This window comes from Alterinioella sp. (genome assembly GCF_058343375.1).
The window spans coordinates 1-57671 of sequence record NZ_JBTUJH010000019.1 but is presented as its reverse complement, the minus strand read 5'-3'; the positions used below and the strand labels follow the sequence as shown (position 1 = coordinate 57671).

General features: G+C 63.0%; 52 protein-coding genes and 1 pseudogene (1 of these 53 running past the window's edge). 18 read left to right on the top strand and 35 right to left on the bottom strand.

Annotated elements, in window-relative coordinates:
* From ACW8PS_RS03525 to ACW8PS_RS03510, 4 genes are all read right to left on the bottom strand, one after another.
* On the bottom strand, positions 1–2000 hold the 5' portion of the coding sequence (locus ACW8PS_RS03525) for a hydantoinase/oxoprolinase family protein (protein WP_491525890.1). It extends 79 nt beyond the left edge of the window; only the first 2000 of its 2079 coding nucleotides appear in the window; the start codon lies at positions 1998–2000; its stop codon lies off the left edge, out of view.
* Between the two features lie 85 nt (positions 2001–2085).
* A complete protein-coding gene (locus tag ACW8PS_RS03520) occupies positions 2086–3000 on the bottom strand; it encodes a LysR family transcriptional regulator (protein WP_491525940.1) in 915 nt (304 codons plus the stop codon).
* A 141-nt stretch (positions 3001–3141) separates the two neighbouring features.
* Positions 3142–3966: a citryl-CoA lyase gene (locus ACW8PS_RS03515; RefSeq protein ID WP_491525889.1), complete on the bottom strand. Its 825-nt coding sequence runs from the start codon at positions 3964–3966 to the stop codon at positions 3142–3144.
* Positions 3963–5156: a CaiB/BaiF CoA transferase family protein gene (locus tag ACW8PS_RS03510; protein WP_491525888.1), complete on the bottom strand. Its 1194-nt coding sequence runs from the start codon at positions 5154–5156 to the stop codon at positions 3963–3965. The genes ACW8PS_RS03515 and ACW8PS_RS03510 overlap by 4 nt, the downstream gene beginning before the upstream one ends.
* Positions 5157–5331: 175 nt before the next feature.
* Here ACW8PS_RS03510 and ACW8PS_RS03505 point away from each other — a divergent pair, with 175 nt between their 5' ends.
* Positions 5332–7326 (top strand): hydantoinase/oxoprolinase N-terminal domain-containing protein, encoded by a 1995-nt coding sequence (locus ACW8PS_RS03505; RefSeq protein ID WP_491525939.1) that lies wholly within the window; start codon positions 5332–5334, stop codon positions 7324–7326.
* A gap of 139 nt (positions 7327–7465) precedes the next feature.
* On the opposite strand, the gene ACW8PS_RS03500 is transcribed toward ACW8PS_RS03505, so the two are convergent.
* The 7 genes from ACW8PS_RS03500 to ACW8PS_RS03470 form a co-directional block, all read right to left on the bottom strand.
* Positions 7466–9451 (bottom strand): DEAD/DEAH box helicase, encoded by a 1986-nt coding sequence (locus tag ACW8PS_RS03500; protein WP_491525887.1) that lies wholly within the window; start codon positions 9449–9451, stop codon positions 7466–7468.
* A gap of 166 nt (positions 9452–9617) precedes the next feature.
* Positions 9618–10631: an ABC transporter ATP-binding protein gene (locus ACW8PS_RS03495; RefSeq protein WP_491525886.1), complete on the bottom strand. Its 1014-nt coding sequence runs from the start codon at positions 10629–10631 to the stop codon at positions 9618–9620.
* Positions 10628–11662: a Gfo/Idh/MocA family protein gene (locus ACW8PS_RS03490; RefSeq protein ID WP_491525885.1), complete on the bottom strand. Its 1035-nt coding sequence runs from the start codon at positions 11660–11662 to the stop codon at positions 10628–10630. Before ACW8PS_RS03490 ends, ACW8PS_RS03495 begins: the two co-directional genes overlap by 4 nt.
* Positions 11663–11768: 106 nt before the next feature.
* Complete coding sequence (locus tag ACW8PS_RS03485; protein WP_491525884.1) at positions 11769–12608, bottom strand: carbohydrate ABC transporter permease; 840 nt, start codon at positions 12606–12608, stop codon at positions 11769–11771.
* Positions 12609–12620: 12 nt separating this feature from the next.
* Positions 12621–13535: a carbohydrate ABC transporter permease gene (locus ACW8PS_RS03480; RefSeq protein WP_491525883.1), complete on the bottom strand. Its 915-nt coding sequence runs from the start codon at positions 13533–13535 to the stop codon at positions 12621–12623.
* 71 nt (positions 13536–13606) lie between these two features.
* A complete protein-coding gene (locus tag ACW8PS_RS03475) occupies positions 13607–14860 on the bottom strand; it encodes an ABC transporter substrate-binding protein (RefSeq protein WP_491525882.1) in 1254 nt (417 codons plus the stop codon).
* A 39-nt stretch (positions 14861–14899) separates the two neighbouring features.
* Entirely contained in the window at positions 14900–15790 is an 891-nt protein-coding gene (locus ACW8PS_RS03470) for an N-acetylmuramic acid 6-phosphate etherase (protein ID WP_491525881.1), read from the bottom strand.
* Positions 15791–15926: 136 nt separating this feature from the next.
* Here ACW8PS_RS03470 and ACW8PS_RS03465 point away from each other — a divergent pair, with 136 nt between their 5' ends.
* From ACW8PS_RS03465 to nagA, 4 genes are read left to right on the top strand one after another with little or no spacing between them, the layout of a single operon-like run.
* Complete coding sequence (locus ACW8PS_RS03465; protein ID WP_491525879.1) at positions 15927–16790, top strand: glucosamine kinase nucleotide-binding domain-containing protein; 864 nt, start codon at positions 15927–15929, stop codon at positions 16788–16790.
* Complete coding sequence (locus tag ACW8PS_RS03460) at positions 16787–17536, top strand: GntR family transcriptional regulator (protein ID WP_491525878.1); 750 nt, start codon at positions 16787–16789, stop codon at positions 17534–17536. The genes ACW8PS_RS03465 and ACW8PS_RS03460 overlap by 4 nt, the downstream gene beginning before the upstream one ends.
* Before the next feature lie 18 nt (positions 17537–17554).
* Entirely contained in the window at positions 17555–18577 is a 1023-nt protein-coding gene (locus tag ACW8PS_RS03455) for an SIS domain-containing protein (protein WP_491525877.1), read from the top strand.
* Positions 18574–19734 (top strand): N-acetylglucosamine-6-phosphate deacetylase, encoded by a 1161-nt coding sequence (nagA, locus tag ACW8PS_RS03450; RefSeq protein WP_491525876.1) that lies wholly within the window; start codon positions 18574–18576, stop codon positions 19732–19734. The genes ACW8PS_RS03455 and nagA overlap by 4 nt, the downstream gene beginning before the upstream one ends.
* Before the next feature lie 28 nt (positions 19735–19762).
* On the opposite strand, the pseudogene ACW8PS_RS03445 reads toward nagA, so the two are convergent.
* The 7 genes and pseudogenes from ACW8PS_RS03445 to ACW8PS_RS03415 form a co-directional block, all read right to left on the bottom strand.
* Positions 19763–20341, bottom strand: a pseudogene (locus ACW8PS_RS03445) (TAXI family TRAP transporter solute-binding subunit); the annotation flags it as partial.
* Between the two features lie 14 nt (positions 20342–20355).
* The gene (locus ACW8PS_RS03440; protein WP_491525875.1) at positions 20356–20535 is read right to left on the bottom strand and encodes a hypothetical protein; all 180 of its coding nucleotides are present in this window, start codon (positions 20533–20535) and stop codon (positions 20356–20358) included.
* On the bottom strand, positions 20532–22184 hold the full coding sequence (locus tag ACW8PS_RS03435) for a sulfatase-like hydrolase/transferase (protein WP_491525873.1): 1653 nt from the start codon (positions 22182–22184) through the stop codon (positions 20532–20534). The genes ACW8PS_RS03440 and ACW8PS_RS03435 overlap by 4 nt, the downstream gene beginning before the upstream one ends.
* A 183-nt stretch (positions 22185–22367) precedes the next feature.
* Complete coding sequence (locus ACW8PS_RS03430; protein ID WP_491525872.1) at positions 22368–23372, bottom strand: succinylglutamate desuccinylase/aspartoacylase family protein; 1005 nt, start codon at positions 23370–23372, stop codon at positions 22368–22370.
* A 29-nt stretch (positions 23373–23401) separates the two neighbouring features.
* The gene (locus ACW8PS_RS03425) at positions 23402–24787 is read right to left on the bottom strand and encodes an MATE family efflux transporter (protein WP_491525870.1); all 1386 of its coding nucleotides are present in this window, start codon (positions 24785–24787) and stop codon (positions 23402–23404) included.
* Between the two features lie 9 nt (positions 24788–24796).
* Entirely contained in the window at positions 24797–25387 is a 591-nt protein-coding gene (locus ACW8PS_RS03420; protein ID WP_491525869.1) for a helix-turn-helix domain-containing protein, read from the bottom strand.
* Positions 25380–25970, bottom strand: coding sequence for a carboxymuconolactone decarboxylase family protein (locus tag ACW8PS_RS03415; protein WP_491525868.1), 591 nt, complete (start codon positions 25968–25970; stop codon positions 25380–25382). Before ACW8PS_RS03415 ends, ACW8PS_RS03420 begins: the two co-directional genes overlap by 8 nt.
* A gap of 286 nt (positions 25971–26256) precedes the next feature.
* Here ACW8PS_RS03415 and ACW8PS_RS03410 point away from each other — a divergent pair, with 286 nt between their 5' ends.
* From ACW8PS_RS03410 to ACW8PS_RS03395, 4 genes are all read left to right on the top strand, one after another.
* Complete coding sequence (locus ACW8PS_RS03410) at positions 26257–27003, top strand: amino acid ABC transporter ATP-binding protein (protein ID WP_491525867.1); 747 nt, start codon at positions 26257–26259, stop codon at positions 27001–27003.
* A gap of 1 nt (position 27004) precedes the next feature.
* Positions 27005–27856 (top strand): amino acid ABC transporter permease, encoded by an 852-nt coding sequence (locus ACW8PS_RS03405; RefSeq protein WP_491525866.1) that lies wholly within the window; start codon positions 27005–27007, stop codon positions 27854–27856.
* Between the two features lie 39 nt (positions 27857–27895).
* Positions 27896–28729, top strand: a complete 834-nt coding sequence (locus tag ACW8PS_RS03400) for a transporter substrate-binding domain-containing protein (protein WP_491525865.1) — start codon at positions 27896–27898, stop codon at positions 28727–28729.
* A gap of 84 nt (positions 28730–28813) precedes the next feature.
* Positions 28814–29707: an amino acid ABC transporter permease gene (locus tag ACW8PS_RS03395; RefSeq protein WP_491525864.1), complete on the top strand. Its 894-nt coding sequence runs from the start codon at positions 28814–28816 to the stop codon at positions 29705–29707.
* 188 nt (positions 29708–29895) lie between these two features.
* Here ACW8PS_RS03395 and ACW8PS_RS03390 read toward each other — a convergent pair whose 3' ends face one another.
* The 6 genes from ACW8PS_RS03390 to ACW8PS_RS03365 all read right to left on the bottom strand — a co-directional run bounded on the left by ACW8PS_RS03390 (position 29896) and on the right by ACW8PS_RS03365 (position 34728).
* Positions 29896–30570: a class I SAM-dependent methyltransferase gene (locus tag ACW8PS_RS03390; RefSeq protein ID WP_491525863.1), complete on the bottom strand. Its 675-nt coding sequence runs from the start codon at positions 30568–30570 to the stop codon at positions 29896–29898.
* Positions 30571–30580: 10 nt separating this feature from the next.
* Positions 30581–31327, bottom strand: a complete 747-nt coding sequence (gene pssA, locus ACW8PS_RS03385; RefSeq protein WP_491525938.1) for a CDP-diacylglycerol--serine O-phosphatidyltransferase — start codon at positions 31325–31327, stop codon at positions 30581–30583.
* Positions 31328–31339: 12 nt separating this feature from the next.
* Positions 31340–32014 carry a phosphatidylserine decarboxylase gene (locus tag ACW8PS_RS03380; protein ID WP_491525937.1) on the bottom strand — a complete coding sequence of 225 codons (675 nt, stop codon included), beginning with the start codon at positions 32012–32014 and terminating at the stop codon, positions 31340–31342.
* 182 nt (positions 32015–32196) lie between these two features.
* Complete coding sequence (locus ACW8PS_RS03375) at positions 32197–32520, bottom strand: non-heme iron oxygenase ferredoxin subunit (protein ID WP_491525862.1); 324 nt, start codon at positions 32518–32520, stop codon at positions 32197–32199.
* Complete coding sequence (locus tag ACW8PS_RS03370; RefSeq protein ID WP_491525861.1) at positions 32520–33470, bottom strand: fatty acid desaturase family protein; 951 nt, start codon at positions 33468–33470, stop codon at positions 32520–32522. Before ACW8PS_RS03370 ends, ACW8PS_RS03375 begins: the two co-directional genes overlap by 1 nt.
* A gap of 163 nt (positions 33471–33633) precedes the next feature.
* Positions 33634–34728 carry a hypothetical protein gene (locus ACW8PS_RS03365; protein ID WP_491525860.1) on the bottom strand — a complete coding sequence of 365 codons (1095 nt, stop codon included), beginning with the start codon at positions 34726–34728 and terminating at the stop codon, positions 33634–33636.
* An 82-nt stretch (positions 34729–34810) separates the two neighbouring features.
* On the opposite strand from ACW8PS_RS03365, the gene ACW8PS_RS03360 reads away from it, so the two are divergent.
* Both ACW8PS_RS03360 and ACW8PS_RS03355 read left to right on the top strand, forming a co-directional pair.
* Positions 34811–35755, top strand: a complete 945-nt coding sequence (locus tag ACW8PS_RS03360) for a LysR substrate-binding domain-containing protein (RefSeq protein WP_491525859.1) — start codon at positions 34811–34813, stop codon at positions 35753–35755.
* A gap of 101 nt (positions 35756–35856) precedes the next feature.
* Complete coding sequence (locus tag ACW8PS_RS03355; RefSeq protein ID WP_491525858.1) at positions 35857–36891, top strand: aromatic ring-hydroxylating dioxygenase subunit alpha; 1035 nt, start codon at positions 35857–35859, stop codon at positions 36889–36891.
* A gap of 82 nt (positions 36892–36973) precedes the next feature.
* Here ACW8PS_RS03355 and ACW8PS_RS03350 read toward each other — a convergent pair whose 3' ends face one another.
* From ACW8PS_RS03350 to ACW8PS_RS03325, 6 genes are all read right to left on the bottom strand, one after another.
* The gene (locus tag ACW8PS_RS03350; RefSeq protein ID WP_491525857.1) at positions 36974–37876 is read right to left on the bottom strand and encodes a carbohydrate kinase family protein; all 903 of its coding nucleotides are present in this window, start codon (positions 37874–37876) and stop codon (positions 36974–36976) included.
* Positions 37873–38937 (bottom strand): ABC transporter ATP-binding protein, encoded by a 1065-nt coding sequence (locus ACW8PS_RS03345; RefSeq protein WP_491525855.1) that lies wholly within the window; start codon positions 38935–38937, stop codon positions 37873–37875. Before ACW8PS_RS03345 ends, ACW8PS_RS03350 begins: the two co-directional genes overlap by 4 nt.
* Entirely contained in the window at positions 38937–40427 is a 1491-nt protein-coding gene (argH, locus tag ACW8PS_RS03340; RefSeq protein WP_491525854.1) for an argininosuccinate lyase, read from the bottom strand. Before argH ends, ACW8PS_RS03345 begins: the two co-directional genes overlap by 1 nt.
* Positions 40428–40581: 154 nt before the next feature.
* A complete protein-coding gene (locus tag ACW8PS_RS03335) occupies positions 40582–41463 on the bottom strand; it encodes a carbohydrate ABC transporter permease (RefSeq protein ID WP_491525853.1) in 882 nt (293 codons plus the stop codon).
* Between the two features lies 1 nt (position 41464).
* Entirely contained in the window at positions 41465–42358 is an 894-nt protein-coding gene (locus tag ACW8PS_RS03330) for a carbohydrate ABC transporter permease (protein ID WP_491525852.1), read from the bottom strand.
* Positions 42359–42446: 88 nt separating this feature from the next.
* The gene (locus ACW8PS_RS03325) at positions 42447–43709 is read right to left on the bottom strand and encodes a sugar ABC transporter substrate-binding protein (RefSeq protein WP_491525851.1); all 1263 of its coding nucleotides are present in this window, start codon (positions 43707–43709) and stop codon (positions 42447–42449) included.
* Positions 43710–43839: 130 nt separating this feature from the next.
* Here ACW8PS_RS03325 and ACW8PS_RS03320 point away from each other — a divergent pair, with 130 nt between their 5' ends.
* From ACW8PS_RS03320 to ACW8PS_RS03310, 3 genes are read left to right on the top strand one after another with little or no spacing between them, the layout of a single operon-like run.
* Positions 43840–45009, top strand: coding sequence for an ROK family transcriptional regulator (locus ACW8PS_RS03320; RefSeq protein ID WP_491525850.1), 1170 nt, complete (start codon positions 43840–43842; stop codon positions 45007–45009).
* 24 nt (positions 45010–45033) lie between these two features.
* On the top strand, positions 45034–47322 hold the full coding sequence (locus ACW8PS_RS03315) for a PIG-L family deacetylase (RefSeq protein ID WP_491525849.1): 2289 nt from the start codon (positions 45034–45036) through the stop codon (positions 47320–47322).
* A gap of 53 nt (positions 47323–47375) precedes the next feature.
* Complete coding sequence (locus tag ACW8PS_RS03310; RefSeq protein ID WP_491525848.1) at positions 47376–47540, top strand: hypothetical protein; 165 nt, start codon at positions 47376–47378, stop codon at positions 47538–47540.
* Here the strand turns inward: ACW8PS_RS03310 and ACW8PS_RS03305 are convergent.
* The 4 genes from ACW8PS_RS03305 to ACW8PS_RS03290 all read right to left on the bottom strand — a co-directional run bounded on the left by ACW8PS_RS03305 (position 47518) and on the right by ACW8PS_RS03290 (position 52994).
* Positions 47518–48843, bottom strand: coding sequence for an aspartate aminotransferase family protein (locus ACW8PS_RS03305; protein WP_491525847.1), 1326 nt, complete (start codon positions 48841–48843; stop codon positions 47518–47520). The genes ACW8PS_RS03310 and ACW8PS_RS03305 overlap by 23 nt on opposite strands.
* Before the next feature lie 4 nt (positions 48844–48847).
* Positions 48848–49279 carry a universal stress protein gene (locus tag ACW8PS_RS03300; protein ID WP_491525846.1) on the bottom strand — a complete coding sequence of 144 codons (432 nt, stop codon included), beginning with the start codon at positions 49277–49279 and terminating at the stop codon, positions 48848–48850.
* 12 nt (positions 49280–49291) lie between these two features.
* Positions 49292–51925 (bottom strand): TRAP transporter permease, encoded by a 2634-nt coding sequence (locus ACW8PS_RS03295; RefSeq protein ID WP_491525845.1) that lies wholly within the window; start codon positions 51923–51925, stop codon positions 49292–49294.
* A 97-nt stretch (positions 51926–52022) separates the two neighbouring features.
* The gene (locus tag ACW8PS_RS03290) at positions 52023–52994 is read right to left on the bottom strand and encodes a TAXI family TRAP transporter solute-binding subunit (protein ID WP_491525844.1); all 972 of its coding nucleotides are present in this window, start codon (positions 52992–52994) and stop codon (positions 52023–52025) included.
* 93 nt (positions 52995–53087) lie between these two features.
* Between ACW8PS_RS03290 and ACW8PS_RS03285 the strand changes: the two genes are divergently transcribed.
* The gene (locus tag ACW8PS_RS03285) at positions 53088–53963 is read left to right on the top strand and encodes a MurR/RpiR family transcriptional regulator (protein WP_491525843.1); all 876 of its coding nucleotides are present in this window, start codon (positions 53088–53090) and stop codon (positions 53961–53963) included.
* 85 nt (positions 53964–54048) lie between these two features.
* Here ACW8PS_RS03285 and ACW8PS_RS03280 read toward each other — a convergent pair whose 3' ends face one another.
* Positions 54049–55077 (bottom strand): LacI family DNA-binding transcriptional regulator, encoded by a 1029-nt coding sequence (locus ACW8PS_RS03280; RefSeq protein WP_491525842.1) that lies wholly within the window; start codon positions 55075–55077, stop codon positions 54049–54051.
* A gap of 101 nt (positions 55078–55178) precedes the next feature.
* On the opposite strand from ACW8PS_RS03280, the gene ACW8PS_RS03275 reads away from it, so the two are divergent.
* From ACW8PS_RS03275 to ACW8PS_RS03265, 3 genes are all read left to right on the top strand, one after another.
* On the top strand, positions 55179–56690 hold the full coding sequence (locus ACW8PS_RS03275) for a tripartite tricarboxylate transporter permease (RefSeq protein ID WP_491525841.1): 1512 nt from the start codon (positions 55179–55181) through the stop codon (positions 56688–56690).
* Positions 56687–57151, top strand: coding sequence for a tripartite tricarboxylate transporter TctB family protein (locus ACW8PS_RS03270; protein ID WP_491525840.1), 465 nt, complete (start codon positions 56687–56689; stop codon positions 57149–57151). The genes ACW8PS_RS03275 and ACW8PS_RS03270 overlap by 4 nt, the downstream gene beginning before the upstream one ends.
* A gap of 38 nt (positions 57152–57189) precedes the next feature.
* A partial coding sequence (locus ACW8PS_RS03265) for a Bug family tripartite tricarboxylate transporter substrate binding protein (protein ID WP_491525839.1) occupies positions 57190–57671 on the top strand: 482 nt, incomplete at its 3' end.

Below are 57671 nucleotides of genomic sequence, written 5' to 3'. Positions count from 1 at the left end.
TCAGCCTCGGTGATTGCCGCGGGGCCCATGACGGTGCTGCCCGGCCCCATCGCGTCGCGCGCCACGATATCGGCGCTGGCAAAGCGGCCAAGCGCGGGGTCGAAAATCGGCCTTGTGCCCATCACCGGTGCCGCGCCGCTGGCCGTGGCGGCCTGAATGCGCGCCACGGATTCGGGCGGCGTGGTCGCGTTCACTGACCAGACGGTAATCTCGATATCCATCCCGGCCACGGTGCGACCGAAAAGCCGGGTATAATCGGCCTCGAACAATTCCGTGAACGTGGCCGCATCAGGGGCCATGGCCTGCGCCTCGCTCAATATGATGGGAATTTCCCAGCCCTGCCCGGAATAACGCATATAGACCTTGTATTCGCACAGGATCGGCGCGGTGGCATCGCAGCCCCGCACGAAGCCCATGGCCTCTGATTTCAGCGCGCGCAGCAACTCGGTGATCTGGCCCGCGTCAAAATCCGACAGTCGCATATAGACCGACCTGTTGGCCTCGAAACTGAATGGCGCGCGCAGAAACCCGATGGCTGACCCGACGCCGGCACCGGGCGGCACCAACAGCCGGTCAAGCCCCAGTTTTTCGCAGAGCCGCCCGGCATGCAGCGGGGCCGCGCCGCCAAAGGCGATCATGGTGTATTGGCTGAGATCCTCGCCGTTTTCCACCGCATGAACGCGCGCCGCATTGGCCATGTTTTCATCGACCACCTCGGACAGGCCGAAGGCCGATGTCGCGGCGTCCATCTCCAGCACATCCCCCAGAACCGCGCTCAGGGCGGTGGCGGAGCGATCAGCATGCAGCCGGATCGTGCCACCGGCGAAATTATCGGGGTCGAGCCTGCCCAGCACCAGATCGGCATCGGTGACGGCCGGTTTTTCGCCGCCGCGCCCGTAACAGGCCGGCCCGGGTTCCGAGCCGGCACTTTCCGGCCCGACCCGGATCTGGCGCATCGCATCGACATGCGCCAGAGAGCCGCCGCCGGCACCAATTTCAACCATGTCGATCACCGGAATCGAGATCGGCATGCCCGAGCCTTTCTTGAACCGGTAGCTGCGCGCCACCTCGAACACGCGCGCCGTTTTCGGGGTCTGGTTCTGGATCAGACAGATTTTGGCCGTGGTGCCGCCCATATCAAAGCTCAACACCTTTTCCAGCCCGTAACGCGCCGCGATAGTGGCGGCAAAGACCGCGCCACCGGCAGGGCCGCTTTCGACCAGGCGGACCGGAAATTCGGCGGCATTTTCCAGTGAAATGATGCCGCCCCCCGAATGCATCAGAAAGATGGTGCAGGCCACGCCTTCGCCGCGCAGCCGCCCTTCCAGCCGGGACAGGTAGGATTTCATCAAGGGTTTGATATAGGCATTGGCCACGACCGTGTTGAAGCGCTCATATTCGCGCATTTGCGGGCTGACTTCGCTGGAAATCGAGACCATCACGCCGGGCAGACGCTCCGCCAGCACGTCGCGGATCAGCCGTTCATGGGCATCGTTGAGATAGGAATGGATCAGGCCCACGGCGACGCTGTCATAGCCTGCCTCGGCGATCACATCGGCCAGCGCCTCGACCTGCGAACGCTCCAGCGCGATCAGCACATCGCCGCGCGCATCGATCCGCTCGGTCACGGTATAGCGCATCTGGCGCGGCAGCAGCGGTTGCGGCAATTCCAGGTTCAGATCATATTGTTCGAACCGGGATTCTGTCCGCATTTCAATGACATCGCGGAAGCCTTGCGTGGTGATCAGCGCCGTTTTCGCGCCGCGCCGTTCAATCAGCGCATTGGTGGCCAGGGTGGTGCCATGGATGATCTGACCGATATCCGAGGCCGCGATTCCGGCCTTTTCGCAGACCTGCGCCATGCCCTCGATAATGGCATCTTCGGGGGCGGAATAGGTGGTCAGAACCTTGGTGGAATAGCTGTCAGGCCCGACCTCCAGCACGACATCGGTGAAGGTGCCGCCGATATCGACGCCGAGCCGGTTCGATGCTGATGCCATGAAGACCCCCTGATGCTGAGGGGGGCAGAATAGCGGCGGGTCCGACATAAGCGCAAATTATTAGAATCTATCACCATGAAAGATTTCAGTGATCCTCGGATTGGGCGACCGTGACCGCCAGCGCGGCGGCCTGATGCACGAACCCGGCGGCGCGATCGGCATGGAACCGGGCCGCGAAGCGCAAGGGCTGCGGATGCCAATCCATCGCCAGTTCCACCAGCGACCCCTCGGTCAGATGCGCCGCCACCATGGCGCGCGGCACCACCGCCAGCCCCATGCCATCGACCGCCATATGGATGGTTGAGGTCAGGCTGCTGGAGGGCACGAACCGCGCGCCCGCGCCTGCCTGGCCACGGGCCTGAGCGTCAAAATGGGCGCTCAGTTCCTGATAGGCCTGGGTGTGGCGGGCATGGGTCAGGATCGGCACCGTTACCGCCGCCACGCCTGCAACCGTGTTGATTTCCCTGGATATTTCAGGGGATGCGACCCAGGCATAGGGGTAGGAACCAAGCGCGATCTCGCCCGATGCCGCCGTTCCGAACGGCGCGTTTTGCAGCGCCAGATCCAGCCCGTTACCGGCCAGCTCTGCATCCAGATTGCGCGACAGATCGACATTCAGCTCGACCGCGATCCGCGGATAGACCGCTTTCAGCCGCCGCAGAAAACCGCGCAGCCAGGTGCAGGCGATCAGTTCGGTCACGCCCAGGCGCAGGCGATCCTCGATCAGATCGGGGCGCGCCGCGATCTCGACCAGGGCTTCCGCCGCGCGCAGGGTCTTGCGGGCCTCGGCCAGTATCTCGGCCCCCTTTTGCGTCATCCGAACCGACCCGGCATCGCGCCGCATCAGGGGCGTGCCAAGGGCGGCTTCAAGGCGCGCGATCCGGGTCGAGATATTGGGCTGCGTCGTGTTGAGATGCGCCGCCGCCTTGCGGAAACTGCCCAGATCGGCCACCCAGATGAGCGCTTCGAGCTGTTTGAGATTGAGGCTGCGGCTGATCATGGCCACCGTTTTGCACCCGCTTTGCCGCCCCGGGCAAGGGCAAATCGGCGGTGGCGGCGGCGAGAAAAGTGACGCTTGTGTCACAAATAAATGACGGATCTGTCATTTCTTGAGCGGCGGCGGGGCAAAGCCGCGCCTGTATCACTCGGGCAGTTTCCTGCCGCGCGGGCCGGTATAGTTCCACAGAAACTGCGGCGGGGTGGGCCCCTTGTTGCGCCCGCCCTGAGCGCGCTGTTCATTGGCATGGGCCAGAATCCCCACCGAGCGCGACAGGCAGAAAAGCCCGCGTTGCAGAGCCGGTTCAAAGCCAAGCTCGGTAAAGATCACGGCGGTCGCGCCGTCGATATTCATCGGCACGGGGCGCGATTTTTCGGCCCGCAACTGCGCCTCGATCGCCATTGCGATGGCGCGGAACCGGCCCGTGACGAGGCCCCCCGCAACCGCCTCGGCCACCAGCGCCATCAGCCGCGGCGCGCGCGGATCAACGGGGTGAAACCGGTGCCCGAAACCGGGAATATAGCGCCCCGATGCGGCGCGAAACCGATCCAGCCCGGCGGCCACGGCATCCGCCAGCGGGGCCTCGGAATCGGCGGCAATATCGTGATAGAGCGCCGCCGCCGCTTCGCCGGCACCGCCATGCACATCGCCCAGCGCATTGACGGCCGAGCCCATGGCATTGTTGATGCCGACGCCGCAGGTCATCGCCATGCGCGCAATCGCGATCGAAGGGGCTTGCGGGCCGTGATCGACCGCCGCCACAAGTGCGGCCTCGAACAGCGCCGCCTGGGCCCTGGACGGCAGATCGCCGCGCAGCATCAGCCAGATCATCTGCGCAAAGCTGAGCCGCCCGATCAGATCCTCGATCGCATAGCCGCGGATCGCGATGCGGCCCGGTTCCATGTCGATGATATCGGTGCTCCACCATTGATTGACCGCCTGCCAGTCATCGCCCCTATCGTTGCTCATATCACCTTGTCCCGTTTCAGCGCCGCGATGGCATCGGCATCATATCCCAGATCCGCCAATATCGCCGCGCTATCCTGGCCAAGGGTCGGCGGCGGGCGGTCCAGATCCGGGGCCGCGCCATCCAGATGGTAACCGACGCCCGCATTTCGGACCGGTTTTGCCACGCCCGCATCCGGGAAATCGCGCAGGAAAGCGCGGGCCTGCACCTGATCCTGCGCCAGCGCCTGCGGCAGGCTGAGGATCGGCCCGGCCGGGATGCCCGCGCCGTTGAGGCGGTCGACCAGCGTATCGGCATTGTGATCGGCAAACCCGGCCTCGATCTGCGCTGTCAAAGCATCCCGATTGGCCAGCCGCGCGCCCCGCGTGGCAAAGCGCGGATCGGTTTTCAGATCGGGGCGCTCCAGCAGATCGCACAGCGCCTCGAACTGTTCCTGCTTGTTGGCCGCCAGGTTGATCGGCGCGGTGGCCGTGGCAAAACTGCCCGAAGGGGCGGCGGTGAAATTGGCGTTGCCCATCGGCTGCGGCACCTGCCCGGCGATGAGAAAATTCGACACCACCCAGCCCATCGTGGCCAGCACCGATTCCAGCATCGAGACATCGATGAATGTGCCGCGCCTGCCGCGCCCGGCAAGGGCGGCATTGATCGCCATCGCAGCCGTAAGCCCGCCGATCGTGTCGGCCAGCGGATAGCCCACCCGTTGCGGCGCGGTTTCGGCATTGCCGGTGATGCTCATCACCCCCGAAAGGCCCTGAATGATCTGGTCATAGGCCGGCAGGTCGCGCATCGGCCCGGTCTGGCCAAAGCCCGATATGGCGCAATAGATCAGACGCGGGTTTTCAGCGCTCAACGCGTCATAGCCCAGATGCAGCCGGTCCATCACGCCGGGGCGGAAATTTTCCACCAGCACATCGGCCCCGCGCACCAGCGCGCGCAGGATATCGCCACCGCGCGGGTCCTTGAGGTTCAGCGTCAAGGATCGTTTGCCGGCGTTCTGCGCCAGAAACGAGGTCCCCATGAGGCCCTCGTTCAGATCGGCATCGGCCCCCAATTGCCGGGCCAGATCGCCGCGCCCCGGCATCTCGACCTTGATCACATCGGCCCCGAGCCAGGCCAGTTGCGCGCAGCAAAACGGCCCCGACAGCACATTGGTCAGATCGAGCACCCGGATACCGGAGAGAGGGGAACGCATGGTGGAGCCTTGCTTTTTGCGGAACCCTGAGGCGGGCAAACTATCTTGCGCAGACCTAAGCGGCAAACCTGTCGTCAACCTGTCGTCAACCTGTCGCAATTGGCCGCTTGACGAAGATGGCGCAAGGATAGGGTAAGATGCAGGCAATGGCATGGGCGGGGCAAACGAGGGCGCGATGGGCTATCTACTTGGGGTCGATACGGGCGGCACCTATACCGATGCGGTAATCATTGATGGGGCGACGAAAACCGTGCTGGGGTCGGCCAAGGCGTTGACGACGCACGCAGATCTGGCGGTGGGTATCGCGGGGGCGGTGGATGCGGCGCTGGCTTCGGCGGCGGTGGTGCCGGGCGATATCGGGCTGGTCTCGCTCTCGACCACGCTGGCCACCAATGCGCTGGTCGAAGGCCAGGGCGGGCGCGTGGCCCTGGTTGCGATCGGGTTCGGTGCCAGGGATCTGGCGCGCGGCGGCCTGCCCGAGGCGTTGGGAACCGACCCGCTGATCATCCTTGCCGGTGGCCATGAACATTGCGGCACCGAGGCCGCCCCGCTGGAGGGTGCCCGGCTGCGCGCCGAGCTGGCGCGGCTCGGCGGGGCCGTGGCAGGCTTTGCCATTGTCGCCCGCTTTGCCACAAGAAACCCGGCCCATGAGATCCGCGCCCGCGACATCATCCGCAGCGTGACCGGCCTGGGCGTCACCTGCAGCCACGAGCTGTCGGCCCGGCTGAACGGCCCGAAACGGGCGCTGACGGCGGTTCTGAACGCCCGCCTGATCGGTCAGATCACCCATCTGGTTGCCGCCTGCGAAGGCCATCTGGCATCGGCCGGGATCAATGTTCCCCTGATGGTGGTGCGCGGCGACGGGGCGCTGATTTCGGCTGAAATGGCGCGCCAACACCCGATCGAGACCATCCTCTCGGGCCCCGCCGCCTCGATTGTCGGGGCCCATTGGCTGACCGGCGAACGCGACGCGCTGGTCTCTGATATCGGCGGCACCACCACCGATATCGCGCTGCTGCGGGACGGCTGCCCGGCGATTGACGGGCAGGGCGCGCTGGTCGGCGGCCACCGGACCATGGTCGAGGCGGTGGCGATGCGCACCACCGGGCTTGGCGGCGACAGTGAACTGCATCTGGAGGATAGCGGCCTGCGCCTGGGCCCGCGCCGCCTGATGCCGCTGGCACTGCTGGCGGTTGACCACCCCGATATGGTCCATGATGCGCTGGACCGGGCGCTGGGTGCCGATCCGGGGATCGATCATGCCGGGCGTTTCGTGCTGCCGATGGGCGGCGATCGGGCTGGGCTGGCCCCGCGCGACGCGGCGCTTCTGGCGCGAATTACCGGGGCGATACCGGTCGCCGGGCTGCTGAAATCGCGGATCGAGGCCCCGGCGCTGGACCGGCTGGTGGCGCGCGGGCTGGTGATGCTGGCCGGCGTCACGCCCTCGGATGCGGCCCATGTTCTGGGCGATCTGGATGTCTGGGACGCCAGCGCGGCCCAAAAAGGGATCGAGATCCTGCGCCGCAAACGGGCCGCGAACGGCGCGCTGCGGGCTGAAAACGCGGCCGGTTTCGCACAGGCAATTATCGATCAGCTGACCACGCAGACCACGCTCTGCCTGCTGGAGGCGGCATTTGCCGAAGACCCTGAATTTGCGGGCGAACCCGCCGCCGCCCTGGCCCGTCACAAGCTGACGCAAACTGGCCTTGGCGGCCATCGCGGCATCGTCGAGACCCGCACCCGCATCGGTGTGCCGGTGATCGGTCTCGGGGCCTCGGCACCGAATTACTATCGCGCCGTCGGGGCCCGTCTGGGCTGCACCATGGTGCTGCCGGACCATGCCGGGGTCGCCAATGCCATCGGGGCCGTGGTGGGCCAGATCGCGGAACGCGCCAGCGGCACCGTCACCAGCCAGAGTGCCGGGCGTTTCACCGCCCATCTCAGCGATGGCCCGGCGCATTTCCCCGACCCCGACAGCGCCCTGGCCGCGCTCGAGGCCGCCCTGACCACAGCCGCCCGCAGCCGCGCCAGCCGCGCCGGGGCCGACCACCTTTCCATCAGCAAGATCTGCGATATCCGCCAGGCCGAGGTCGAAGGCAGCCCGGTTTTCATCGAGGCCAGCATGACCATCACCGCCGCAGGCCGCCCGGCCATAACACAGCGCAGGTGACCGGCAGATCTGATCCAGGTGCCACTTCCAGCTTCTTCTTTGCAAAAATACTCACGGCGCAACACCAGCCGCAACCGCAACACCAGCCATGGCACGGCGCCTGAAAAAAACCAGCAAACCCGCAGGGTTTTCAATTTGGTCAGGGCTTCTTGCGCCGCGGTGCCGACATCCGCGCGCCGGGGTTGGCGGCCCCCGCGCGGGCTTTGTTTTTCTTGGAATCGGGTTTGCCCCTGGGCGGCGGCGGGCCTTTCGGCTTTGCCCCCGGGGCGGCCGCGCGCGGCTTGTGCCGGGTCACCACGCCCTCGGGGCGGGCCTCGGCACGCGCCTTGTCCTTGTTGCGTGGTTTGCGCGGTTTGTCCGGGCCGGCCCCCGGTTTCGGCTTTTTCGCACGCGGTGCGGGGGCGTCGTTCCAATCCACCGGTTTTGTGGTGCCGTCGCTGCGCGGTTTGCGCTCGGGCCGCTCAGGGCGCTCGGCGCGCTCCGGTCGATCCGGGCGTGCTCCGCGCTCAGGGCGGTCCGGGCGAGGCCCGCGCTCAGGGCGGTCCGGGCGAGGCCCGCGTTCGGGCGCTTTGGCCTGACGGCTCAACCCGGCCCCCTCCACTTTCATCGCCGCCCCGATGGCGGCCTCGAACCCGGCCACCGCAGCCTGTCGAATCTCGATGAACGAGGTGTCGTGATGGACCCGGATCGCGCCGATATCATCCTTTGAAATGCCGCCCGCCTTGCACAGCATCGGCAGCAGGCGGCGCGGTTCGGCCCCTGCCGCCTGGCCGCCCTCAAGCGCATACCAGACCGAGGGCCCAAACGCCGCCCGCGGGGCCGGTTTGGCATCTGCCGGGCCCAGTTCCTCGGGGGCCGAATGGCGGGCATGATAGAGCCGCAGATAGGCGGCCGCGATCTGCTGCGGGTTGAAATTTTCGGTCAGTTTGGCCACCGGGGCCGCTTCGCTTTCGGTCAGGGGCTCGGACCAGACCGGATCGGCCAGCATCCGCACCTCGTCGCGCGCCGTCACCGCCTCGGCCCCCGGGGCCACATCCCATGTGGCGCGCAGCTTGGCGAATTTCAGGATCCGCTCGGCCTTTTTGCGCGCCGCCGGCGGCACGATCATCGCGCTGACGCCCTTGCGCCCGGCCCGGCCGGTGCGCCCCGAGCGGTGCAACAGGGTTTCGTGATTGGTGGGCAGCTCGGCATGGATCACCAGATCGAGATTGGGCAGGTCGAGACCGCGCGCCGCCACATCTGTCGCCACACAGACCCGGGCCCGCCCGTCGCGCATTGCCTGCAACGCATGGGTGCGCTCGGATTGGCTCAGCTCGCCCGACAGGGCCACGACCGGAAACCCCCGGTTCGACAGCCGCGTGGTCAGCCGGTTCACCATGGCCCGCGTATTGACGAAAACCAGCGCATTGGGAGCCTCGTAGAAGCGCAGCACATTGATGATGGCATTTTCGGCGTCGCGGGCCGACACGCTGAGGGCGCGATATTCGATATCGGCATGCTGCTGTTTTTCCGACGCGGTGGAAATGCGCTGTGCGTCGCGCTGATAGCTCTGCGCCAGTTTGGCGATGGCCTTGGGCACGGTGGCCGAAAACAGCAGCGTCTGACGCTCCGACGGGGCCGCGCCGAGGATATATTCAAGATCTTCGCGAAAGCCGAGATCGAGCATCTCATCGGCCTCGTCCAGCACCACCGCGCGCAGGGCTGAAAGGTCGATCGAGCCGCGCATGATATGGTCGCGCAGGCGCCCCGGCGTGGCCACCACGATATGGGCACCGCGCGCCAGCGCCCGGCGTTCATCGCGCATATCCATGCCGCCCACGCAAGACGCAAGCTGTGCCCCGGCCTGGGCATAAAGCCAGGCCAGTTCGCGTTTGACCTGAAGCGCCAATTCGCGCGTCGGCGCGATGACCAGCGCCAGCGGGGCCGCGGCGGGGCCGAAGCTCTCCGCCTCCCCCAGAAGCGTCGGCGCGATGGCCAGGCCAAAGCCGATCGTCTTGCCCGATCCGGTCTGGGCCGAGACCAGCATGTCGGCCCCGGTCAGGCCCGGCGCGGTCACCGCCTCCTGAACCGGGGTAAGGGTATCATAGCCACGTTGGGCGAGCGCATCGGCGAGAGCTTGTTTCACAGGAGTTTTCAGTCGGTTTGGGGCGGGCTGAGGCGGGGCTGCAGCACCGGGAAGGGCAAGCGGCCGCATTTACCCGGTCCGGCGGTGAATGTATAGGCCCGGAATGATCCCGGGGCCACCGGCAGGCGCGGCCTGTCGGTCCATGCCCCCGCGCGCCGGTCGGCGTTCAGGCGGCCTGTTGGTCCATGACGCGCCCGCCATCGGCGTCGAACAGATAGGCATCCTCATCTGAGAAATCGAAACTGATGGGGCTGTCGGGGGCGATGGAATGCTGGCCAAAAAGCCGCACCGTGATGGTCTGGTCCGGGCCGACCGAGGCCAGCACATTGGTATCACCGCCCAGGTTTTCGACATGGGTCACGGTAGCCTTGATGCGGCCTGGATCGGCGATTGTCAGCTGTTCGGGACGAATGCCAAGCGTCAAGCCCGCCGGGCCACCAACGGTTTCGGCGGGCAGGAAATTCATCGACGGCGAGCCCAGAAAGCCCGCGACGAACTGATTGGCGGGGTTGTTATAGAGCTCCATCGGGGAGCCGACCTGTTCGACCCGGCCATCGCGCAGCACCACGATCTTGTGGGCCAGGGTCATGGCCTCGGTCTGGTCATGGGTGACATAGATCATCGAGGCGGCAAGCGTGCGTTGCAGCCGGGCAATTTCCACCCTCGTGTTCATCCGCAGCGCGGCATCGAGATTCGACAATGGTTCATCAAACAGGAACAGTTTTGGCTGGCGCACCACGGCGCGGCCGATGGCGACGCGCTGGCGCTGGCCGCCGGACAGTTCCGAGGGGCGGCGGTCGAGCAGATCCTCTATCGACAGCATCCGCGCCGCCTCGGCCACGCGGGCCGCGATCACGTCTTTGGGTTGACGTTCCTGTTTCAGGCCAAGCGACATGTTGCCGCGCACGCTGAGATGGGGATAGAGCGCGTAGCTTTGGAACACCATGGCAATGCCGCGTTTGGCGGGGGGGACGGTGTTGACCTCCTGGCCGCCGATCTCGACGCTGCCCGAACTGGCATCCTCCAGCCCGGCGATGACCCGCAGAAGCGTGGATTTGCCGCAACCCGAGGGGCCGACAAAGACCACGAATTCGCCGTCATCGACCTCGAGGCTGATATCTTTCAGCACGTGGACATTGCCAAAACTCTTGTTGACGTTCTTCAGGGAAAGCGCGGTCATGTCGGGATATCCTCGATGTCGATGGGCCGGCCCGTGCGGATGCTTTCATCGGCGGCCAGGCAGATGGCCAGGCTTTGCACGGCGTCGCTCATGTGGCGGGTAAGGTCGATATCTTCTGCGATGGCACGCAGCAGATAGGCCTGTTCCGCAGCGCAGAGCGCGTCATGGCCGGGCTCATCGGCGGGCTCGATCAGGGTGTCGCCTTCGGGGCGGTGGACCAGGATGGCACCGGTTTTGGTATGGCTGTCGATATCGGCGGACGCGCCCCTGTCGGCATTGGTGATCGACACCGCGCCATTGGGGCTGACGATATCCTTTATGAAATGCGCGGTTTCCGACATCATCGGGCCCCATCCGGCCTCATACCAGCCGACCGACCCATCTTTGAACACGACCTGAAACTGGCCGTAATTATACATGCCTTCCGGGATCTCATCGCTCAGGCGCGCGCCCATGCCATTGACGCGCAGCGCGGCGGCATCGGTGATCTGGCACATCACATCGACATAATGGACGCCGCAATCGACGATCGGGCTGGTGGTCTGCATCAGCGCCTTATGGGTCTCCCACTCGGCCCCCGAGGATTGCTGATTGAGGTTGAGGCGAAAGACATAGGGCGGCCCAAGGGCGCGCGCCTCGGCAATCAGGCGCTGCCAGCTCGGGTGATGGCGCAGGATATAGCCGACCACGAGCTTGCGGTTTGTTTCCACGGCTTTGGCGGTAACGCGCCGGGCATCGGCCACGGTCAGGGCAAGCGGTTTTTCCACGAACACATGCGCGCCCGCATCCATCGCCGCGATGGCGTAATCGGCATGGGTATCGGTATAGGTTGCGATGACGGCCAGATCGGGGCTGGTTGCGGCAAGGGCGGCGTGGAAATCGGTGAAGACCGGATAGGCGGCCAGATCGGGGTGGCTGACAATGCCTGAGCGGTTGACCAGCCCGACGATATCAGCACCTGCGTGGTGATGATGGGCGCGGGCATGGGCCAGGCCCATATTGCCCAGGCCGGCGATGAGGACTTTTGTCATGGCGACACCTCTGTTTTCTGCGGTGGGAAGGGCCTTGCAAGGCCCTTTTGAAATCCGCTTGCAAGCGGATTGGAAGCGGGTTTGAACCCGCTTTTCCCCGCCCGCCTCATTTGACCGCCCCCGATGTGATGCCGCGGATCAGTTGCCGCGAGAAGATGACATAGAGCACCATCACCGGCAGGATCGCCATGGACAGCGCCGAGAGCACCGCGTTCCAGTCGGTCACGAACTGGCCGATGAACACCTGTGAGCCAAGCGTCAGGGTCTTGGTCTCCTCGGCCGGGGCCAGAATGAGCGGGAACCACAGATCGTTCCAGATCGGGATCATGTTGAACACCGCGACCGTGGCCATGGCGGGGCGCACCATCGGCAGAACCAGCCGGAAAAAGATGGTGTATTCCGACAGCCCGTCAATGCGCCCGGCATTCTTCAGGTCATCCGAGACCTGGCGCATGAATTCGGACAGGATGAACACCGCCAGCGGCAGGCCTTGCGCGGTATAGACCAGGATCAGCGCCCAGAGCGTATTGACGAGGCCGGTATCGACCATCAGTTCAAGAATGGCCACGGTGCCGATACGGATCGGGATCATGATGCCAAGCGCCAGGTAGAGCCCCATCAGCGTGTTGCCCTTGAAGCGGTATTCACTGAGCGCGAAGGCGGCCATCGCGCCAAACAGCAGGATGAAAAACAGCGAGGCCACCGTCACGATCAGCGAGTTCTGGAAATAGCCGAAGAAATCGCCCTGGGTGAACACGGTCTGGTAGCCGATGGTCGAAAAGCTTTCGGCATTGGGCAGCGCCAGCGGGTCGCCAAATATGGCGCGGCGGGATTTGAAACTGTTGATCAGGATCACGATCACCGGGAACAGCGCAATGATCGTGTAAAGGATCAGGATGCCATGCGCGGCGATCATGTTGACGGGGTTTCTGCGGGCCTTGTTCATGATCATTCCCCTTCAGAACTGATAGCGGCGCATCCGGGTCTGAATACCGAACAGGTAGAGACAGACCCCGATCAGGATGATGCCAAACATGGCGCTGGCGATGGCCGAACCCATATAGGGATCGCCCAGTTGCAACTGGAAGCCAAAGAAGGTGCGATACATGAAGGTGCCCAGGATATCGGTGCTGAAATTTGGCCCCGCAAGCGCGCCCTGGGCGGCATAGACCAGATCGAAGGCGTTGAAATTGCCGACGAAAGTCAGGATCGAGATGATCCCGATCGAGGGCAGGATCAGCGGCAGCTTGATCTTCCAGAAGGCCGACAACCCGGTCACGCCGTCGCATTCGCCGGCTTCGAGGATTTCATCGGGAATGGTCAGCAGCGCGGCATAGATCAGCATCATCGGGATGCCGACGAATTGCCAGACCGAAATCAGCGCCAGCGTGGTCAGCGAGGTTTCCTCCAGCCCCAACCATGGCCGGTAGAGGCTGCCCAGCCCGACCGCATCCAGCATGTCGGGGGCAATGCCCCAGATCGGCGACAGGATCAGTTTCCAGGCAAAGCCCACGATGACGAAGCTGAGGATGGTCGGGATGAAGATCGCGGTGCGATAGAAGGCGGAAAAGCGCAAGGACGGGTGGCTGAGGATCGCGGCCAGAAGGATGCCGATCGGGTTTTGCACCAGCATGTGAATGATGAAGAACCAGAAATTATTGCCCAGAGCGTTCCAGAAACTTGCCGACCAGCGTTCATCGCCAAACAGCGTGCGGAAGTTCTGCAGGCCGACATAGATCCGTTCCTGATCGATCTCGGTAAAGAGCGACAGGCGCAACGTGTTGAAAAGCGGGAAAATCATGATCGCGCTGTAGACCAGCACCGCAGGTGCCAGAAACACGATGACATGCCATTTGATGCGGGATTTGCCCATCGGATCCTCCGAAGCGTTGGGGTGGGTCCGGGCGCGTCTTGCGCCCGGACCTTCATGCAGCAAGGGAGGGTTTACTGCTGTGGTTCATACCAGCTGGCCAGGCCTGCCTGCAGGCGGGCACCGGCATCCTCGGGGGTTTCGGCCCCGCGGATCACCTGGGCCGACGCGTTCCAGGTGTCGTTTTCCAGATTCGGCGTGCCACGTGACAGGATCTGGTAGGTGGACCGGATCGAGCTTTCGCATTCGCCGCGCCAGGACACGAATTCCTGCGCCAGCGGATCTTCCATCGGCACGTCAAAGCTGGACAGCGAGAAGAACCCCGGCAGCGCATTGGCGTAGATGGTGGCAAATTCCTCGGAGCCGACCCATTCCAGGAAAATCCGTGCTTCTTCCGGGTTCTCGGTCGCGGCGTTCATGCCGATGGCGATATCGGTATGATCGGAGATGAAGCATTCATCGCCGGCATTTTGGACCGGCGGCCGGAAGGCCCCCATTTCAAACTCGGCCAGGCCATTGAAGCCGGTGATTTCCCAACTGCCCGCCGGATAGATCGCGGCGCGGCCCAATGTGAACAGGTTCTGGCTGTCGGGATAGGTCTGCGCCTCATAGCCGCGGCCCATATATTCGCCCCAACGGGCAAGCTGACGGTAGGGCGCAACCCATGCCTCATCGGTCAGCGATTGTTCGCCCGCGATCAGCGCCAGGCGGCCTTCTTCGCCGCGCCAGTAATTCGGGCCGATATTGTTATAGCCCATGGTGGCCGCTTCCCACTGGTCGTTGATGCCCATGGCCAGGGGGATATAGCTGCCATCCTCCTGGAAGGCGTCCAGAACTGCGAAAAATTCATCGACCGTGGTCGGAACCTCGACGCCGACCTCTTCAAAGGCGTCGGCATTGTAGATGAAGCCGTGGATCACGCTTGCCATCGGCACGCAGAAGGTGGCGGAGCCATCATCGGTCTGCCAGGCGGATTGCGCCACGGAAGAAAAGTTTTCCATCGCGTCGAGATCGCTGAGATCGGCCAGATTGCCCGATTCATACAGCGCCAGCGAGGCATCGAAGGGGCGGCAGGTGATCAGATCACCGGCCGAGCCCGCATCGAGCTTGGAGTTCAGCACCGCGTTATATTCGGCCGGAGCCGAGGGCGCGAAAATGATATTGATATTGGGGTTCTCGGCCTCAAAGGCCGGGATGATCACATCCTGCCACAACAGCAGGTCATCATTGCGCCAGCTTTCGATGGTCAGCGTGACCTCCTGGGCCGAGACGGCCCCCGCCAGAACGGTCGTGGCCAGCAATGTGGCGCTGAGTTTCTTCATGGACATGTGGTTCCTCCCTATTGTCCGGGTCATGACCGAGCCTGTTCAGGCACGGGTTTTCAATGCCGCAAGCGCGGCGCGAATATGGCCACCCGACGCTGCCAGCAGCGCCTCGGCCTGATCGAGATCTTTCGCCCCCGCCGCCAGCAGGATGGCCGGTTTGACGGCTCCCCCGGTGGCGTCCAGATGGGCCATGATGTCATCGCTGCCGGTGATCCGGGTGATCATGGTCGCGGCGCGGGCCTTGAGTTTGGCATTATCGGCGCGCAGATTGACCATCATGCCGTCATGGACATGGCCAAGCGCCACGCCCATGATGGTGGACATCATGTTGAGCGCCACCTTTTGCGCCGTGCCTGCCCCCATCCGGGTCGAGCCGGCGACAAGTTCCGGCGGGGTGGGCAGGCAAATGGCAACGGTCGCGCCGTCAAGGAGCGGCGCATCGACGTTGTTGGCGATCGCGATGGTGGCGGCGCCGACTGCCTGCGCGATGCGGGCAATTTCCAGCGCATAGGGCGTGGTGCCGGAGGCCGAAAGCACGATGACGGCGTCATTTCCGGTGATGATACGGGCGGCGGTTGCGGCCTCATCCACGTCATCTTCGGTGCCGCCGGGCATTGTGGCATCGCGCGGCAAGCCACCCGCCATCGCGATCGTGACGCGGGCCGGGTCAACGCCGTAGGTGCCGGACAGTTCGCAGGCATCGGCCAGTGCCATCAGGCCCGACGATCCGGCCGCAGCATAGATCAGCCGCCCGCCGGCAGCAAGCGTGTCGGCCATGATCTGGCCGCCGCGTGCGATATCGGGGATGGCACCGGAAATGGCCGCCAGCGCCGCGGCCTGCGCGGCAATCAGATGGCCCGCGATAGCGTCATGCGGCAGGTCATCCAGCCCGGGGGCAAGATCGTGCAGACGCTCTGTCATCGGCTCGGCCATGTGATTCCCCCCTTCTGAGCAGAACAATACCTTTCTAATACCTATCTGCCAAGAGGCTTTGTTTTGGGCCGTAAAAAGCCGGGTTCTGCGTGCGAATCCGCTGGAAATCTTCGGATAGGTATTGTATTGGTATTTCATGACTGGCGTGAGCACAGAGATTCTGATTGGTGTTGATGGCGGCGGGACCACCTGCCGCTTTGCCCTGACCCATGCTGGCGGGCGCGTCGAGCACCGCGCCGGGCCGGCCAATGTCCATAGCGATTTTGCATCGGCACTGCAGACCCTGAGCGCGGGTCTGGAGGCGCTGGCGGCGCAGGCGGGGCTGACCGATCTGAGCCGGGCGCGGATCTATCTGGGGCTGGCGGGGGTGACCGGCCCCGAGATGGCGGCAAAGGTTGCCGCCGCCCTGGCCCTGCCCCATGTCACGGTGGCCGATGACCGGCCTTCTGCGGTCACCGGCGCGCTTGGCACCCGCGATGGGGCGGTGCTGGGCATCGGCACCGGCAGTTTTCTGGCGCGCCGATATCGCGGCCGGGTGGTGGCGATGGGCGGATGGGGGCTGGTGCTGGGCGATGAAGCCTCGGGGGGCTATCTGGGGCGTCGCCTGTTGCAGACCCTCTTGCATGTGGCCGACGGGCTGACCCCGGCGACACCGCTGACGCGGGCGGTTTTGGAGAAATTCGGCGGCACGGCTGCTGCGATCGTGGATTTTGCCCGCGATGCCCGCCCGGCGGACTATGCCGCCATCGCCCCCGATATACTGGCAGCCGCCAGGGAAGGCGACGCGGTGGCGCGGGCGCTGCTGGACGATGGCGCGGCCTATATCTCGCGCGGGCTGGACGTGTTGGGCTGGCAGCCTGGCGAAGCGATCTGCCCTTTGGGCGGGCTGGCGGCCCATTATGGCGCCTTTCTGCCCGCCGATGTGGCCGCCTGTTTTGCGACCCCTGCCGGCACCGCGCTGGATGGCGCGCTGGCGCTGGCGGCGGAGGTTGACCGATGACCATTTCCGAACATCTGCGCGGCATGGCCGAACATGACAGCGAATCGGGGCCGCGATACATGCAGCTGCGCGCCCGCATCCAGGGCGCGATCGAGACCGGGCTTTTGGCCCCTGCCGCCGCCCTGCCTTCGGAGCGCGAGATTGCGGCGCTGACGGGGTTTAGCCGGGTCACCGTGCGCAAGGCGATTCAGGCGCTGGTCGATGATGGCGCGGTGGTGCAGCGCCAGGGGTCAGGGTCATTCGTGACCGACCGCAGCACCCGGGTCGAGCAATCGCTGTCGCATCTGACCTCGTTTTCAGAGGATATGACCCGGCGCGGCATGACCCCGACCGTGCGCTGGCTGGAACGCTCGATCTGCCTGCCCTCGCCCGAGGAAACCGTGGCGCTGGCGCTGGCGGCCAACGCGTCGGTGTCGCGCATCGCCCGGCTCCGGCTGGCCGATGACCGGCCGATGGCCATCGAGAAGGCGGCGCTGCCGGTCGATATCCTGCCCAATCCGATTGCCGTCACCACCTCGCTTTATGAGGTGCTGGAGCGCGACGGCAACCGGCCGGTGCGCGCGATCCAGAAGATTTCGGCCATCAACCTGTCGGCCGGGGATGCCGATCTGCTTGGCATCGAGGACGGGGCCGCCGGTCTGCGGATCGAGCGGACATCCTATCTGCCTTCGGGGCGGGTGATTGAATTCACCAGATCCATCTATCGCGGCGATGCCTATGATTTCGTCGCCGAATTGCGGCTTTGACCGGAAAGGCCTGACACCATGACCACACAGATGCGGCGCGAGATCCTGGAAATACCCGATGCGGTCGAGCGGCTGCTGACGGCTGGCGCGCCCGAGATTGCGCGAATTGCAGCGGCGGCCCGCGACCTTGACCCGGCCTATGCCGTCACGGTGGCACGCGGATCATCGGATCACGCCTGCACATTCCTGAAATACGCGCTGGAGCTGGAGCTTGGCCTGCCGGTGGCCTCGGTCGGGCCATCGGTGGCCTCGATCTATGGTGCCAAGCTGCGGCTGGATGGCGCGATCTGCCTGTCGGTCAGCCAATCGGGCCAAAGCCCCGACATCGTGGCGATGACGAAATCAGCCGGTGAGGGTGGCGCGATGACGGTGGCGCTGACCAATGATGCGGCATCAAGGCTGGCCGGCGTCGCGGCCCATACGATCGACATTCATGCCGGGCCCGAACGCTCTGTCGCGGCGACCAAGACATTCATCAATTCGGCCATGGCCGGGTTGATGCTGCTGGCCGAATGGAAGGATGATGATGCCCTGCGCAAGGGGCTGCAAAGCGCGCCCGAGGCCTTTGCCAAAGCCGCCCAGATGACCTGGCCGGAATTGCGCCAGGCGATTGCCGCCAAACAGTCGCTTTTCACCCTGGGGCGCGGGCCGTCCTGGGCAATCTCGAACGAGGCGGCGCTGAAATTCAAGGAAACCTGCCAGATCCACGCCGAAAGCTATTCGGCGGCGGAGGTGCTGCACGGGCCGGTCTCGATCGTCGATGAGGGCTTTGCGGTGCTGTGTCTTGTCACCAATGACGCGGCCAGAGCGGCGGTTCTGGGCGTGGCCGATCAACTGGCCGGCAAGGGCGCGCGGGTCTTTGTGACATCCGATCAGCCCTGCGCGGCGACAAGCCTGTCTTTCACGCGCACCGATCACGCGCTGACCGATGCGATCGCCCTGATGGTGTCGTTCTATTCCATGGTCGAACAGGTCGCGGCGGACCGCGGCATCAACCCCGATACGCCGCGCCACCTGAAGAAAGTGACGGAAACGGTTTGACCCGCCCCCACGCCTATACCGGTGCCGATATCTTTGACGGCGAGACCCGGCACCAGGGCCGGGCGCTGTTGCTGGAAGACGGGCAGATCACGGCGATTGTGCCTGAAGGCGCGATACCGGGAGGGGCCGAGGTGACGGCGCTTGATGGCGGGCTGATCGTGCCGGGATTTGTCGATCTGCAGGTCAATGGCGGCGGCGGCGTGATGTTCAATGATGACCCCTCGGTCGATGCGCTGCGGATCATGGCGCGGGCCCATGCCGGGCTGGGCGCGACATCGATCCTGCCGACGCTGATCACCGATACGCCCGGCCATACAAGCGCCGCCATCACGGCGGTGGTGCAGGCGCGCGCGCAAGGCGTGGCCGGCATTATCGGGCTGCATCTGGAGGGGCCGCATCTGTCGGTGGCGCGCAAGGGGGCGCATGATCCGGGCCTGATCCGGGTGATGCAGGCGGGCGATCTGGAGCCGCTCTGCGCGGCGGCGGCGCGGCTGCCGGTGCTGAAGGTGACGCTGGCCCCCGAAACCGTGACCCCGCAGCAGATCGCCACGCTGGTGGCGGCGGGTGTGATCGTGTCGCTGGGCCATAGCGATGCCGGGTTCGATACCTGCATGGCGGCAGCCGATGCCGGGGCCTCTTGCGTCACGCATCTGTTCAACGCCATGAGCCCGCTTGGCAATCGCGAGCCCGGGCTGGTCGGTGCGGCGCTGGCATCGGGGCAATTATCGGCCGGGCTGATTGCCGATGGTGTCCATGTCCATCCGGCCAGTATCCGCGTCGCGCTGGCCGCCAAACGCGGCCCCGGACGGGTGTTTCTGGTCAGCGATGCGATGTCGGTGGCGGGAACGGCACAGACCGAATTCAGCCTCAATGGCCGGGCGATCCGGCGCGCCGGTGGCCGCCTGACGCTGGCCGATGGCACCCTGGCCGGGGCCGATCTGGATCAATTGACGGCGGTTCGCAATCTGGTGGCCTGGGGGATTGCCGATGAGGATAGCGCCTTGGCGATGGCCACATCCATCCCCGCCGATCTGATCGGGGTTGCAGGAATTGGCCGCCTGTCGCCCGGCGGAGCGGCCGATTTTCTGCATCTGACAGGTGCCGCGCGACCCGCCGCAATCTGGCAGGCGGGGCAGCGATTGGCCCCCCGCCCCTGATGGGTTGCTCCAGCACGCCCGCCTCGCGATAAAAACGCGCAGCACCGGGATGCAGTTGCATGGTGCCAGGCTCCTGCACGGCAAATTCCATGTCGATGGCGCTGGCCCAGGGCGCGCTTGACGTTACCTGATCGCGATTGTCCCAGAAGGCGGCGGTGATCTGATAGACCGTGGCACCCTCCAGCGCGGCCCCGACGGCGATGTTATGCGACAGCACGGGGCCTTCATTTTGCTGATTGGCATAAAGGCCCGCCGGGATCTTTTCGATATATAGCGCGTCGCGCCTGATCGGATGCGAGCATTCATCACCCGGACCGAGGCAGCCTTCGCGCAATCGAATGCGTTCGGGCCGGCCGGTGAATTCGATTTGGCGCGACGCGCTCTGGCTGTAGATGCCCGGGAAGGTTTGGACCGCCTCGCCCTCGGTGCTTTCGGGGCCGATGAAGCGCAGCGCCCCGGTTTCGGAAAATTGCAGGAATTGCTGGCACGGATCGAGGCAGGCTGAGATCGGGGATGGCGACCGCCTCGATGCCCGAGCTGAGCGCGATGACGATGATGAAATAGGTCGCCCCCCCCTGCCCAGAGTGATGCGGCCCAGCGCCAGCACCGCCAGCGCCCGGTTCAGCCAGCGCAGGCGCGGCGCGACAGATCGGCAAAGCCCTCAGAGGTGGCCTCGATGATCCAGCGCACCAGATCCGAGATCGCGCCGGAGGCGGCAAAGGTCAGGATGGTAATGGCAAAGAGCGCCGCCAGCGCATCGGCGATGGCCTGATCGGTGCGGTTATGAACCGGAAGGTTCATTCACCGCCCCCCTCGGGCACATATCGCCCTGCCGCCGGGCCCCGATATTTCACCGTCAGGGTTTCGGGCACTTCCGACCCGTCGACCAGAAAGGGCACCACGCCACGCCGGGCCGAGTTTCCGCGCATTGCTGCGATATGATCATCCGAGACCGTCACCCGCTGGCTCATGCGGCGGCCCCAATGGGCCAGGTGGTCATAGAGCCGGGCCAGCACGCCGCCCTGCCCCGGATCGGTGCCGAGATCGTGAAATTCATCCGGGTCGGTATGCAGGTCGAACAGCATCGGGCGCAGGCCGCCTTCGAAATGCAACAGCTTGTGGCGGCCGTCAAACACCATGAACATGCGTGCATCGCGCGGGGCGATGCCCAGATCAGCCGCCATCGGGCGCACCGAGTAATCATATTCGCTGATCACATAGTCGCGCCAATCCGGGCTTTGCCCCTGCAGCCAGGGCAGCAGCGAACGGCCCTCGATGATATGGGAGGGCACCGCGCCGCCTGCCGCCTCGACGAAGGTGGCGGCCAGGTCGATGGATTCGACCAGTGCGTCGCAGGTGGTGCCACGGGTGGCATCGGCGGGCGCGCGCGGATCGGCGATGATCATCGGGATCTTCACCGAGGCCTCGTGGAACATGTCCTTTTCGCCGAGCCAGTGATCGCCGAGATAATCGCCATGATCGGAGGTCAGCACGATCATGGTGTCGTCGATCCGGCCGGTGGCCTCGAGATGATCCAGCAGGCGGCCAAGCTGGTCGTCGCATTGCCGGATCAGGCCCATATAGGCGGGAATCACCTTTTGGCGGACTTCCTCGCGCTGGAAGGCCCGGGCCACCCGGGCCCCCTGAAACGCCTTCAGGATCGGGTGCGGATCCTCCAGCTCGACGGCATGGCGGCGGGGGCTGGGCACCTGATTGGCCCCGAACATGTCATGATAGGGGGCGGGCACGATATAGGGCCAATGCGGTTTGATATAGCTGACATGCGCCATCCAGGGGCCATCTGCCTGATCAATGAAATCAATGCAGCGCGAGGTCAGCCAGGGGGTTTCGCTATCCTGTTCCCGGATATTGGCGGGCTTGTCGGCATTCATCAACATCCAGCCCGAGGCGATCTGATCACCGTCCAGCCCGGCATTGGCGAAATCGGCCCAAGGATTGCTGCCGGGATAGCCCTGCGCCTTGAGATATTCATTATAGGGCGAGCGCTTTTCGTCATAGAACCCGTCCGGGCCTTCGGCCCAAAGCCCATCATCGCGGATCCAGACATCAAAGCCGCAATCGGCCTGTCGCGCGCCGATCACGCTGTCGGGCTCCAACCCCAGCCGCGCCATGCCTTCGGCATCGGCCTTCATATGGGTCTTGCCAATCAGCCAGGCATCCATGCCCAGTTTGCGCAAATGGTCGCCCATCGTGTGTTCACCCACGCGCAGCGGAAAGCCGTTCCATTGCGCGCCATGGCTGGATGGGTAGCGCCCGGTATAAAAGCTCATCCTCGAGGCACCGCAGATCGGCGATTGCACATAGGCATTGCTGAAGCGCAGGCCGCGCGCCGCCACTTTGTCGAAGTTTGGCGTGTGCAAATGCGGATGCCCGGCGCAGCTGAGATAATCAAAGCGCAGCTGATCATACATGATGAACAGAATATTCACTGGCCCCTCCCGACCCGGATTCGGCCCAGCATAGGCGGGGCTGCAATAAATCGTAGTCCTGATTTTCTTATGGGTATTCCTTTTGGCAATAGGCTACAGCTGCCCTTTCAGGCGGGCGGCGCTGGCCAGGATGGGGCCGGCTTCGGCGATGGTCAGGATCATCTCGACATGTTGCGGTTTCATCTAGGCCTGCACATCCTGCGCCACCAGCGCCAGCAGGTCACCGCGTTTGACAAAGCCGCGGGCGGTATGGGCCAGAATGAACCCATCTGACGGAAAGATTACCGGCTGCGAGGCGCGTTCCGGTTCCAGCACGAAATGAAACTGCCCCGCCAGATCGCCTGCGCGCATATCGCACCCGGCGCTGATGGCGCGATCGAAAATGCCGTCGGCAGGGGCATGGAGGGAATGCCGGGTGGCGGTGATTTCAACCCGGCGGGGATCGGCCAGCGCGGTCTGGCCCGGCAGCACGCCGAGATGGGTCAGGGCGCGGATCAGGCCGGCCTCGGCGGCATCGGTGATGGCCGGATCGACACCACCGCCGCCGCCCAGTTCGGTGGCGATCATCGGAATGCGCGCGCGTTCGGCGGCAGAGTTGAGCGAGCGATTATCGTTCCGGGCCCCAAGTTCCCAGATCAGCGGCAGGCCAAAGGCCCGCGCCAGGGCCAGGTTTTGCGCCCGCAGGCCGGGATCGGCGGTTCGGGCGGCCAGCGCAGAGGGCGCAAAGACGGACGCCTTGCCGCCCGAATGCAGATCAATCGCGCCGTCGCAGCGGGGCAGCAGCGTTTCGATATAATCGGCGATCATCGCGGTCGGCCCGCCATCGGCATCGCCGGGAAAGGCCCGGTTCAGATTGCCGCCATCGAGCGGCGACACCCGCGCCGAGGCGGCAAGGGCGGGGGCATTGAGCGCGGGCATCAGGATCACCTGACCCAGCAGATCGGCAGGGCTGAGCCGCCCAGCCAGCCGCATGATGGCCGCTGGCCCCTCAAACTCATCGCCATGGCTGCCGCCGGTGATCAGCACCACCGGACCGTCGCCGCCCTTGATCGAGATCACCGGGATCGGGTGATAGCCGAGCGGGCATGTGTTATCGGAGTATTTCAGCATCAAATCACCGCTGTGACGCCCCGGGGCCGACAGATCGATGCTGGCCTGAATGCGGCTTGGTTTTCTGGGGGTATCCATCGGCGGCTCCTTACTGGAATAAGGCCAGATTACGCAGGCAGGGCACGAAGCCGCAACAGCCCGCCAATTTCACGGCGCGCGACGCGTTCGGCCAGAACAAGCGCCATGATCGCGCCGGTGGTGACGGCCGCGGCGACGCCGAACCAGACCCCGATTTCGGAAAACCCCAGCACGCCGACAAAGATCCAGACAAAAAAGGCAATGCCAAAGCCCTGCCGGTAAAGGCTGATCCAGACGGTCCAGATCGGGCGTTTCATGGCTTGCAGAAACGAGGTGATGGAAAACAGCAGCATATAGACCCAGAGGATCGTGCCCTCGACCCTGAGATAGGCCAGGCCGACGCGGATCACCGCAGGATCATCGGTGAAAATGCCCAGCAGCGCGCGCCCGAAGACCCATAGCACGGGGCCTGCGATGGCGGTCATGATGAACCCGATCCGCCAGCAATAAAACACCGCCTGGCGCACGCGCGCAGGGTCGCCGGCACCAAAGTTTTGCGAGGCAATGGGCAAAAGCGCGCCGGTCACCCCCAGAACCGGCAACAACATCACCTGTTCCAGGCGGATGCCGATGCCAAACCCCGCCACGGCATGTTCGCCAAAGCCCTTGAGGGCAAATTGCACCACAATGCCGGACATCATCATGATCATCATCGACAGGGCGGTGGGCAAGGTCTGCAGCGAAATATCCCTGAACCTTGGCAGGCGCGGGATGAAATTGGCACCGCGCAGCCGGGCCATGGTTTTCAGCCGCAGCACCTGCGCGATCATATAGAGCATGACACCGGTCTGGCTGAGCACTGTGGACAGGGCCAAGCCGTCAAACCCGAAGCCGCCCCAGAGACCGGGAATGCCATAGATGAACAGCGGGTTGAGGGCGATATTGGCAAAGAACGCCACCATCAGCGCCCGGCTCAGGGAGCGGCCATCGCCATGCGATTGCAACATGCCATTGCAGGCGAAGGCCAGCAGAAACCCCGGCAGCGCCATCAGCATCAGGTGAAAATAGCGCAGGCCCGCATCCTGATAGGGGCCGGGTTCCGAGACCAGCGCAATCAGCGCCGGGCCATACCACATGCCGAAACCGGCCAGCAGGGCCGAGGCGATCACCCCATAGCTGAGCCCCTGCGCCATCAGGCGGCGGGCGCGGCGATTGTCCCTGGCCCCCAGCGCATTGCCGACCAGCGCCGCCATCGCCGCGGCCAGACCGAACCCCACCGACATGGCGATGAAAAACACCTGCGTGCCCAGCGCGATGCCCGCCTGCGCACTGGTCGACAGCATCCCGGCAAAGAACATATCGACGATATTGTAGAGCGTGTTGAACAGCATGCCGATGGCGGCGGGCACGGCCAGGGCACGGAAATGGCCCGCGATCGGGCCGGTTGTCAGATCCTTGTTGATCGGCAGGGCCATGCGGCGCTTTCAGGGGCGTTCGGCCTGCACGGTCAGGAACTCGAACGTGGGGGTGATGACCTCGACAAAGCCATGACAAAGCTCGGCATCGACGCTGATCGAATCGCCGGCGCGCAGGGTGAAATCCTGCTTGCCGTAGCGATAGACCGCCTCACCTGACAGAACCTGCACGAACACCACGCCATGGCCGATATAATTGGGCGGCGGGCCGCCTTCGCGCAGCAGCGTCACGCGGCGGGCCTGAAAGCGCAGATCCTTGCGCGCATGCATCGCCAGATTGACATATTCATGGCTGTGGCTGTCGGTGATGCGGGTCGATTTCAAACCTTCGCCATGGCGCACCAGCGTGTAATCGGTATGTTCGGTCCGGGCCTCACGGAAAAGCGCCGCAATCGGCACTTCCAGCGCCTGTGCCAGCGCCGCCATCGTGCCCACCGAAGGCGAAACCAGCCCGTTTTCGATCCGGCTGACCATCGCCGCCGAAATGCCCGAGCGTTCCGCGACCTGGCGCGCCGAATAGCCCCGCTGACGCCGCAGATCCTTGAGCGCGGAGCCGATATCGGCCTCGATCCGTTGCACATGGGGGTCGCTTTCAATCACTCTCTGACTGCCCATTGTAAAAGCCCACGACATCGCCATCGGTGGTGACACCGAGGCCGTTGAGCGACCGGTTGGCATAGCAGAAATAGCCGATGATCTGGTTGATCTCCAGGATCTCGCCATCGGACCATCCGGCCTCGCGCAGCGCGTCGACATCGCCGCGCACCATCGCGCCGGGCCGCAGCGTCAGCTTTTCGGTATAGCGCAGCGCGGCCAGTTCGGCACCGTCAAAGGCCGCACCCGGATCATGGGCCTGCAATGCGGCCTCGATCGCATCGGCGCGGGACCGATCACCGATCAGATGGCGCGCATTGGCCCAGTGATTGGCATAGGAATAGGGGCAGGCATTCAGGGTCGAGACATAGGAGGCGATCACCTCCTGAAACCACATCGCCACGGTATTGGCGCAATCATGCAGGCAGGCGCGATACAGCGCGACATGACCATCCATCGTGCTTGGCCTGAGCGAATGGACCCGCATCACATTATCGACGGTGCCATGCGGCGTGCGGGCACGATCAAGGGCCTGTTTCAATGCGCCATCCGCATCGGTATCGGCAATCATCTTGATCCAGGCTGACATAGCCCCCCTTCCCTGGCCTGCATGCAAAACAGACCAATTTGACATCTCTTGCAGTTTTTTATTGACGATTGTTGCGCGTTACGCAAGTTTATTAAACAGGAAGCAACACTTGACCGGGGGGAGAGTAGGCTTTGCGCAGAATTCAGAGACCGACAGTCAGATCCCCAAGCGGGCAGCCGGGACCAGCCCAGATTGCGGCATGGCCGAAACCACCATTGTCCGAATTCCGAAATTGTTGCGCCAAATGCCCTCGGGCGCTGACCTTATATCCCGGGATGGACCCGCAATGACCGATCAGACGCCGATCATCGAGGCTACCAATCTTGACAAGTTCTATGGCGATTTTCATGCCCTGAAAGACATCAGTATCACCGTGCATCAGGGCGAGAAGATGGTGATTTGCGGGCCATCGGGATCTGGCAAATCGACACTGATTCGCTGTTTCAACGGGCTGGAGTTCCATAATTCCGGCACGCTTGTCATCGACGGGATCGAGGTTTTCGACGGGGCCAAGGAGATTCGCGCGCTGCGTCAGGAAGTTGGCATGGTGTTTCAGCAATTCAACCTGTTTCCGCATCTGACCGTGCTGGAAAACCTGATGATCGGGCCGATGAAGGTGCGCGGGCTGAGCCGGGCGCAGGCCGAGGAGACCGCGCGCAGTTATCTGGATCGGGTCCATATCCCGGAACAGGCCGAAAAATACCCGGCGCAATTGTCGGGCGGCCAGCAGCAGCGCGTCGCCATTGCCCGGTCGCTCTGCATGGAAAGCCGCATCATGCTGTTTGATGAGCCGACCTCGGCGCTGGATCCTGAAATGATCAATGAGGTGCTCGATGTCATGGTCGAGCTGGTCGATACCGGCATGACCATGGTCGTGGTCACGCATGAGATGGGGTTCGCCCGCAAGGTGGCCGACACGATGGTGTTCATGGAGGCGGGCCGCATTGTCGAGACCGCGCCGCCGGAACAGTTTTTCACCAACCCCTCCAGTGACCGCTGCAAGCTGTTTCTGGACCAGATACTGGAACATTGAGGTGAGCCTGGCCGCCCCCGTCCAAACCCATGCCCCAAAAGGCCTGCCCCCGCCCCGCCCGCCGGCAGTGCAGCGGTTCCTTGGCTCGGCCCCGGTTTCGGTGGCGATCTATCTGGCGGTGATGGGGGCGATTATCTACGGATCCTTCGCCGGTGCGCAGGACATGGGGTATAATTGGCAATGGCACCGGGTGCCGCAATATCTGTGGAGCTTTACCGATGACGGGTTCCAGTTGGGCGAAATGTTCTACGGTCTCGGCACCACGATCAAGCTGTCGGTGACGGCTTTTGCCTTTGCCACATTGCTTGGCCTGCTGGTGGCGCTGTTGCGGCTGTCGGGGCTGGTGGTGGGCACCGCCATTGCCATCGCGTTTCTGGAATTTATCCGCAACATCCCGCTGCTGGTGCTGCTTTACCTGTTTTACTACGTGTTGGGGCCGATCTTTGGCATGGACCGCTATACCGCCAGTGTCCTGACCCTGGCGGTGTTCCATTCCGCGCTGATTTCCGAGATCCTGCGCGCCGGCATCAACGCGGTCGCCACCGGCCAGTGGGAGGCCGCGAAATCCATCGGCATGACCAAGGCGCAGATCTATCGCTATATCATCTTGCCGCAATCGGTGCGCTTCATGTTGCCGCCGATGACCGGCGAGGTGGTTCACCTGATCAAATCCTCCGCCATTGTCAGTGTCATCGCCGTGGCCGAGCTGACCACGATCGGGCGCAACATCATTTCCGACACATTCATGAGCTTCGAGATCTGGTTCACCGTCGCCGCTGTCTACATGGCGCTGACCTTGATCCTGTCTGTCGGCGTCACCTTTCTGGAAAAGAAATATGCCGTCGACCAATAACGAGAAACCGCAACTCAAGACCCAGCAAGGAGACAAGACATGACTATTTCACGCAGATTTTTCGGGGCCGCGATGGGCGCGGTTGCTGCCATGGGGCTTGCCCTGCCGGCCGCCGCCCAAAGCGCCACCCAGGCACTGGCGAGCGAAAGCGTTCTGGTAAGCATCCAGGAGGAGGGCGTTCTGCGCATCGGGCTGTCGCTGTTCGTGCCCTGGTCGATGCGCGATGTGAACGGCGAACTGATCGGGTTCGAGCTGGATGTGGGCCGTCAGCTGGCCGAGGATATGGGTGTCGAGGTCGAGTTTGTGCCGACATCATGGGATGGCATCATCCCGTCGCTTCTGGGTGGCAATTTCGATGTCATCATTTCCGGCATGTCGGTGACGCCGTCGCGCAATCTGACGGTGAATTTCACCGATCCCTATGCCTATTCGGGCCTGGCGATCCTTGCCAACCGGTCGATGACCGAGGGCATGAGCCTGGAGGATTACAACAGCCCCGAGATCATCTTTGCCGGACGTCGCGGGGCCACCCCGGCGGCCGTGATCGCCGCGCGGTTCCCGCTGGCGACGCAGCTTTTGTTCGATGAGGACGGGGCCGCCGCGCAGGAGGTTCTGAACGGCAACGCACATGCCACCATGGCGTCACAGCCGACGCCGAACATGGAAGCGGTGCGCTATCCCGATGTGCTCTATGTGCCGTTCGACAATCTGTTTGATCCGCGCGGCGAGGCCTTTGCCGTGCGCAAGGGGGATCCCGATGCGATGAACTTCTTCAACAACTGGATCGCGCAGCAATGGCGGTCGGGCTGGTTGCAGGAACGCCATGATTACTGGTTCGCCAGCAATGAATGGGCCGATCAGGTCGCGCAGTAGACACCGGCAAAACAACCGGAGGGGCGGTGCGCCGCCCTTCCCTTCCTTCCCCTTTCCTCAATGCACAGGTTCACCCCTCCTCCCGTGACCAATTTCATCCACAAACTCAAATGGCCCGACTATCTGATCCTCGCTGTGGTGATCGGGTTCTTTGGCTATATCTGGTTCACCATCGAAGGCTCGCTGAACTATTCCTGGCGCTGGCATCTGATCCCCAGCTATATCATCGGCTGGCATACCGGGCGCGAGGAATGGTTCGCCAATATCTTGTTGCAGGGGCTGGCCGCGACGGTCCGAATTTCGATCTATGCCAGTATCCTGGCGGTGATCCTGGGCACCATTTTGGGCGTCGCGCGCTGTTCGGCCAATCTGGCCATCCGCATGCTGGCGCGCACCTATCTTGAATTTCTGCGCAATATCCCGCCGGTTGTGGTGGTCTTCATCTTCTTCTTTTTCCTGTCCCAGCAATTGATTGATTTTCTCAATCTCGAACGCTGGGCGCGCGGTATTGCGCGGCAGGAAAACAACGCGATATGGGAATTTTTCTTTGGCGAGATGCGCCGGTTTCCATCGCTGATATCGGGTGTCATCGTGCTGGCGCTGTTTGAAAGCGCCTTTGTCGGCGAGATCATCCGGGCCGGGATCCAGTCGATCCCCAAGGGCCAGCGCGAGGCTGCCAAATCGATCGGCATGAGCCCGATGCAGGAGCTGCGCTATATCGTGCTGCCGCAGGCGGTGAAGCGGGTTTTGCCACCCTTGGCCAACCAGTTCATCACCCTGATCAAGGACAGTTCGATCATCTCGCTGATCTCGGTCCAGGAGCTGACCTTTTCAACCGTGCAGCTGGTCGCCTCGTCGCGGCTGATTTTCGAGGCCTGGATAACCACGGCGGCGTTCTATTTCATCATCTGCTTCGGTCTCAGTCAGATTTTTGCGCGGCTGGAACGCGGCAGGAAATCGAAGCCGCGCCAAAGTTGATCCGGGGGCCGGATGGGCGCATCGAAAGGGTCGAAGCGGGCACCAGCCTGTTGAACCGGCATCGTGGTCAAGGGTCTGGCCGATCCGAGCCTGTTGGTCGAGATCGACGCGATGGGGGGGATTGACGATCGAGCTTGGGAAAATTTATCGAACGAAAGGCGGCAAGGGGGAACGGAGCTGCCATTCAGCTAGCGTGCCGCAACCGCTGCATCTCTGGCGTCAGGATCCGCGAATCCCGTGCCACTGGCGGCGGTTTTTCCCAAAACCAGGAAGGTCATCATCCCCAATGGCGGCAGTGGTTTTTGTTCTTCGAGTGTCAGCTCTTCTTCCTGGAGCACCGTTTCGATCTCAAAATCAGAGTGCCAGCCGAGAATATCCGCAAAAGGGGCCGATATCCGTTCGATGAAGGCAAGAAACCCCTGTTTCCGCACAAAATGATTGGTAATCACGACTTTCCCGCCTGGCTTGCAGACCCGTGCAATCTCGGCCATCACTTTTCCCGGTTCCGGCACGACCGACAGCACATGCATCGCTGCAACCGTATCGAAATGGTTATCGGGAAAATCAAGGCTGCGGGCATCCATCTGGCGCAATTCGGTTACCTGGCCCAAATTCATGCGCTGCACCTTGTCGCGTGCTTTTTGCAGCATGTCTTCGCTGAAATCGATACCCGTCACCTGAATTTCGGGCTTGTAATGCGGCAGCGAAAGCCCGGTGCCCACGCCAACCTCCAGCGCCTTTCCGGGGCGGGTATTGATATATTCGACGGCGCGACGCCTGCCGACATTGGTGATCGCCCCGAAGGTTCGGTCATAGATGGGTGCCCAACGGGCATAGGAGGTTTGAACGGCTTGGATATCCATTTTCGGTTCCTTATCGGCCTGAAGATGTTTCTTTTTCAAGCCACGCCCAAACCACCATAGCGACGTAACCGAGGCACAGCGCGATCAGCGTGACCCACGCAAAAGTCAGCAGCGCGGCCCCGATGGCAGCAACCCCGACGAGAAAGAACTTCACGTTTTCGCGGGAAATCTTGGTGGTCTTGAATGACCAGGTCGGGATGCGGCTGATCAGCAGGAGGCCGATGAAAACCATGTAGAGGCCAATGACAATTCCAGGCAGCAATGGCGCATCCGTGAAGGCAAAGGACAGATACATCGGCAACAAGACCAGCAACGCGCCTGCGGGGGCCGGAACCCCCTCGAAAAAGGCGCTTTCCTGATCAGGAGTGTCCGATTTGCTGCTGACATTGAACCGGGCCAGCCGCATCACGCAACACACAGAGTAAATCAACACGAAAATCCAGGCCGCACTGGGGATGTCCTGCAAAGCCCAGAAATAGATCAGAAGCGGCGGTGCCACCCCGAAATTCAGGAAATCCGCAAGGGAATCAAGCTCTGCGCCCATTTCGCTGTCACTGCCAAGGAGCCGGGCCAGCCGTCCGTCCAGCCCATCCAGAACACAGGCCGCCACGATGAGTTGCACCGCCAGCGTGTAATTGCCCTGAACGCCGAATCTGATGGCCGTCAAGCCCGCGCAAATGGCCACAACGGTCAGCACATTTGGCAGCAGCTGGACAAGCGCAAACTCGGTTTCTCTTTTGTCGGATCGTCCCGCCATCGGCGCTTTCAACTAGCTCCCTTCCGGCACATCTAGTTCAGCCAGAACGGTTTCACCGGCAATCATCGTCTGCCCGACGCTTACCAACGGATCCACGCCATCGGGCAGGTAGACATCAAGCCGGGACCCGAACCGGATCAGCCCAAAGCGGTCTCCGGTCCGGATCATGTCCCCCGGCTTCACGAAACAGACAATACGCCTGGCAACCAGACCTGCGATTTGCACAACAGCCAGGTCCCGACCGTCCGGCATTCGGATACACAGGCTGTTGCGCTCATTATCGACGCTGGCCTTGTCCAGCGACGCGTTGAAAAACTTGCCGGGGCGATAGGCAACGGATGTAATTTCGCCTGCAACGGGCGCGCGGTTCACATGACAATTGAACACGTTCATGAAGACGCTGACACGCGTAAGCGGTGCCTCCGACATTCCAAGTTCCTTCGGCGGAACGGCCCTTTCGATCAGCGAAACAATCCCATCCGCAGGGCTGACAACCAACCCGCCCCGCGCAGGCGGGACACGCTCGGGGTCACGAAAGAAATAATAGCACCAGACTGTCAGGCCAACGCCGACCCAGCCCAACAGTTCGGACAGAAAAAACAAGCCAAATGTGAGAACGGCAAAAATTGCGACAAACCTGATGCCTTCCGGGTGCATTGGTTTGATGAATGTATCGCGCATTCGCATCGTGATCTTTCCCCCAGGGCAATTGGCTGCTCTCTCATACGTGGATTGGCCTCGAGTGCAAGGGCGGTCCGGACAGTTATGTTGGCTTGGTCGCAAGGGTGCGACGAACTGGTCAGTCTCAAATCGTCCTTCGACAACCCTGCTCTGGCGCGATTGCGTAAGCGGCCCGACCCGGCCATTGATCAAGCGCAGGCCCGGATCTGCACCATGCCGTTTTCGACCCGGCACCCGAACACCTTCATCGCCCGCGTCGCGGGGGCCGAGACCGGCCGCCCGTCGCGCACATCGAACGCGCCCTGATGCAGCGGGCATTCGATGATGTGGCCGTCGAAATAGCCATCGCAGAGATCCGCACCGCCATGAGTGCACAGCGCCAGCGAGACATGGATGCCGCTTGGCGTGTCATAGACCGCCAGCCTGCGCGGGCCCAGATCGACGCGGGTGACCCAGTTTTGTTCAAGCTGAGCCACCGCAATCAGATCGCGCCACGGCTTTTGCGCCGCCATCAGATCTGCCCCTGCGCGCGGGCCGCGAATATCTGGCGCAGAATCTCCCGGTGGGCACCGAAATAGCCACCCCTCTCGACATGGACATGATCGCGCAGTTTTTCATGCAAAGCGGGCAGCCGGTAAAACGGCACCGAGGCGACATAGTGATGTTCGGCGTGATAGTTCATGTTCCAGCACAGAAACCGCCACGGGGCCGACACCAGGCTGGTGCGGGTGTTTTCGCGCATCTGCGGCACCGAGGGCCGCCCGACATGTTCGGTCATCCGCACCCATCGCATCACCGGCTCACCCAGGAAAAGCGGGATGATCCAGAGCCAGATCAGCCCCCACCAGCCGGTCACGGCCATGCCAAGGAAAACCAGCGCATAAAACCCGATCATCAGCCGCGCATCGCGGCTGACGGCCCCGAGTTCGACCTTGGGGATGAAGCGCAGCTCAACCGCGCTGAACCGGCCCGTTGCGTGGCGGAACAGTTCCGCAAACTTGTTGCGCCAATAGGGCAGCGCGCTGATATAGAGCAGATATTGGCCGATGGTCTTTGGCATCGGGATCTGTTCGGGGTCCTGGCCGGTCACCTGGGTATAGGTGTGGTGGTCGCAATGCTCATAGCGGAAAAACCGGTGCGGCAGCATGATGACAAGCCCGCAGATCTGGCCCGCGACATCGTTCAGCCAGCGGGTGCGAAACACGGTGTAATGCACGCATTCATGTTGCAGCGAAAAATGATGCACCAGCACGATGCCATGGACAAACATCGCCGGCCAGATCAGCCAGCTGTTCCAGGCCAGCGCCACCAGCGTCGTGGTTATGGCCAGCAGGGCCACCCATCCGGCAAGGTGGCGCAGGGCGGGTCCGTTGGAGCGTTGCATCAGGGTTTTCAGCTCGGCGCGGGTCAGCTTGCCCTCGGCCAGGGCCTGGGTCAGGGGCGTGACAATCGGGTCTGCCATATGTGATCTCATGAATTGTGCCGGTCACGCGAGCCTTGGCTCTGCCGGATCCGGCGCCGGAGACGGGAGTGCTCCGCACCATGGGACAGGGCCGAACGCCGTTCCCATCAGGTTGAAATCTAACGGCCAGATGGCGATTCGTTCAAGCATTGCGTGGCCCCGGTCACGCCGCCTTGTCGGCGCGATAGCCGATCGCGCGGTCGGGATGGGCAAACAGCGCCGCCGCACAGGGGTATTGCGCCAGGATCGCTTCGCCGCCGGGCAGGCGATGGGCATGAAACACGCCATCCTGCCAATAGGTGGTGCCGTCAATCACGATGGTCGGATCGACCACGTTCCAGCTTATTTCCCCCGGCGCATAGGCCCCGCAGGTGTGAAAATGCAGGATGCGTGGATTGCCAAAGGCCGCGCCGCCCCATCTTTCGTAATTGTGCCGGATATCCCAGGGAAAGCCACAGCCGGGATGGATGCCGGCATGCCAGGAATGCACGAAATTGCGGTCGATCCCGAACAGCGCCGCGACCCGGTCATAATGCGCATTGGCGCGGGCGACATCGGCGGGCGATCCGTCAAATCCGGTCAGGCGGCCATTTTCCATAAGGGCAAAGACCTGACCGTCGAATTCGAGATTGTAATCGGGGTAATAGCGTGACCCGGTGCCGGTCAGAAACCCCGACAGCGCCGCCCGGCCGGAAAAACTATGGGCCGGAACCGGGGTGAAAACCGACATCGGGAAGCGCAGGATCGAGGTATCGCCACCCGCCGCCAGGTTCATTTCGGGGCGCCCGGTGATATCGGTGCCCGCCGGGCAGGTCAGGCGCACATGATCGGCGCGGTCGAGCACGCCATTCACCGCCTCCTTGATCTGCAAAAACGCCGCGTGGTGGCCATTGCCGAAGCCCGAGCCGAACAGTTCACCGTTCAGCGCAAAGCTGACGATGATCTTCTTGCCCTGCGGCATGTCGGAAAAGCGCAGCTGATCGCCAAGGCGGGCCAGGAACAGGACGATATCGGTGGCTTCGAACAGGTGCAGCAGATCGGGCGGAAGATGCGGATTATCGGGGTTGAAGCCGACATCGAGCGTGGTGACGACAAGCCCCAGATCGCGCGCGGCTTCGGACACGACCGTCACGGCATCGGCGTCGAAATAGCCCAGTTCGGGCGGCTCATATGCGATCAGCAGCCGATCTCCGGGGGTCGCATGGGCGCAGTTCAACAACAGATTGCGTGCGCCGCGTTCCGGCGTCATTTCGGTCATGGCGGGCCCCTTTTGATACTGGATGAAACTACCGCCATGGGCCTGGCCCGACCATTTGAAACTCGTAATGGGTTCCATTAGAATGGCTAATATGATTCTCAACCTGCCCTATTCCGCCCTGCGGGCGTTCGAGGCTGTCGTGCGCCTGTCCGGGTTCTCTGCCGCTGCCGCCGAATTGGGGGTCAGCCAGAGCGCCATCAGCCAGCATGTGAAATCGCTGGAAGAATGGGTGGGGCAGGATCTGCTGGTGCGCGGCGCGCGCGCCTCGGTCCCGACGCGTGAAGGCGCGGAACTGGCGGGCGCCATCGTGCAGGGCCTGGGCCGGATATCGGATCTCTGCGGCCAGTTGCGCGACCGCAACCGCACCGATAAAGCAATTGTCATCAGCTGCTTGCCGGGGTTTGCTTTCACATGGCTGTTCCCGCGATTGTTGCGGTTTGATCTGGCCCATCCCGATATTGCGATCTCGATCACCATTGATACCGGGCAGTATCCGTTTTCGGGCATCGGCACCGATATCGGCATCCGATACGGGCTGGGCGATCACCCCGGTTTTCTGGTTGACAGGTTGATGCGCGAACGGCTGCTGCCGGTCTGCGCGCCGGCGCTGCTGCAGGGCGACCCGCCGCTGCGCCAGGTCGCGGATCTGGCCAGACACACCCTGTTGCTTGATGAAACGCTCAATTTCGGCGGCAGGAATTCAACCTGGGAATATTGGGCCGCAGAGGCCGGAATTGCCTTGCCATCGGGGATACGCAACCGGCGCTTCGGCCAGTCCAACCTGGTTGTGCAGGCCGCGATTGAGGGTCTGGGCGTGGCGCTTGGGCGCGAGCCGCTGGTGATTGACGCGCTGTGCGATGGCCGGCTGGTGCGGCCGTTTCCCGAAATGACCTGGTCACCGCTGTCTTATTGGCTGGTGCGCCGCAAAGGGGCCGAGGACAGCGCCCGAATTGTGGAGTTTCTGAGCTGGATCAAATCCGAGGCCGCGGCGCAGCCCGAAATTCCGCCCCATGCCAGCGCCGATTGATTAGCCCGCCTAATGTCAGATATTACCAATCCGGCATGGATCGGGCGGCCTCTCTGCGCCATAGTGACCCCGACCGGAACCGGAATTGAACGAGGGCGCGGATGTTTTTGAGAAACTGCTGGTATGTGGCGGCCTGGAGCGCGGATATCGGGCGCGCCCTGAAGGCGGAGACCTTTCTGGGCGAGAATATCGTGCTTTACCGGCGCGAAGATGGCAGGCCGGTCGCGCTGGAGGATGCCTGCCCGCATCGCAAGCTGCCGCTGTCAGAGGGCAATCTGATCGGCGACCGGGTCGAATGCGGCTATCACGGGCTGACCTTTGATTGCAGCGGGGCCTGTGTGGCCGCGCCGACCCAGGCAGACGCGATCCCGAAACGCGCCGTGGTGCGCTCCTATCCGGTGGTCGATCGCTACCGGCTGCTATGGATCTGGATGGGCGACCCTGCCCTGGCCGACCCCGACAAGATCTTTGAGGTGGAAAATTTTGACGACCCGAGCTGGGGCCTGACCGATGGCGGCGTTCTGGATATAAACTGCCATTACCTGTGGGTCTGCGACAACCTGCTCGATCCCAGCCATGTGGCCTGGGTGCATGTCACCTCTTTCGCGGGGGCGGGCACCGATGAAGAGCCGCTGAAGGTCGAGAAAACCGACCGCGGTGTGGTGGTGTCGCGCTGGATTTTCGGCAAGCCGCCATCGCCCTATTACGCCGGGCTGGTCAGTTTCAAAGGCGATTGCGACCGGCTGCAACATTACGAGATGATCCGCCCGGCCATCGGGTTGAACAAATCCATCTACACGCCCGTGGGCAGCGGCGGCTATGACAGCACGCCGGGCGATCAGACCTTCATCAACATCTCCTATAATTTCATGACCCCGATCGATGCTGACAGAACCCGGTATTTCTGGTTCCAGCACCGCAATTCCGAGCCGGATAACCGCGAGATGTCAAAATTCATGAATGACGGTGCCGTGATGGCCTTCAACGAGGACCGCGTGGTGCTGGAGAAGGTCCATCAAGGCATGAAACACGCGGTCACGCCCCATATCGACCTGGGCCTGGATGGCGGGGCGAAACTGTTCCGTCAGGCGCTGGAGCGCGCCATTGCAGCCGAGGCCAGCGCGGCCGAGGTCTGAATGCCCCGGCCGGCCGGCCCCGCGCCGAAGCAGCGGGGCGAAAGCAAAAACGTGACCGGCCGGTGGCGGATTGCGGGCGGGGTCACTCCACCTCCGGCACCTGCAACCGATGCGCGCCCAGGTCCCTGAGATCGGGCAACTGCCCCGCGCCCCCCAGCCGCGCCACCGCCAGCGCGCCGCAGTGATTGGCCCGCGCCAGACAATCGCCCAGCGGCTGGCCCGCCAGCCAGGCCGACAGAAACCCGGCATTGAAGGCATCACCGGCCCCGGTCGTGTCCTGCACTGTCGCGGCGCAGGCGGGGGCCGATTGCGTAGCCCCGCCCGCCGCGATGGCGACAGCGCCGCGATCGCCGCGCTTGATGATGTTTGCCACGCGCGGCGCAACCGCAATGCCGTTTTGCCTTAGCGCCTCGGCCTCGGCACAATTGGGCAGGAACAGATCGACCGAGGCGATGATTGCGGCGGCGCGCGGATCGGCCAGCGCCTGCGCATCCCAACTGCAATCCAGCGAGATCGTCATGCCCTGGCCGCGCGCCGCCCCGATCAGATCGGGATGATCCAGCGCGGTTGTCAGCTCACCGATATGCAAATGCCGCGCGGCGGGCAGCGCGGTGCCTTTGTGAAAGGCCAGCGCCGCGCCGGTCCGCCGGGTCACGAAAGCCCGGTCGCCGCCACGCGCCAGCGCCACCGTGATTTGCGGGTCATCCTGCGGCCCCGGTTCGGTGCAATGCGAAATCACCCGATTTTGGCCCATCTCCTGCGTCACCAGTGCCGTGAACGGGGAGGCCGGCAGCACCCCCATCAGGGCGACATCCTGGCCCAGCGCCGACAGATAGGCCGCGGTGATATAGGCCCCTCCCCCGGCGCGCAGGGCCAGCCTGTCGGCGAAAACTTCACGCCCCGGCGCAGGCCCGCCATCGAGACCGGAAAACACCAGGTCGCAATAGATCCGCCCCGCACACAGGATGCCACCATCGCCAGTCACGTAATCACCAACCCCGTTTGCGCATCGAACAGGTGCATCTGCGCCGGATCGGCCCCAAGGCGAATCTGATCGCCCGCCTTTGGCGGGTTGCGCCCCGGCCCGGTGGCAATGATCTCGTGCCCCTCCAATGCCACATAAAGCAGCGTCTCGGCACCCAATGGCTCGGCCACAGACACCTCGCCGGCAAAGATCCCGGCACCGTCGCTGGCCAGATGCAGATCTTCGGGCCGGATGCCAAGCTGCACGGGGGCCCCTTGGCGCAAACCCGCCCGCCCCGGCAGCGCAATCTCGGCCCCATTGGACAAAGCCACACCGCCCGCGATCAGCACCCCCGTCAGCAGGTTCATCGACGGCGCGCCGATGAATTGCGCGACAAAGGTGTTGGCGGGCTGATGGTAGATCTGATCGGGGGTGCCGACCTGCTGGATATGGCCATCTTTCATCACCACGATCCGATCGGCCATCGTCATCGCCTCGACCTGATCATGGGTCACGAAAACAATCGTGTTGCCGACCCGGCGGTGCAATCTCTTGATCTCCAGCCGCATCTGGGTGCGCAGTTGGGCATCAAGATTGGACAGCGGTTCATCGAACAGAAACACCGCCGGGTCGCGCACCATGGCGCGCCCGATGGCGACCCGCTGGCGCTGCCCGCCCGACAGCTGCGCCGGTTTGCGGTGCAACAGATCGGTCATGCTGAGGATCTCGGCCACCTGATCGATCCGCGCGTCTTTTTCCGGTTTCGACAATTTGGAGCTGCGCAGCCCAAAGCCGATATTCTTGCGCACACTCATATGCGGATAGATGGCGTAATTCTGGAACACCATGGCGATGTCGCGTTCCTTGGGCTCCAGATTATTGACCACGCGGCCACCGATCTCGATCTCGCCCGAGGTCACCTCCTCCAGCCCCGCGATCATTCGCAAAGTGGTGGATTTACCGCAGCCCGATGGCCCGACGAAAACGACAAATTCGCCATCTTCGACTTCAAGGTTGATGGAATGCAGCACTTCGGTCTTGTCATAGGTTTTGACCAGATTGCGCAGGACGAGGTCGGACATCAGGCAGGCTCCGTCAATTTGGTGAAGGCATGGTTCAGCAGTGCTTTGGCATCGCGCCGGCGGGTCGATATGTCTTGCAGATCGGCCCGCAAAGCGGCGAGCGTGTCGTCATATCCCGCCAGCGCCGCGTCCATCGGGGCGGGTGCCGGGCCACCATAACGATCGCGCCGGGCGATGAAGCCTCGCAGCGATACGGCCTCGGCAAAGGCCGCCTCGGTCATCTCGGGCGCGCGCCCCGTTTCGCCATGATAGGCGGCGGTGAATTCCGCAAACCCGGCCGCAAGCGGCACGCCCTTAGCGATCACCGCACGCGCAACCCCGGCGGCAATGCCATGCGCCTGGCGAAAGGACAGCCCTTCGGCGCGAACAAGACTGTCGGCCAGTTCGGTAATGGTCACGCAGGCCGCATCGGCATTGGCCCGGACCCGGCCCGCATTGATCGAACAGGCCGGCAGGAAGGCGGTCATGAGTGCCACCATGCGCGCACCGCTGTCAAAGGCGGCGTAGCCCGCGGATTGCACTTCTCCCTCGCTGTCATTCATGTCGGTGAAGGGGGTATTATGCATGGTGGCAAGGATGGTGTCGCAGCGGCCCTGGGTGACGCTGGCCAGATGGCGCATATGTTCGATCGGCACCGGGTTGCGCTTTTGCGGCATGATGGAACTGACCTGCACCAGAGCGTTGGGCACATAAAGCTGACCGACCTCGAAAGCCGACCAGAACGCCATATCCTGCACCAGACGCCCCAAATGCAGAAAGGGCAGCTTCAGCGCCGAATAAAGCCCGGTGATATAATCGACCGAAGCAATGCAACCATATGAATTTTGTTTCGGGGCCGAAAACCCGAGCAGACCCGCAACCCGTGCCCGGTCAATCGGAAAGCCCGAACTGGTGATGGCCGCAGCCCCCATCGGGCACAGATCAAGCGCCGCTGCCTCGCGCATCAGGCGCGCGATATCCGATAGCAGGCCTTCGATGGCCGCGCCAAGATAATGCCCGAACGTCGTCGGCTGCGCCGGTTGGCCATGGGTATAGGCGACAATGACGGTATCGCGCTCGGCCCGCGCCTTTTCGATCAACGCCCCGGCCAGGGTAAACAGCGCCTCAAGCATCGCGGCGGCCCGGGTCTGAAGCTCCAGCTTGAACACGGTATGATCCATGTCGTTGCGCGACCGGGCCGTGTGCAGCATACCGCCCAGATCCGCGCCAAGCCGGGCCTTCAGTTCCGCCTCCACGTAAAAGAAGTAATCCTCGAACTCACCGGTATAGCGCAGCGCGGACAGATCCGTTTCCGCGTCAATCGCGGCCAGCGCAGCGGCGATGGCCCGGCCCTCGGCCACGCCCAAGATGCCGGTCTCGACCAGCATCACCAGATGGGCCCGGTTGATGGCCGCCATATGGCCCGCATAATGCGTCTTCACGCCCTCGAACAAGGGGGCCAGCACGGTGTCGCGATAGACCGGATCTGGAAATTTCGACCCGTCGCTCATGCGCCCGCACCGCTTGCGCCTGTTGCACGCATGGGATTTGAGTATTTGGACAAAGAAGAAGGCACAATTTTAATCAAATTTTCGGCTTCTTCTTTGCAAAAATACTCACGGCGCAACGCCGGCCACGCCATGCCCGGTCTTGGGGTGGGCGGGCTCATCCTTTCAGCCCCGCCATCACCACACCGCGAATGATGAAGCGCTGGAAGATCAGGAAAACAACCAGGGTCGGAATGGTTGAGATTGCGGCCCCTGTCATGATCAGCTCCCATTGCACATCGGCCTCATCGCCGAAGGATGAGAGGCCAACGGGCAAGGTATAGAGCGAAGCATCCGTGGTCACGATCAGCGGCCACAAAAAGGCCGTCCAATTGCCCAGGAAAACAAAGATCGCCAGCGCCGCCAGTGCCGGTTTGACCATCGGCAGTGCGACCGACCAGTAGATCTGAAACTCGTTCAGCCCGTCGATGCGGGCGGCCTCAATGAAATCATCGGGCACGGTCTGAAAGAACTGGCGCATCAGAAAGACGCCAAAGGCGGTCATCAGCCCCGGGAACATGATCCCCCAATAGCTGTCCAGCCAGCCAAAGCTCTGGCTCATCAGATACCACGGGATGACCAGCATTTCGGTCGGAATCATCAGCGTCGACAGGATTGCGATAAAGACGATGTAGCGGCCGCGGAAGGTAAACTTGCACAGCGTATAGCCCACCAGGCTGTCAAAAAAGAGATTCGAGATCGTGGTCAGCGTGGCAATGATCAGCGAGTTTATGAACCAGCCATAAAAACGCCCGTCCGACAGCACATAGGCGTAGTTCTGAAGATGCGGTTCCTCCGGGATCAGGCGCACATTATAGACCTCGAAGGGCCATTTCAGCGAGGTCGAGATCATGTAGGCGATCGGCATCACCATCGCGATGCCGCCCGCGAAAAGCAGCAGCCAGCGGATGGTCTGGCCCATGCTGCGGCGCTGTTTGGCCCGGGTGCCTTCCAGCAGGGCCGCCGATGTGGCGCGGATCTGGGTGTCGGCTGCTGTCATCTCATTTGTCCCTCAGCAGGCGCAGTTGCAGCAGGCTGACCACCAGCAGGATCAGAAACAGGACCACGGTCTGCGCCGCCGCATAGCCCATGTCGAAACTTCGAAAGGCGGTCTCGTAGATCATCAGGACCAGCGGTTTGGTGGTGTTGAGCGGCCCGCCCGGATTGTTGGACGTCATGTTGAAGACATGGTCAAAGATGCGCAGGAAGCCGATCGAGGAAAACACCACGATAAAGACGATGGTCGGGCGCAGCAGCGGGATGGTGATTTCCCACAGCACGGTCCAGTTCGACACGCCGTCGATCTGCGCGGCCTCGTAATAGCTGCGCGGAATGGCGCGCAGACCGGCCATGAAGATGATCACCTGAAACCCCAGCCCGGCCCAGATCGCGGGGGCCAGGATCGCGGGCAATGCGTTGGTGGTGGAGTTCAGAAACGCGATCTGAGAGATGCCGACCGATGCCAGCACATTGTTGAACAGGCCGATGGGCACGCCCTGATAGAACCAGCGCCAGACCCAGGCCATGGCCACGGCAGAGGTCATGAAGGGCAGAAAATAGAGCGCCCGCAGGAAGCCATGCGCAAAGCGCACCCGATCCAGATGATAGGCGATGAAAAAGCTGATCACCAGGCTGATCGGGGTTCCAAGAGCCAAGTATTTGAACGTGTTTCCAAAGACCTGCCAGAAATCCGGATCGCTGAACAGAACCTGATAATTGTCGAACCCGACCCAGATGCGTTCTTCCAGCAGGTTCCAGCTTTGAAAGGAAAGCACCATGGCATTGCCGGTGGGATAGAACCGGATCACCACATAAAACAGAATCGGAACCGCCAGAAAACCCCAGGCCCAGATGGTTCGTTTCTGTTTTATCGACAGCGCGCGATAGTAGTTCATGGGGCTCAGCTACCTGACAGGCATGGGGCGATTTTGCGGGCAGAAACCCGGCCGGAGACACATGGCCCCGGCCGGGCAGAGAGGCAGATCATTCCTCGTAATATCCGTCCAGCAGGGCCTGTTCGGCCTCGGCGGCAATAGCCAGGCTTGCGGCGGGATCCTGGCCTTCCAGATTGATGCGTTCGAGCATCTCGACCATCAGCTGGCGCTGCGCGCTTTCATCGGCGAAGATGGTTGTGTTGGCATATGCCAAGCCCCGAATGAACGGGCCATAGACCGGGTTGGCCGCGTTTTCTTCGGTCATGCCGACCGATTGGCGGGCCGGCAATTCACCGACCACATCCAGCCAGATCTGCATCGCTTCGGGCGAGGTGACATAATCCATGAACAACAGCGCCGCGTCATAGCGTTCGCCTTCGGCGCGTGTGGTGATCGCGTTCACCCAGTAGGAGGAATAGTTCGATCGCACGCCATCGGGGCCGGCGGGCAATTCGGCCACCGCCCATTCCAGGCCGCGGGTGCCTTCCAGCGCGCCGATGCGGAACGAGCCGTCGATATGCATCCCGGCACGCCCGGCACGAAACGCCGCTTGCGATTCATCCATAAAACCAACTTCGGTCACGCCATGCACGGCCGACAGATCATTGTAGAAATTCAGCGCGGCAAGGCCCGCTTCGGAATTATAGGCCACGGTGCGATAGTCGTCAGTATAGGGTTCACCGCCGAACTGGCGCACCAGAACCTCGCGCCACCAATGGTGGTCCTGGGCCGCCATGCCGCTGGTGATGCCGGCCTGAATCAGATTGCCCGCGCCATCGCGTTCGGTCAGGGCGATGGCGGTTTGCACCAATTCGTCCAGCGTTTCGGGGGGGCCGTCGATGCCGGCCTCTTCGAACAGGCGCGTGTTGTAGAACAACGCCAGGGACCGCACCGCCGTGGGCAGGGCGTAATATTGCCCGTCGCGGCGCATGGCCTGGACCATCGGGAAAAATTCGGCGTCAATCTCGGCGGGCGGGAAGGCGTCGACCGGCAGCGGCTGGATCAGATCGGCCTCGATATAATCATTCAGCCAACCATAGAACAACTGCACCACATCGGGGCCTTCGCCGGCCGGAATCGCAACCGCGGTGCGGGTGCGGTAATCGGCATAGGGAAAGGTCGTCATATTGACGGTGATGTCGGGATTGGCCGCCTCGAAGTTTTCGATCAGCTGGTCCATGGCATCGACCCGGGCATCGAAGAAATACTGCCAGTAATCGATGGTCACCTGGGCCTGGGCAGGCATCGAGGCAAACAGCGCCGCCCCGCTGAGCGTGGCGCCAAGGGCAAGATGGCGGAGGTTCCGTTTCATGATTAGCAAACTCCCTGTCTGGTGGTGGCCGGTGGTGGCCCTCGCCCTCTCTTGATCCACGGGGCGCGAATCCGAAATTAACTCAATCAAGTTGAATTAACAAGGACACTGCGCTAGCCCTGAGATCGAGATGAGTCTGATCAGCCTTCCCACCGCCGGGTCGAACGCCCTGCGCAGCCGCGCCTTCAACCGGTCGCTGGTGCTGGGGCATGTGCGCGCGTCGGGGGCCAGTGGCCGGGCCCGGATTGCGCGCGCCAGCGGGCTTTCGACCCAGGCCGTGAGCAATATCATCGCCGAACTGGTGGCCGAGGGCTGGCTGATCGAGGTCGGGCGGCTGAGCCGCGGGCGCGGCTTGCCGGCGGTGCAATACGCGCTGAATGCCGGGGCCGGAACCGCCCTGGGGATCGAGGTGCGCCCCGGCGCGCTGTTGATGGCGCTGACCGATCTGGATGGCACTATCCTGTTTTCGCACCGCGAAGGTCTGGACATGGCATCGCCGGAACATGTGGCCGCGAAAATCATCGAAATCAAGGCGTTGGCGCTGGCCCGAAACGATCCCGACCGGGTGATCGGTGCCGGTGTGGTGATGCCCGGACCCTTTGGCGCGACCGGGCTGTCGGGGGCGGCATCGGATCTGCCGGGATGGACGGAGCTGGACGCAGAGGCGCTGTTTTCCCAGGCGCTGGATCTGCCGGTGATCATCGAAAATGACGCCAGTGCTGCGGCGATGGCGGAAATGGTCTCTGGGCGCGGCCAGGGCATTGATGATTTTGCCTATCTCTATTTCGGCACCGGTATCGGCCTTGGTGTGATCTCGAACCGGGCCATTTTGCGCGGCGCGCGCGGCAATGCCGGTGAAATCGGCCATATCCCGGTGTCGTTTCGGGGCCGGATGGTGCCGCTGGAGCAGATCGCCAGCCGCATGGCGCTGCGCCATCGGTTGACCGAAACCGGGATCGAGGCCGAAACCACGGATATGCTGGAGGCGCTTTTTCACGCTGCCAACCCCGAGCTGATGGCCTGGATCACGGATGCGGCAGAGGCGCTGTCGCAGGCCATTGTGATCGTCGAGAACCTGTATGATCCCGATACGGTCATCGCCGGTGGCGCGATGCCAAAGCTGCTGTTGCAGGCCGTGCTGGAGCGGGTCCAGCTCTCGGATCGGTCCGTTGCCAATCGCCCGGCCCGCGCCCATCCCCGGCTGATCTGCGGCACTTGCGGGCCGCTGACCGCCACCAAAGGGGCCGCCGCGCTGATCATCAACCACGCCTTTACACCGCGCATGGCCGCGGATGTCTGACATTGCCCGAATGAGGAAGATTCCATGCCGCTAAGTGACCCCGACCGCATCGCCCACGACCGGCAGATGCCGCGCATGTTGCGCCTGTGGCGAGCGTTGCAGCCGTTGAAATCGGTGCTTCGGTTGATGAATTCAGGGGCCCATCCCGATGATGAGACCAGCGCCATGCTGGCCGCGCTGGGGCTGCGCGACGGGATCAACCTGTCCTATCTCTGCGCCAATCGCGGCGAGGGCGGGCAAAACGATATCGGCCGCGAAGGAACCGAGGATCTGGGCACCATCCGCACCGCCGAGATGGAGCGCGCAGCAGATGTTCTGGACATGCGGCTCTATTGGCTGTCGGAGGCGCCGGATGACACGATCTTCGATTTCGGGTTTTCCAAATCCGGCGTCGAGACCATGGAAAAATGGGGTCGCGACCGGGTGCTGGCGCGGTTTGTCGATCTGGTCCGCGCCGACAGGCCCGATATCCTGTGCCCCACCTTCCTTGATATTCCCGGTCAGCACGGCCATCACCGGGCCATGACCGAGGCCGCGCATCTGGTGATGGATCTGGCCGCCGACCCAGGGTTTGCCGGCTCGGATCTGCCGGCCTGGGAAATCTCTAAACTCTACCTTCCGGCCTGGTCGGGGGCGGGCGGATCCTATGATGACGAGGTGCCGCCACCGCCGGCCACGATCACCGTATCGGGGGCCGGGCAAGAGGAGGTTTCGGGCTGGTCCTGGGGCCGCATCGGCCAGCAATCGCGCTGGTATCACAAAACCCAGGGCATGGGGCGATGGGTGGGGCCGGGCGACGGGGCCGGGTGGCCCTTGCATCTTGTGCGATCCGCGGTCGGGCCGGATGAGACTGCGATCAGCGATCATTTGCCAATGCGGCTGGAGGATCTGGAAGGCAGCCCCGATCTGGCCAGCGCCGGCGCCGCAATCGACGCCGCAATCGCCGGTTTTCCCGACCGCCCGGTGATTTTGAAATTCGCCCTTGCCGCCCATGCCGCGCTGACCCGTGCGCAGGCCACAATGGCGGCCGAACATGGCCACCGGATCGACGCCAAGCTGGCGCAGCTGGCGCGTGTCATCCGCATCGCATCGGGTGTCGCCCCGCGCGGCTGGCTGGAAACCGACCTGTTGGCCCCCGGCGACACCGCGCCGCTGCATATCGAGGCAGGCGATGCGGCCGGGTTTGATCTGTCGATCACGCCGGACTTGCCCGATTGCTGGCATTCCGCGGCCGAAGGCATCGGCCCCGGCCCCGGCGCGCCGCCCGCAAACCCCTATCCCGACCGCTATGATCCGCTGGCCCCGCCGCGCCCGCGCCTGGCGGCCACGCTGGGCGGCATCCGCTCGACCATTGCGCTTGAAGTGCCGCCGCTGGTTCTGCCCGCCCGCCGCGCCACGCTGTCGCAGGGCGGCATGGTGGTGAATCTTGCGTTGCCTGCGCGGCAGGTGACACTTGCGTTGCCTGCGCGGCAGGTGACACTTGATATTTCCGACACCACCGGCGGGGTGCCCGCCTTTGACCTGCCCGAGGGCTGGAGCCAGATCTGGCAGGGCAATCAGGCCCGGATCACCCTGCCCCGCAATCTGGCCCCCGGGCTTTATGATCTGCCGCTGAGCCTGGATGGCCAGCCCGCCGCAACGGCGCGGATCCTGCGAAAACCCCATATCGCGCCGCGTCTGCGCAGTTTTCCGGCCCGCCTGCGCCTTCTTGCGCTTGATGTGGCCACGCCCGGCGCGCGGATCGGCTATATCGGCGGCGGCCATGACCGGGTGGCCGATTGGCTGGCCGCGCTTGGCTGTGATGTGACCGTGCTGGGCCCCGGCGCATTGGATAAAAGCGCGCCCTTTGCGCCGTTTCAAACCATTCTGGTCGGCGTCTTCGCGCTGCGGTTCCGGCCCGATCTGGCGGCCCGGCTGGCCGATCTGCATGGCTGGACCCGTCGGGGCGGCAATCTGGTGACGCTCTACCACCGTCCGGGTGACAATTGGGCCGCCGACACCACCCCGCCCGCAAGGCTGGAGATCGGCCAGCCATCGCTGCGCTGGCGGGTCACCGATGAAAGGGCCGAGGTTACCCATCTGTTGCCCGACCACCCGCTGCTGACCACACCGAACATCATCACCCCCGCCGATTGGGCCGGCTGGCACAAGGAACGCGGGCTATATTTCGCCAAATCCTGGGATTCCGCCTATCACCCGCTTCTGGCCATGGCCGACCCCGACGAGGCCCCGCATCGCGGCGCGCTTTTATCGGCCAGGATCGGCGATGGGCGGCACAGCCATTGCGCGTTGATCCTGCATCACCAGATGTAAAGGCTGGTGCCGGGGGCGTTTCGTCTGATGGCCAATCTGGTGGCGGCCCCGGAGTGACCGGTCAGCGCATCACGAAGGGGTTTGCCATCGGCTCGGACGCGGTGCTGATCCGCCCCGGCATCCGCGCCGCCTTTGCCGACTGGTTCCGGTCGCTGCCGGGTGGCTGGGGTCAGACCCCATTGACCCGCAGCGCCGTCATACCGGCAGGGCGGCGTTGATGGCGCGGGTCAGTTTTGTCACCAATTCGTCGATCTGATCATCGGAAATGATGAAGGGCGGCGCCAGCAGGATATGGTCGCCCGCGCGGCCATCAATGGTGCCGCCCGCCGGGTAGCACATCAGCCCTGCCTCCATCGCGGCGGATTTGACCCTGGCGTGGATCTTCAGCCCCGGATCGAACGCGGATTTGGTTTCGCGATTGGCGACCAGTTCAATGCCGCGAAACAGCCCCCTGCCCCGCAAATCACCGATATGGGCGTGCTGGCCAAGGGCCGATTGCAGCGCAGAGGCCAGCGCCTCGCCCTTGGTTCTGGCGCGCTCGACCAGATCCCTGGCCAGAATGACCTGCAACACGGCCCGCCCCGCCGCCGCCGCCAGCGGGTGGCCGTGATAGGTGTGGCCATGCAGAAAGCTGCCCGATCCGGCGGCAATCGCGTCATGGATCGTGGCGCTGCACAGCATTGCCCCAATCGGCGCATATCCCGCCCCCAACCCCTTGGCGATGGTCACGATATCGGGCGAAATGCCATCCGCCTCGCAGGCAAAAAGATGGCCGGTCCGGCCCATGCCGCACATGATTTCATCCAGGATCAGCAGCACGCCATATTGGTCGCAGATCTCTCGGATCCGGGCGAAATAGCCCGCCACCGCCGGAACCGCGCCCAGCGTCGCGCCCACCACGGGTTCGGCGATGAACGCCATCACCGTCTCGGGGCCAAGGCGCAGGATCTCGGTCTCAAGCTCATTGGCGACACGCTGGCCATAGGCATGCGCGGTTTCATCCTCGGCCCGGTCGCGATATTCGAAACAGGCCGAAATATGAGAGGTTTCAACCAGCAACGGCTGGTATTTCTCGCGCCGCCAGGCATTGCCGCCCGCCGCCAATGCGCCCAGCGTATTGCCATGATAGCTCTGCTGCCTGGCAATCAGCCGGTGCCGTTTGGGCTGCCCGATTTCCAGATAATATTGCCGGGCCAGCTTGATCGCTGCTTCGACCGCCTCGGACCCGCCCGAAAGCTGATAGACCCGGTCAATGCCCGCAGGCGCATGTGCCACCAGCAGGTCGGCCAGATCCTCGGCGGCCTGGGAGGTGAAAAACCCGGTATGCGCAAAGGCGATCTGGTCCAGCTGCGCCATCATCGCGGCGCGCAGATCGGGGTCACTATGGCCCAGGCATGACACCGCCGCCCCACCGCAGGCATCGAGATATTGCTTGCCGTCGCTGTCGTGAATGTAACAGCCGTCGCCGCGTATGGCCGATGGAAGCGGGGCCCTTGAGCGGCCAAATACATGCCCGGCCATGGCGTCAGGTGCCCCGGACGACGAAAACCGATTGCGTGGCGTGGCGCACAACCCGTGCAGCATTGGGTCCCAGCAGATAATCCGTCAGTTCCGGCCGGTGCGACGCCATCACGATGACATCGGCGGATACGGAACTGGCAGCCTTGAGGATCTGTTCATACACCCGGCCCAGCAGAATATGCGGGTGCACCTCGATCTCGGAGGTGATGTTTTCATTGACCCAGGCCTGCAGGCGTTCGCCCAGTTCATGCAGCGCGCGATCTTCGAAATCCGCATCAAAGAAAGTGCCGACGATGGACATCCCGAAATCGGGCATCACGGTCACCACATGCAGGGGCGCGTTGTTGCTTTCGGCCATCGACACCGCAATGGGCAGCGATTTGGTCCAGGTGCTTTCGGCCGAAAGATCCACGGCCAGAAGGACAGAGTTGAACATGACGGATCTCCTTTAAAAGGCCGGTTTGGTCTGACGACGGCGCTGCATCATGATGACCAGCCCCAAAAGCAGAAGCGCTGGCAGGTAGAAAACCTGTTCCGGCAACCGCTGCTGCGCGGTCTGCACCACCGACAGGCGCACAGGTTCATCGGCGTAGAAATCGAAATCGGCAAGCGTTTCGGCGGAATCCGTGCCAAACATCGGCTCGTCCAGCCGGACGATATCGCCCTCGGCGATCAGCAGCAGGCCCGAGGCATCAATACGCTCGGCCGCGCTGCCGGTGCCGGTGATCGCCATCACCAGCGTGGTGGACACCAATTCACCGGTATTGAAATCCGGGCCCTCGATCAGAAGTCGCAGATTGTCGCCATCGGCGGCATCCGCAACGGCCTGTTCAAACCCCGATGGCGGCACGTCGCGGAACGGGCTTTGCACCATATCCAGCCAGACATTCGGCACAAACAGCGTGAAGGCCACCAGCAGCAGTGCAGCACTTTCGTGAATGCGGGATTTGGCCAGGAAATAGCCCTGCGTCGCCGCCGCAAAGAGCAGCATGGCGAATGTGGCGACAATAAAGACGAACACCGCCTGAAAGATGCCTGACCAGGTGCCCAGATCGACGCCATAAAGGATAAGCGTCGGGTTGAAGATGAACAAGAACGGCAAGGCCACGGTGCGCAAGGAATAGAAGAAGGCGACAACACCGGTCTTGATCGGATCGCCCCCCGACACCGCCGCCGCCGCGAAAGAGGCCAGCCCGACGGGCGGCGTCACATCGGCCATGATGCCGAAATAGAACACGAAAAGATGCGCCGCGATCAGCGGCACGATCAGCCCCTGTGAGGCCCCGAGGCTGACCACAACCGGCGCCATCAGCGACGCGACCACGATATAATTGGCCGTTGTCGGCAGCCCCATGCCCAGAATAAGCGAGAATAGCCCGACAAAGACCAGCATCAGAACCAGGTTGCCGCCCGACAGCATTTCGACCAGACCGGCCAGTTCGGTGCCAATCGGCGTCTTGGTCACGATCGCCACAATGATACCCGCCGCCGCCGTTGCCACGCCGATGCCGATCATGTTGCGCGCGCCTGCGATCAGCCCGTCGATCAGATCCTGAAATCCGGCCCGGACCTCTGCCATCAACCGGGCGGTCTGGCCGCGGAAATAGGCCTTTAGCGGGCGCTGGGTGACGATGATGAACAACATCAGCGATGAGGCATAAAAGGCCGATTTCGCCGGGCTTTGCCGCTCAACCATCAAAAACCAGACCAGAACCACGATGGGCAGCACGTAATGCAGGCCGGTGGCATAGACATCGGCCACCTTCGGCAGCACGATTTCCTCTGCATTCGGGTCGTCCACCTCCAGATCGGGGCGGCGCGCGGCGATGGCAACCAGCCAGATATACACCGCAGCCAGCACGGTCATCATCACCGGCCCGGCCAAATCAGGGGCGGCGGTTTTCAACGCCCCGACACCGTAGATCAGGCCCGTGAACCCCGCGCCCGCCACGGCAAAGCCGATGAAGAAATTGAGGATCATGCCAGAGAAGCTCTTGGCCTCACCCAGCGCGGGCATGTCCTTTTTCAGGGCTTCCAGATGCACGATATAGACCAGCGCGATATAGGAAATCACCGCCGGAATGAAGGCGTGCTTGATCACGGCCACGTAAGGGATGCCGATGAATTCCACCATCAAAAAGGCCGCCGCCCCCATTACCGGCGGCATCAGCTGGCCATTGACCGAGGATGCGACCTCGACCGATCCGGCCTGTTCGGCGGTAAAACCCACTCGTTTCATCAACGGGATCGTGAAGGTGCCGGTGGTAACCACATTGGCAATCGATGAGCCCGAGATCAGCCCGGTCATGGCCGAACCGACCACCGCCGCCTTGGCCGGGCCGCCGCGCAGATGGCCAAGCCCCGCGAATGCCAGCTTGATGAAGTAATTTCCCGCCCCCGCCTTGTCCAACAACGAGCCAAACAGGACGAACAGAAACACAAAGGCCGTCGATACGCCCAGCGGGATACCGAACACGCCGGCCGTATCCAGCCACAGCCCGTTGATCAGCGACGAGAACGAGATCCCGTCATGTTCGATCAGTTCCGGGATCAGCCACCCCTGGCCCATGTAGCCGTAAAGCGCAAAAAGGGATCCGACGATGGTCAGCGCCGGGCCAAGGGCGCGGCGGCTGGCTTCGAGCAGGCATAACAGGCCGATGGCCCCGATGATGACCTGCGTTTGGGTCGGCAGGCCGGATCGGGCGGTCAGAGCCAGAACCTCGGAAAACCAGAAAATATAGAAGGCGGAGCCGCCCGCGACCGCCGCCAGCAGCCAATCGGCGATCGGGATACGGGTGCGCGATGATGTTTTGAAAGCCGGATAGGCCATGAAGGCCAGCACAACCGCAAATGCCAGGTGGATAGGCCGGGTCTGGGTCGAATTGAGCACCGGCAGATATTGTCCGAACCAAAGCTGCGGCTGCGCAATCCAGAGCTGGAACAGTGACCACAGCAAGGCCAGGCCTGTAATCATCAGCGCAATTGTTCGATTTTCCGGAACGCGCGCACCGCTATCGGTGCTGGCGACCAGATCCTGAAGTTCCTCGTCACTGAATTGACGTCCTTCGGTCGGATCCGACATTCCGCCGCCCTCCTGCTAATGCTTTTGGTACAATTTCTGGTGGGCCGGGGCAGATAACAGGCCTGCCCCGGCCAGAACCTCGATCAGTGCTGGTCGATCACTCGATCAAACCGACCTCGCGGTAATAGCGCTCGGCGCCGGCATGCAGCGGCGCGGACAGCCCGTCATTGGCCATCTGGGCGGGGTCGAGATTGGCAAAAGCCGGGTGCAGGCTGCGGAACTGGTCGATGTCTTCCATCACCGCGCGCACCAGCTGATACACCACCTCTTCCGACACATCAGAGGAGGTCACGAATGTGGCACCAACACCAAAGGTCTGCACATCCTCGTCATTGCCGCGATACATGCCGCCGGGGATAATGGCGGTGCGATAGAACGGGTTATCTGCCACCAGTTGATCCACGACCTCGCCGGTCACTTCGACCAACACGCTGTCACAGGCTGTCGTGGCCTCCTGAATCGACCCGGACGGGTGGCCGACAGTATAGATCATCGCGTCGATATTATTGTCGCACAGCGCCTGGGATTGTTCCCCGGCCTGAAGCTCGGAGGCAATGGAGAAATCATCCATCGTCCAGCCCATGGCCTCCATCAGCACTTCCATGGTGCCGCGCTGGCCGGATCCGGGGTTGCCGACATTCACCCGCATGCCACGCAGATCCTCGAAACTGGTGATGCCGCTATCGGCGCGGGCCACCACGGTAAAGGGTTCGGGGTGAACCGAAAACACCGCCCGCAATTCTTCGAACGGGCCCTGTTCCTCAAACCGCGAGGTGCCGTTATAGGCGTGATACTGCCAGTCCGATTGCGCCACGCCGAATTCAAGCTCGCCATTGCGGATGGCGTTGATGTTGAAGACCGATCCGCCGGTCGATTCCACGCCGCAGCGAATGCCGGTTTCGGCACGGTTGCGATTGACAAGGCGGCAAATAGCACCGCCGGTCGGGTAATAGACGCCGGTAACGCCGCCTGTCCCGATGGTGACAAAGGTTTGTTCCTGTGCCGAAACGGCGCTTGCGCCAAAGGTCATTGTGGCCGCGACCAGCGCGCCAACCAGATTTTTGTTCATGAAGTTTCTCCCTGTAGAACCGTGGGAAACACGGATAAACAAGAATGAAACGATTCATTCATTTTCGTCAAGATAAGGTTTATAATGTTTCAGATGAGCCTGAATGAACCGATAGATGACCACTCTCTGGATGATCTGAACCGCGCTCTGGCGGATCTGGTTCACACCGCCTCGCCTGCCATCTGCAAGCTTGCCCAATGGGTGCTGGAACATCCGCATGAAATTGCCTTCCATTCGGTCAGGGCCCTTGCAAAAAGGGCCGAAGTGAACGCCAACACGGTTTTTCGGCTGTCCGTGGCGCTTGGATATTCGGGGTTTGAGCCCTGTCGCGAGGCCTTTCAGGCAGCCTTGCGGAACGAGGACAGCATCTACCGGTCGCGGGCCAGACGGATGCGGGCCGAGGCCGGCGAACCGCTGGCCACGCAGATCCGCGATTCCGCGCGCGACAATCTGGAGGAGCTGTTTTCAGCCCGGACGCTGACCCGAATCGATGCCGCCGCCGCGATGATGCTGACCGCGCGCCGGATCTATTGCATCGGCGTGCGCAGTTGTTTCTCGCTGGCCCATTATCTGGCCTATACCGGGCATATGGCGTTTGAGAATTTCGCGCCGCCGCTGGCCGAACCCGGCGCAATCGCGGATGCCGTCACCGGCTGCGGGTCTGATGATGTGGTCATCGTGATGTCCTTTTCGCGCTATTCCAGCGAGGTTGTCCGCGCCTATGAAACCGCCAGTGCCTGCGGTGCCAGGATCATCGCCATCACCGACAGCTACACGGCCCCGATCACACGGCAGGCCGATATCGTCTTCAAGATGCCGATGAACGGGCCGCAGATCCTGCCCTCGCAGGGGGCGGCCTTTGCGCTGACCGAGGCTCTGGTCGGGGAGATGATCCTTGGCAACGCACCGGCTGCCGGGCGGATCGAGGATTACGAGCGCCGCCTGCTCGATTACGGCGTGTATCTGTAAGGCCCGCCCCCACTAAGGCCCGCCCCCACCCCGTGATCGACCATGGCAACGGCCCCGGTTTCCGGGCCTGGCCGAAAGGGCCGCGCTACGCCATTATCCGGGCGCAGGAGGCCCGCAATACAAGCTCGGGTTTGCAATGTTTGCCCGCGATGACGGTGCCGGGATGGATGATGGCGGATGCCAGGGCGGATCCGGCCTCGCGCCCGATCCGCAAGGCCGGAAGCCGGACCGTGGTCAGCGCCGGTTCGATCTCGGATGATCCCTTGAAATCCCCGATGCCGACCACCGAAATATCCCCCGGAACCGACAGCCCGCCAGCCGCCGCACCGTAAAGCACCCCGGTTGCCAGAATATCATTGCCGCAGATGATGGCCGTCGGGTGCGTGGGTTGGTCGAGCAATGCCAGCATGTCGCGTTTCGAGGCCGATATGCTGTAGACCGTGGTCAGTTTCCATTTATCCGGGATCGTGACACCGGCCGCGGCCAGCGTTCCCATCACGGCATCGAACCGGTCAAGCGCGCGGTCATTGCTGGGTGTCGGGGGGAACATGCAGGCAATGTCACGATGCCCCTGCGACAGCACATGTTCGGCAATCATGCGCCCGGCCTCGGCATTATCGGCCCCGATGCAGGGATAGCGCGCGGTATCGGAATAATTCCACATCAGCACCGATGGGATGGCCTGGCTGTCGATCAGCTGAAACACCGCCTCATCGTGATCGAGACCGGTCAGAACAACGCCATCGACCCGATGTTCCAGCAATTTCCGCAAATTCGCGTATTCGCGTTGCGGGTCATAGCCATGCGAGGCCAGCAGGATGGTAAAGCCATGCTCGGCCACCGTATCCGAGAATGCCTGCACCACCTCGGCAAAGATCGCATGGTCCAGGGTCGGCACCAGAACCCCGATCGTGGCGCTGCGGATGCCGTGGATCGTCTGCGCCGCGCGATTGCGGATATAGCCCTGCCGCCGCACCGCCAGATCAATCTTTCGGCGCGTTTTCGGCGTGACCAATTCGGGGTGATTGAAATAGCGCGACACTGTCGAGGCCGAGACCCCCGCAGACCGGGCCACGCTGGTTATATCGGCTTTTTTCTTTTTGTTACCAGTCATTTAATATCCTTTCATCGGCCCAGAATGAAAACATTTGCAAAACTATTTTCATTGGTTAGCGTAATTAGTCAACCGCTCAGAATGACGGAAGGCCCGGGCGCGTGGAGTTTTTGTTCTATATCGGCGATGTGTTCACACCGATCAATTTCGGCCTGCTTATGCTGGGCACGATCGGCGGGTTGATCCTTGGCGCGACACCGGGGCTGTCGCCGACCATGGCGGTGGCCTTGCTGATCCCGTTCACCTTCCGGCTGGAACCGCAGCAGGGGCTGATCCTGCTCGGGGCCGCCTATACTTCGACCGTGGCCGGCGGCGCGGTCAGTGCGATATTGCTGAAAATTCCCGGCGCGCCGGCCAATATCGCGACCACGCTGGACGGCCATGCGATGGCGCTGAATGGCGAGGGCGCAAAGGCGCTGCAACTCTCGTTCATCGCCTCTGCCGTCGGCGGCATCTTTGGGGTGCTGCTGCTGATTTTCCTGACCCCGGTGCTGGCGCAATGGGCGCTGGCTTTTGGTCCGTCGCATCTGTTCTGGCTGGCCATTCTGGGCGTCACCGTGATTGGCACGCTCGATTCCAGTTCGGTGGTCAAGGGGCTGCTGTCGGGCTGCATCGGCTTGTGGCTGGCGACCATCGGCTTTGACGACATCATGGGCGCGCAGCGCTTTATCTTTCACCCGGCGGTCAGCGGTGGCATCAATGTCATCCCGGCCCTGATCGGCCTGTTCGCAATCCCGCAGGTGATCACCATGTTCGCCAAGGGCCGCAACCCCGACAATGCCGAAATCATCACGGTGCAGCGCCATCCCATCGGCGCGGCGTTCCGCGAAGTGTTTCGCCGCAAGCGGGCGCTGACCATCGGCACGCTTGTCGGCTCGATCATTGGCCTGATCCCCGGTGTCGGCGGCCAGATCGCGGGGCTGGTGGCCTATGACCAATCCAAGAAGATGAGCCGCGAGAGCGAAAAATTCGGCACCGGCCACAGCGAAGGCGTGATCGCCGCCGAAAGCGCCAATAACGCCATGGTCGGCCCGTCGCTGGTGCCTCTCCTGACCCTCTCGATCCCCGGATCACCGACCGCGGCGGTGCTGTTGGGCGGGTTGCTGATCCACGGCATATTTCCGGGGCCGGATCTGTTCACCAACTACCCCGAAGTGGCCTGGGTCTTCATCAATTCGATGCTGTTCGGCCAGATCCTGATGTGCATCTTCGGGCTTTATGTTGCCGGGCTGGCGGCAAGGGTCGCCAGCGTGCCGCATTCGGTGATGGCGGCCGTGGTTCTGGGTCTGGCGCTGTTTGGCAGCTATTCGGTGCAGAACTCGATGGGCGATGTCTATGTCATGGCGACGCTTGGCGTGACGATGTATTTCCTGGAACGGTTCGGCTTTTCGGCGGCCCCGCTGGTGCTGGGGCTGATCCTGGGGCCGATTGCCGAGGCCAATTTCATCCAGGGATCCATGATCGCCGATGCCACCGTGGGCCTGGGCAGCTATTTCTTCACCGGCTGGCTGAACTGGCTGCTGATCGGCATCGTCGTGGTCTCGATCGGCTATTCGGTATGGATGGAGACGCGCAGCCGCCGCTACACCACCAAGGAGGATGCGTTGACATGACCGATATTCCCCGCACCCAGCATATCCTTGCCTCTGGCCTGATTGCCGCCGTGGGCTCGGCGGTGGCCTATATCAGCTATACCCAGCAACCGGCCGAGGCCTTCCTGTTTCCGCGCCTGATCTCGACCGTGTTTGCGGTGCTGGCGATCTGGACCTTCATAAAGGCCCTGATCGGGCGCACCAAGGTGGGCACCGGGCTGAACAGTGCGGCCTTCGGCAATCTGGCCCCCGGTCTGGTGGTGACGCTGATCTATGTGTTCTGGGCGGCCAGCGCGCTCGGGTTCTACACGGCAACCACAATCGCCTTTTTCATACTTCTGTCGCTCTATGATCCGGCCCCCCATTCCGAGGCCCGAAGCTGGATCAGGCGCGCGCTCATCACCGCCGGTTTCATGGCGGTCATGTATGGTCTGTTCGCGCAGCTTCTATACGTTTTCACACCGCGAGAGATCTTTTTCTGAACCACCGGAAACAGCAGAACCAACCAGGGAGGAATGATATGAAACGTTTGATTACAGGGGCCGCGATGGCGTTGGCCGCGATGACGGGACCGGCACTGGCCGACGGGCATGGCGATTATCCGAACCGTCCGATCATGTTGATGGTCAGCTACGGCGCCGGCGGGGCCACCGATTTTCAGGCCCGCATCGTGACCATGACGGCCGGAAACGACGATGCCCTGGGCATGCCGATTGCGATTGTGAACCGTCCGGGTGCCGGCGGTCGGGTTGGCTGGAACTGGTTTGCCGCCCAGGCGGACAGCGATGGCTATACGCTGGGTGCCTATAACATTCCGCATTTCATCGCGCAGTCGATCGAGGGCGGCGTGGAATACACCGCCGAAAGCTTTGAACCGATCGCAAACTGGGGCGCTGATCCGGCGGTGTTCGTGGTGGCCACCGACAGCGAGTTTCAGACCATGGCGGATGTGATCGCCTATGCGACCGAAAACCCCGGCGGGCTGACATTCTCGGGGGCCGG

Coding starts and splice junctions, on each gene's coding strand:
- ACW8PS_RS03370 (WP_491525861.1), bottom strand. CDS start 33,470: ATGGCAGACCCGATTGTCACGCCCCTGACCCAGGCCCTGGCCGAGGGC.
- ACW8PS_RS03465 (WP_491525879.1), top strand. CDS start 15,927: ATGACTGGCGTGAGCACAGAGATTCTGATTGGTGTTGATGGCGGCGGG.
- ACW8PS_RS03330 (WP_491525852.1), bottom strand. CDS start 42,358: ATGAACTACTATCGCGCGCTGTCGATAAAACAGAAACGAACCATCTGG.
- ACW8PS_RS03360 (WP_491525859.1), top strand. CDS start 34,811: ATGGCTAATATGATTCTCAACCTGCCCTATTCCGCCCTGCGGGCGTTC.
- ACW8PS_RS03320 (WP_491525850.1), top strand. CDS start 43,840: ATGAGTCTGATCAGCCTTCCCACCGCCGGGTCGAACGCCCTGCGCAGC.
- ACW8PS_RS03470 (WP_491525881.1), bottom strand. CDS start 15,790: ATGGCCGAGCCGATGACAGAGCGTCTGCACGATCTTGCCCCCGGGCTG.
- argH (WP_491525854.1), bottom strand. CDS start 40,427: ATGAGCGACGGGTCGAAATTTCCAGATCCGGTCTATCGCGACACCGTG.
- ACW8PS_RS03410 (WP_491525867.1), top strand. CDS start 26,257: ATGACCGATCAGACGCCGATCATCGAGGCTACCAATCTTGACAAGTTC.
- pssA (WP_491525938.1), bottom strand. CDS start 31,327: ATGGCGGGACGATCCGACAAAAGAGAAACCGAGTTTGCGCTTGTCCAG.
- ACW8PS_RS03285 (WP_491525843.1), top strand. CDS start 53,088: ATGAGCCTGAATGAACCGATAGATGACCACTCTCTGGATGATCTGAAC.
- ACW8PS_RS03505 (WP_491525939.1), top strand. CDS start 5,332: ATGGGCTATCTACTTGGGGTCGATACGGGCGGCACCTATACCGATGCG.
- ACW8PS_RS03430 (WP_491525872.1), bottom strand. CDS start 23,372: ATGGATACCCCCAGAAAACCAAGCCGCATTCAGGCCAGCATCGATCTG.
- ACW8PS_RS03305 (WP_491525847.1), bottom strand. CDS start 48,843: ATGGCCGGGCATGTATTTGGCCGCTCAAGGGCCCCGCTTCCATCGGCC.
- ACW8PS_RS03440 (WP_491525875.1), bottom strand. CDS start 20,535: ATGAACCTTCCGGTTCATAACCGCACCGATCAGGCCATCGCCGATGCG.
- ACW8PS_RS03280 (WP_491525842.1), bottom strand. CDS start 55,077: ATGACTGGTAACAAAAAGAAAAAAGCCGATATAACCAGCGTGGCCCGG.
- ACW8PS_RS03300 (WP_491525846.1), bottom strand. CDS start 49,279: ATGTTCAACTCTGTCCTTCTGGCCGTGGATCTTTCGGCCGAAAGCACC.
- ACW8PS_RS03295 (WP_491525845.1), bottom strand. CDS start 51,925: ATGTCGGATCCGACCGAAGGACGTCAATTCAGTGACGAGGAACTTCAG.
- ACW8PS_RS03510 (WP_491525888.1), bottom strand. CDS start 5,156: ATGCGTTCCCCTCTCTCCGGTATCCGGGTGCTCGATCTGACCAATGTG.
- ACW8PS_RS03480 (WP_491525883.1), bottom strand. CDS start 13,535: ATGGGCAAATCCCGCATCAAATGGCATGTCATCGTGTTTCTGGCACCT.
- ACW8PS_RS03455 (WP_491525877.1), top strand. CDS start 17,555: ATGACCACACAGATGCGGCGCGAGATCCTGGAAATACCCGATGCGGTC.
- ACW8PS_RS03365 (WP_491525860.1), bottom strand. CDS start 34,728: ATGACCGAAATGACGCCGGAACGCGGCGCACGCAATCTGTTGTTGAAC.
- ACW8PS_RS03415 (WP_491525868.1), bottom strand. CDS start 25,970: ATGTCAGCCTGGATCAAGATGATTGCCGATACCGATGCGGATGGCGCA.
- ACW8PS_RS03400 (WP_491525865.1), top strand. CDS start 27,896: ATGACTATTTCACGCAGATTTTTCGGGGCCGCGATGGGCGCGGTTGCT.
- ACW8PS_RS03290 (WP_491525844.1), bottom strand. CDS start 52,994: ATGAACAAAAATCTGGTTGGCGCGCTGGTCGCGGCCACAATGACCTTT.
- ACW8PS_RS03485 (WP_491525884.1), bottom strand. CDS start 12,608: ATGAACAAGGCCCGCAGAAACCCCGTCAACATGATCGCCGCGCATGGC.
- ACW8PS_RS03515 (WP_491525889.1), bottom strand. CDS start 3,966: ATGAGCAACGATAGGGGCGATGACTGGCAGGCGGTCAATCAATGGTGG.
- ACW8PS_RS03425 (WP_491525870.1), bottom strand. CDS start 24,787: ATGGCCCTGCCGATCAACAAGGATCTGACAACCGGCCCGATCGCGGGC.
- ACW8PS_RS03475 (WP_491525882.1), bottom strand. CDS start 14,860: ATGTCCATGAAGAAACTCAGCGCCACATTGCTGGCCACGACCGTTCTG.
- ACW8PS_RS03520 (WP_491525940.1), bottom strand. CDS start 3,000: ATGATCAGCCGCAGCCTCAATCTCAAACAGCTCGAAGCGCTCATCTGG.
- ACW8PS_RS03490 (WP_491525885.1), bottom strand. CDS start 11,662: ATGACAAAAGTCCTCATCGCCGGCCTGGGCAATATGGGCCTGGCCCAT.
- ACW8PS_RS03325 (WP_491525851.1), bottom strand. CDS start 43,709: ATGAAACGGAACCTCCGCCATCTTGCCCTTGGCGCCACGCTCAGCGGG.
- ACW8PS_RS03380 (WP_491525937.1), bottom strand. CDS start 32,014: ATGCGAATGCGCGATACATTCATCAAACCAATGCACCCGGAAGGCATC.
- ACW8PS_RS03355 (WP_491525858.1), top strand. CDS start 35,857: ATGTTTTTGAGAAACTGCTGGTATGTGGCGGCCTGGAGCGCGGATATC.
- ACW8PS_RS03335 (WP_491525853.1), bottom strand. CDS start 41,463: ATGACAGCAGCCGACACCCAGATCCGCGCCACATCGGCGGCCCTGCTG.
- ACW8PS_RS03315 (WP_491525849.1), top strand. CDS start 45,034: ATGCCGCTAAGTGACCCCGACCGCATCGCCCACGACCGGCAGATGCCG.
- ACW8PS_RS03460 (WP_491525878.1), top strand. CDS start 16,787: ATGACCATTTCCGAACATCTGCGCGGCATGGCCGAACATGACAGCGAA.
- ACW8PS_RS03345 (WP_491525855.1), bottom strand. CDS start 38,937: ATGTCCGACCTCGTCCTGCGCAATCTGGTCAAAACCTATGACAAGACC.
- ACW8PS_RS03270 (WP_491525840.1), top strand. CDS start 56,687: ATGACCGATATTCCCCGCACCCAGCATATCCTTGCCTCTGGCCTGATT.
- ACW8PS_RS03390 (WP_491525863.1), bottom strand. CDS start 30,570: ATGGATATCCAAGCCGTTCAAACCTCCTATGCCCGTTGGGCACCCATC.
- ACW8PS_RS03375 (WP_491525862.1), bottom strand. CDS start 32,520: ATGGCGGCGCAAAAGCCGTGGCGCGATCTGATTGCGGTGGCTCAGCTT.
- ACW8PS_RS03495 (WP_491525886.1), bottom strand. CDS start 10,631: ATGACCGCGCTTTCCCTGAAGAACGTCAACAAGAGTTTTGGCAATGTC.